This is a genomic window from Nocardiopsis sp. LDBS1602 (assembly GCF_035818715.1).
Classification (GTDB): Bacteria; Actinomycetota; Actinomycetes; order Streptosporangiales; family Streptosporangiaceae; genus Nocardiopsis; species Nocardiopsis alba.
In genome coordinates, this window is the sequence record NZ_JAYLVW010000004.1 from 57,197 (window position 1) to 114,016 (window position 56,820).

At 69.9% G+C, this 56,820-nt stretch carries 50 protein-coding genes and 2 tRNA genes (1 of these 52 running past the window's edge); 20 read left to right on the top strand and 32 right to left on the bottom strand.

Annotation, left to right across the window (positions count from 1 at the left end):
• Positions 1 to 220 precede the first annotated feature (220 nt).
• Positions 221 to 1,891, bottom strand: coding sequence for an RNA polymerase sigma factor (locus tag U9J66_RS15440; protein ID WP_199806169.1), 1,671 nt, complete (start codon positions 1,889 to 1,891; stop codon positions 221 to 223).
• 195 nt (positions 1,892 to 2,086) lie between these two features.
• Positions 2,087 to 4,144: a SpoIIE family protein phosphatase gene (locus U9J66_RS15445; RefSeq protein ID WP_199806168.1), complete on the bottom strand. Its 2,058-nt coding sequence runs from the start codon at positions 4,142 to 4,144 to the stop codon at positions 2,087 to 2,089.
• 581 nt (positions 4,145 to 4,725) lie between these two features.
• Between U9J66_RS15445 and U9J66_RS15450 the strand changes: the two genes are divergently transcribed.
• Both U9J66_RS15450 and U9J66_RS15455 read left to right on the top strand, forming a co-directional pair.
• Positions 4,726 to 5,013, top strand: coding sequence for a hypothetical protein (locus tag U9J66_RS15450; RefSeq protein WP_017533828.1), 288 nt, complete (start codon positions 4,726 to 4,728; stop codon positions 5,011 to 5,013).
• A gap of 130 nt (positions 5,014 to 5,143) precedes the next feature.
• On the top strand, positions 5,144 to 6,754 hold the full coding sequence (locus tag U9J66_RS15455) for a hypothetical protein (protein WP_014909002.1): 1,611 nt from the start codon (positions 5,144 to 5,146) through the stop codon (positions 6,752 to 6,754).
• Between the two features lie 10 nt (positions 6,755 to 6,764).
• Here U9J66_RS15455 and U9J66_RS15460 read toward each other — a convergent pair whose 3' ends face one another.
• The 4 genes from U9J66_RS15460 to U9J66_RS15475 all read right to left on the bottom strand — a co-directional run bounded on the left by U9J66_RS15460 (position 6,765) and on the right by U9J66_RS15475 (position 11,680).
• Positions 6,765 to 7,562, bottom strand: coding sequence for a tyrosine-protein phosphatase (locus tag U9J66_RS15460; RefSeq protein ID WP_042284848.1), 798 nt, complete (start codon positions 7,560 to 7,562; stop codon positions 6,765 to 6,767).
• Positions 7,563 to 7,606: 44 nt separating this feature from the next.
• On the bottom strand, positions 7,607 to 8,341 hold the full coding sequence (locus U9J66_RS15465) for a nucleotidyltransferase family protein (RefSeq protein WP_326338017.1): 735 nt from the start codon (positions 8,339 to 8,341) through the stop codon (positions 7,607 to 7,609).
• Positions 8,342 to 8,381: 40 nt separating this feature from the next.
• Positions 8,382 to 10,847 carry an AAA family ATPase gene (locus U9J66_RS15470; protein ID WP_326338018.1) on the bottom strand — a complete coding sequence of 822 codons (2,466 nt, stop codon included), beginning with the start codon at positions 10,845 to 10,847 and terminating at the stop codon, positions 8,382 to 8,384.
• Between the two features lie 134 nt (positions 10,848 to 10,981).
• Positions 10,982 to 11,680, bottom strand: coding sequence for a ribonuclease HII (locus tag U9J66_RS15475; protein WP_042284845.1), 699 nt, complete (start codon positions 11,678 to 11,680; stop codon positions 10,982 to 10,984).
• Between the two features lie 183 nt (positions 11,681 to 11,863).
• Here U9J66_RS15475 and U9J66_RS15480 point away from each other — a divergent pair, with 183 nt between their 5' ends.
• From U9J66_RS15480 to U9J66_RS15490, 3 genes are all read left to right on the top strand, one after another.
• Positions 11,864 to 12,472: a DoxX family protein gene (locus tag U9J66_RS15480; protein ID WP_042284978.1), complete on the top strand. Its 609-nt coding sequence runs from the start codon at positions 11,864 to 11,866 to the stop codon at positions 12,470 to 12,472.
• 73 nt (positions 12,473 to 12,545) lie between these two features.
• Positions 12,546 to 13,202 carry a hypothetical protein gene (locus tag U9J66_RS15485; RefSeq protein ID WP_026124868.1) on the top strand — a complete coding sequence of 219 codons (657 nt, stop codon included), beginning with the start codon at positions 12,546 to 12,548 and terminating at the stop codon, positions 13,200 to 13,202.
• Positions 13,203 to 13,354: 152 nt separating this feature from the next.
• Positions 13,355 to 13,543, top strand: a complete 189-nt coding sequence (locus U9J66_RS15490) for a hypothetical protein (RefSeq protein ID WP_014911775.1) — start codon at positions 13,355 to 13,357, stop codon at positions 13,541 to 13,543.
• A 100-nt stretch (positions 13,544 to 13,643) separates the two neighbouring features.
• Here the strand turns inward: U9J66_RS15490 and U9J66_RS15495 are convergent, their stop codons facing one another.
• Positions 13,644 to 15,101 (bottom strand): SPFH domain-containing protein, encoded by a 1,458-nt coding sequence (locus U9J66_RS15495; RefSeq protein WP_017533824.1) that lies wholly within the window; start codon positions 15,099 to 15,101, stop codon positions 13,644 to 13,646.
• Entirely contained in the window at positions 15,102 to 16,883 is a 1,782-nt protein-coding gene (locus U9J66_RS15500) for an SPFH domain-containing protein (protein WP_014912156.1), read from the bottom strand. It abuts the gene before it with no gap.
• Positions 16,884 to 17,149: 266 nt separating this feature from the next.
• Between U9J66_RS15500 and U9J66_RS15505 the strand changes: the two genes are divergently transcribed.
• Positions 17,150 to 17,455 carry a hypothetical protein gene (locus U9J66_RS15505; RefSeq protein ID WP_014913239.1) on the top strand — a complete coding sequence of 102 codons (306 nt, stop codon included), beginning with the start codon at positions 17,150 to 17,152 and terminating at the stop codon, positions 17,453 to 17,455.
• A gap of 116 nt (positions 17,456 to 17,571) precedes the next feature.
• Here U9J66_RS15505 and U9J66_RS15510 read toward each other — a convergent pair whose 3' ends face one another.
• Positions 17,572 to 20,385 (bottom strand): vitamin B12-dependent ribonucleotide reductase, encoded by a 2,814-nt coding sequence (locus U9J66_RS15510; RefSeq protein ID WP_042284841.1) that lies wholly within the window; start codon positions 20,383 to 20,385, stop codon positions 17,572 to 17,574.
• Between the two features lie 159 nt (positions 20,386 to 20,544).
• The gene (gene nrdR / locus U9J66_RS15515) at positions 20,545 to 21,072 is read right to left on the bottom strand and encodes a transcriptional regulator NrdR (RefSeq protein WP_014909761.1); all 528 of its coding nucleotides are present in this window, start codon (positions 21,070 to 21,072) and stop codon (positions 20,545 to 20,547) included.
• A gap of 701 nt (positions 21,073 to 21,773) precedes the next feature.
• Here nrdR and lexA point away from each other — a divergent pair.
• Both lexA and U9J66_RS15525 read left to right on the top strand, forming a co-directional pair.
• On the top strand, positions 21,774 to 22,448 hold the full coding sequence (lexA, locus tag U9J66_RS15520) for a transcriptional repressor LexA (RefSeq protein ID WP_014913245.1): 675 nt from the start codon (positions 21,774 to 21,776) through the stop codon (positions 22,446 to 22,448).
• Between the two features lie 57 nt (positions 22,449 to 22,505).
• Positions 22,506 to 23,597 (top strand): alpha/beta hydrolase family protein, encoded by a 1,092-nt coding sequence (locus U9J66_RS15525; RefSeq protein WP_378757744.1) that lies wholly within the window; start codon positions 22,506 to 22,508, stop codon positions 23,595 to 23,597.
• Positions 23,598 to 23,601: 4 nt separating this feature from the next.
• Here the strand turns inward: U9J66_RS15525 and U9J66_RS15530 are convergent, their stop codons facing one another.
• The 3 genes from U9J66_RS15530 to leuS form a co-directional block, all read right to left on the bottom strand.
• Entirely contained in the window at positions 23,602 to 24,255 is a 654-nt protein-coding gene (locus U9J66_RS15530) for a hypothetical protein (protein WP_161110328.1), read from the bottom strand.
• Positions 24,252 to 24,878: a hypothetical protein gene (locus tag U9J66_RS15535; RefSeq protein ID WP_326338020.1), complete on the bottom strand. Its 627-nt coding sequence runs from the start codon at positions 24,876 to 24,878 to the stop codon at positions 24,252 to 24,254. Before U9J66_RS15535 ends, U9J66_RS15530 begins: the two co-directional genes overlap by 4 nt.
• An 83-nt stretch (positions 24,879 to 24,961) precedes the next feature.
• Entirely contained in the window at positions 24,962 to 27,457 is a 2,496-nt protein-coding gene (gene leuS / locus U9J66_RS15540) for a leucine--tRNA ligase (RefSeq protein ID WP_014912095.1), read from the bottom strand.
• Between the two features lie 358 nt (positions 27,458 to 27,815).
• Here leuS and U9J66_RS15545 point away from each other — a divergent pair, with 358 nt between their 5' ends.
• A complete protein-coding gene (locus tag U9J66_RS15545) occupies positions 27,816 to 29,402 on the top strand; it encodes a long-chain-fatty-acid--CoA ligase (RefSeq protein WP_326338021.1) in 1,587 nt (528 codons plus the stop codon).
• 70 nt (positions 29,403 to 29,472) lie between these two features.
• Here the strand turns inward: U9J66_RS15545 and U9J66_RS15550 are convergent, their stop codons facing one another.
• A complete protein-coding gene (locus U9J66_RS15550) occupies positions 29,473 to 30,375 on the bottom strand; it encodes a carbohydrate ABC transporter permease (RefSeq protein WP_017533816.1) in 903 nt (300 codons plus the stop codon).
• 109 nt (positions 30,376 to 30,484) lie between these two features.
• Between U9J66_RS15550 and U9J66_RS15555 the strand changes: the two genes are divergently transcribed.
• A complete protein-coding gene (locus tag U9J66_RS15555; protein WP_234305907.1) occupies positions 30,485 to 30,835 on the top strand; it encodes a hypothetical protein in 351 nt (116 codons plus the stop codon).
• On the opposite strand, the gene U9J66_RS15560 is transcribed toward U9J66_RS15555, so the two are convergent.
• The 5 genes from U9J66_RS15560 to U9J66_RS15580 all read right to left on the bottom strand — a co-directional run bounded on the left by U9J66_RS15560 (position 30,796) and on the right by U9J66_RS15580 (position 36,577).
• Positions 30,796 to 31,743, bottom strand: coding sequence for a carbohydrate ABC transporter permease (locus U9J66_RS15560; protein ID WP_014913483.1), 948 nt, complete (start codon positions 31,741 to 31,743; stop codon positions 30,796 to 30,798). The genes U9J66_RS15555 and U9J66_RS15560 overlap by 40 nt on opposite strands.
• On the bottom strand, positions 31,743 to 33,017 hold the full coding sequence (locus U9J66_RS15565) for a sugar ABC transporter substrate-binding protein (protein WP_017533814.1): 1,275 nt from the start codon (positions 33,015 to 33,017) through the stop codon (positions 31,743 to 31,745). The genes U9J66_RS15560 and U9J66_RS15565 overlap by 1 nt, the downstream gene beginning before the upstream one ends.
• A 134-nt stretch (positions 33,018 to 33,151) precedes the next feature.
• Positions 33,152 to 33,637, bottom strand: a complete 486-nt coding sequence (locus U9J66_RS15570; RefSeq protein ID WP_014912467.1) for a hypothetical protein — start codon at positions 33,635 to 33,637, stop codon at positions 33,152 to 33,154.
• Positions 33,638 to 33,755: 118 nt separating this feature from the next.
• The gene (locus U9J66_RS15575; RefSeq protein ID WP_042284835.1) at positions 33,756 to 35,042 is read right to left on the bottom strand and encodes an SAM-dependent methyltransferase; all 1,287 of its coding nucleotides are present in this window, start codon (positions 35,040 to 35,042) and stop codon (positions 33,756 to 33,758) included.
• Positions 35,043 to 35,113: 71 nt separating this feature from the next.
• Positions 35,114 to 36,577, bottom strand: coding sequence for an FAD-binding protein (locus tag U9J66_RS15580; protein ID WP_042284973.1), 1,464 nt, complete (start codon positions 36,575 to 36,577; stop codon positions 35,114 to 35,116).
• A gap of 247 nt (positions 36,578 to 36,824) precedes the next feature.
• On the opposite strand from U9J66_RS15580, the gene U9J66_RS15585 reads away from it, so the two are divergent.
• Positions 36,825 to 37,616, top strand: coding sequence for a glutamate racemase (locus U9J66_RS15585; protein WP_326338022.1), 792 nt, complete (start codon positions 36,825 to 36,827; stop codon positions 37,614 to 37,616).
• A gap of 36 nt (positions 37,617 to 37,652) precedes the next feature.
• Here the strand turns inward: U9J66_RS15585 and U9J66_RS15590 are convergent, their stop codons facing one another.
• Positions 37,653 to 39,224: a hypothetical protein gene (locus U9J66_RS15590; RefSeq protein WP_326338023.1), complete on the bottom strand. Its 1,572-nt coding sequence runs from the start codon at positions 39,222 to 39,224 to the stop codon at positions 37,653 to 37,655.
• Positions 39,225 to 39,335: 111 nt separating this feature from the next.
• Positions 39,336 to 40,562, bottom strand: a complete 1,227-nt coding sequence (locus tag U9J66_RS15595; RefSeq protein ID WP_326338024.1) for an RNA-guided endonuclease InsQ/TnpB family protein — start codon at positions 40,560 to 40,562, stop codon at positions 39,336 to 39,338.
• Positions 40,563 to 40,612: 50 nt separating this feature from the next.
• Here U9J66_RS15595 and U9J66_RS15600 point away from each other — a divergent pair, with 50 nt between their 5' ends.
• From U9J66_RS15600 to U9J66_RS15610, 3 genes are all read left to right on the top strand, one after another.
• A complete protein-coding gene (locus U9J66_RS15600) occupies positions 40,613 to 40,771 on the top strand; it encodes an Arc family DNA-binding protein (RefSeq protein ID WP_161110334.1) in 159 nt (52 codons plus the stop codon).
• A 147-nt stretch (positions 40,772 to 40,918) separates the two neighbouring features.
• Positions 40,919 to 41,266, top strand: coding sequence for a hypothetical protein (locus U9J66_RS15605; RefSeq protein WP_161110335.1), 348 nt, complete (start codon positions 40,919 to 40,921; stop codon positions 41,264 to 41,266).
• Positions 41,267 to 41,458: 192 nt separating this feature from the next.
• On the top strand, positions 41,459 to 41,983 hold the full coding sequence (locus U9J66_RS15610; RefSeq protein WP_014909350.1) for a DUF6315 family protein: 525 nt from the start codon (positions 41,459 to 41,461) through the stop codon (positions 41,981 to 41,983).
• Between the two features lie 82 nt (positions 41,984 to 42,065).
• Here U9J66_RS15610 and U9J66_RS15615 read toward each other — a convergent pair whose 3' ends face one another.
• The 4 genes from U9J66_RS15615 to U9J66_RS15630 form a co-directional block, all read right to left on the bottom strand.
• A complete protein-coding gene (locus tag U9J66_RS15615) occupies positions 42,066 to 44,177 on the bottom strand; it encodes an ATP-dependent DNA helicase (protein ID WP_326338025.1) in 2,112 nt (703 codons plus the stop codon).
• Positions 44,178 to 44,274: 97 nt separating this feature from the next.
• A complete protein-coding gene (locus U9J66_RS15620) occupies positions 44,275 to 44,757 on the bottom strand; it encodes an SRPBCC family protein (protein WP_017533809.1) in 483 nt (160 codons plus the stop codon).
• A complete protein-coding gene (locus U9J66_RS15625; protein ID WP_017533808.1) occupies positions 44,750 to 45,100 on the bottom strand; it encodes an ArsR/SmtB family transcription factor in 351 nt (116 codons plus the stop codon). The genes U9J66_RS15620 and U9J66_RS15625 overlap by 8 nt, the downstream gene beginning before the upstream one ends.
• Positions 45,101 to 45,296: 196 nt before the next feature.
• Positions 45,297 to 45,369 (bottom strand) — tRNA-Ala (locus U9J66_RS15630).
• 169 nt (positions 45,370 to 45,538) lie between these two features.
• Between U9J66_RS15630 and U9J66_RS15635 the strand changes: the two genes are divergently transcribed.
• Positions 45,539 to 45,754, top strand: a complete 216-nt coding sequence (locus U9J66_RS15635; protein ID WP_161110337.1) for a hypothetical protein — start codon at positions 45,539 to 45,541, stop codon at positions 45,752 to 45,754.
• A gap of 39 nt (positions 45,755 to 45,793) precedes the next feature.
• Here U9J66_RS15635 and U9J66_RS15640 read toward each other — a convergent pair whose 3' ends face one another.
• The gene (locus U9J66_RS15640; protein WP_042284829.1) at positions 45,794 to 46,237 is read right to left on the bottom strand and encodes an NUDIX domain-containing protein; all 444 of its coding nucleotides are present in this window, start codon (positions 46,235 to 46,237) and stop codon (positions 45,794 to 45,796) included.
• An 80-nt stretch (positions 46,238 to 46,317) separates the two neighbouring features.
• Complete coding sequence (locus U9J66_RS15645) at positions 46,318 to 46,920, bottom strand: CGNR zinc finger domain-containing protein (protein WP_326338026.1); 603 nt, start codon at positions 46,918 to 46,920, stop codon at positions 46,318 to 46,320.
• An 83-nt stretch (positions 46,921 to 47,003) separates the two neighbouring features.
• On the opposite strand from U9J66_RS15645, the gene U9J66_RS15650 reads away from it, so the two are divergent.
• Together U9J66_RS15650 and U9J66_RS15655 are read left to right on the top strand one after the other, a co-directional pair.
• Positions 47,004 to 47,891 carry an NAD(P)-dependent oxidoreductase gene (locus U9J66_RS15650; protein WP_326338027.1) on the top strand — a complete coding sequence of 296 codons (888 nt, stop codon included), beginning with the start codon at positions 47,004 to 47,006 and terminating at the stop codon, positions 47,889 to 47,891.
• The gene (locus U9J66_RS15655; RefSeq protein WP_326338028.1) at positions 47,888 to 49,090 is read left to right on the top strand and encodes an MFS transporter; all 1,203 of its coding nucleotides are present in this window, start codon (positions 47,888 to 47,890) and stop codon (positions 49,088 to 49,090) included. Before U9J66_RS15650 ends, U9J66_RS15655 begins: the two co-directional genes overlap by 4 nt.
• A gap of 114 nt (positions 49,091 to 49,204) precedes the next feature.
• Here the strand turns inward: U9J66_RS15655 and U9J66_RS15660 are convergent.
• Positions 49,205 to 49,277, bottom strand: a tRNA-Ala gene (locus tag U9J66_RS15660).
• Positions 49,278 to 49,458: 181 nt separating this feature from the next.
• Between U9J66_RS15660 and U9J66_RS15665 the strand changes: the two genes are divergently transcribed.
• Positions 49,459 to 49,752, top strand: coding sequence for a GroES family chaperonin (locus U9J66_RS15665; protein ID WP_017583449.1), 294 nt, complete (start codon positions 49,459 to 49,461; stop codon positions 49,750 to 49,752).
• 66 nt (positions 49,753 to 49,818) lie between these two features.
• Here U9J66_RS15665 and U9J66_RS15670 read toward each other — a convergent pair whose 3' ends face one another.
• Positions 49,819 to 50,406 (bottom strand): TetR/AcrR family transcriptional regulator, encoded by a 588-nt coding sequence (locus tag U9J66_RS15670; RefSeq protein WP_041561655.1) that lies wholly within the window; start codon positions 50,404 to 50,406, stop codon positions 49,819 to 49,821.
• A gap of 144 nt (positions 50,407 to 50,550) precedes the next feature.
• Here U9J66_RS15670 and U9J66_RS15675 point away from each other — a divergent pair, with 144 nt between their 5' ends.
• Together U9J66_RS15675 and U9J66_RS15680 are read left to right on the top strand one after the other, a co-directional pair.
• Positions 50,551 to 52,323 carry an ABC transporter ATP-binding protein gene (locus U9J66_RS15675; RefSeq protein WP_326338134.1) on the top strand — a complete coding sequence of 591 codons (1,773 nt, stop codon included), beginning with the start codon at positions 50,551 to 50,553 and terminating at the stop codon, positions 52,321 to 52,323.
• A gap of 159 nt (positions 52,324 to 52,482) precedes the next feature.
• Positions 52,483 to 53,649, top strand: coding sequence for an alpha-hydroxy-acid oxidizing protein (locus U9J66_RS15680; protein WP_042284825.1), 1,167 nt, complete (start codon positions 52,483 to 52,485; stop codon positions 53,647 to 53,649).
• A gap of 51 nt (positions 53,650 to 53,700) precedes the next feature.
• Here the strand turns inward: U9J66_RS15680 and U9J66_RS15685 are convergent, their stop codons facing one another.
• From U9J66_RS15685 to U9J66_RS15695, 3 genes are all read right to left on the bottom strand, one after another.
• A complete protein-coding gene (locus tag U9J66_RS15685) occupies positions 53,701 to 54,603 on the bottom strand; it encodes a carbohydrate ABC transporter permease (RefSeq protein WP_326338029.1) in 903 nt (300 codons plus the stop codon).
• Positions 54,600 to 55,448, bottom strand: a complete 849-nt coding sequence (locus U9J66_RS15690; RefSeq protein WP_161112320.1) for a carbohydrate ABC transporter permease — start codon at positions 55,446 to 55,448, stop codon at positions 54,600 to 54,602. Before U9J66_RS15690 ends, U9J66_RS15685 begins: the two co-directional genes overlap by 4 nt.
• 84 nt (positions 55,449 to 55,532) lie before the next feature.
• A protein-coding gene (locus U9J66_RS15695) for an ABC transporter substrate-binding protein (RefSeq protein ID WP_326338031.1) crosses the window boundary here: on the bottom strand, positions 55,533 to 56,820 show its 3' portion. It continues 17 nt past the right edge of the window; 1,288 of the gene's 1,305 nt are visible here — the last part of the coding sequence; the start codon falls outside the window, past its right edge; its stop codon occupies positions 55,533 to 55,535.

The following is a 56,820-nucleotide window of genomic DNA, read 5'->3' on the forward strand; positions in this document are numbered from 1 at the left end:
ATGCCACACCTACAGAGCGTCCGGCACCATGATTCGCATCGGATGGAGATCGGACTCCGTGCGGGGGTGAGAAGGTACTCGGCTCTGTAAGGGACACGCGGGGGTCGCCACACACCCGTGAGCAGCTTCGGGTACACACACGCGCAGGCGCGCCTTCCCGCGGGAGCGGGAGGCGCGCCTGTGTCGGTCCACGGCAGCGGGCCGATCCTGGGCCGACCGATCAGTCCAGGTAGTCGCGGAGCACCTGCGAACGCGAGGGGTGACGGAGCTTCGACATCGTCTTGCTCTCGATCTGCCGGATGCGCTCACGGGTGACCCCGTAGACCTTGCCGATCTCGTCTAAAGTCTTGGGCTGACCGTCGGTGAGCCCGAAGCGCATGGAGACCACGCCGGCCTCGCGCTCGGACAGGGTGTCCAGGACCGAGTGGAGCTGTTCCTGGAGCAGGGTGAAGCTGACCGCCTCGCCCGGCTGGATCGCCTCGGAGTCCTCGATCAGGTCGCCGAACTCGCTGTCGCCGTCCTCGCCCAGCGGGGTGTGCAGGGAGATCGGCTCACGGCCGTACTTCTGCACCTCGACGACCTTCTCCGGGGTCATGTCGAGTTCCTTGGCCAGCTCCTCCGGGGTGGGCTCGCGGCCCAGGTCCTGGAGCATCTGACGCTGGACGCGGGCCAGCTTGTTGATGACCTCGACCATGTGCACCGGGATACGGATGGTGCGGGCCTGGTCGGCCATGGCGCGGGTGATCGCCTGACGGATCCACCAGGTGGCGTAGGTCGAGAACTTGAAGCCCTTGGTGTAGTCGAACTTCTCCACCGCGCGGATCAGACCCAGGTTGCCCTCCTGGATCAGGTCCAGGAACAGCATGCCGCGGCCGGTGTAACGCTTGGCCAGGGAGACGACCAGACGCAGGTTGGCCTCGAGGAGGTGCTTCTTGGCGCGGCCGCCGTCCTCGGCGATCCACTCCAGCTCGTCCCGCAGCTCGAAGGTGAGGACATCGGCCTCTTCGGAGAGCTTCTCCTCGGCGAACAGGCCGGCCTCGATGCGCTTGGCGAGCTCGACCTCCTGCTCCGCGTTGAGCAGCGGGACCTTACCGATCTGCTTCAGGTAGTCCTTGACCGGGTCGGCGGTGGCGCCGGCCGCGACCACCTGGGCGGCGGGGGCGTCGTCGTCATCGTCGTACAGGACGAAGGAGTCGTCGTCCTTGCTCGGCTTGACGGGGGCGCCGACCGTCTCGGGCTTGACCGGCTTGACGTTGGTCTCGGTGTCGGGGGTGTCCTCGACCAGCTCCAGCTCGGCGCCGGTGTGCTCGAGGTCGTCCTCCAGACCCTCCTCCGCGAAGTCGCCCGCGTCCGAGGCCAGTTCGAGGTCCTTCTTGGCGGACTTCTTGGTCGCGGTCTTCTTGGTGGCGGTCGCCTTCTTGGCGGCGGGCTTCTTGGCCGCGGCCGCCTTCTTCGGGGCCGCCGCGCGCTTGGCGGTGGTCTTCTTGGCCGCGGGCTTCTCGGCGGGCGCGCCCTCGGAGTCGTCGACGACGGCGGTGACCGTCTCCGGCTGCTCCTGGGCCGCCGCCGCGCGGGTGGTGGTCCGGGTGACCTTGGCCGACCGGGTCGTGGTCGAGCGGGTGGTGGCGGATCGAGAGGTCGTCGTCTTGCGCCGCGTGGTCTTGCGCCGCGAGGAGGCCGACTCGGGGACGAGTACGGTCACGCCCTCCTTGGCCAGGCTGCGGAGCACGGACTGCGCCTGCGACATCGGGATTTCGGCCTCTTCGAAGGCACGGCGCACGTCCTCGGGCTCAAGAAAGCCCTGGGACCGCCCACGCTCGATCAGCTGCTGAATGACGGGCTCTTGCAGTGACTCGGACTGCTTCGAGCGAGTCGAACTGGCAGATGACACAAACACCTCTCGAACGGACGTGTGGCGAGATTTGTCGGACCCGGTGGTCCGTCGTTGGCCGGGACCGGGCACTGCACCCTCTCCCACCTGTGGCCTGGATCGTCCCCACTGGGCGGGGAAGCCGGGGTCACCTCCGCTTCGCGGGGCGCGGCGGCTTCTTCACTGTAGGCAAGGCAATGGACTTGTTCGTACGATCTACCGCTCCGACACGGAATCGATCACCGGAAGCTGAACGGCCAGCAGCGTGACATCATCGTCCTGCTCATACCCCTTCAGCATGCTCTCAACAAGGTACTCCAGCATCTGCTGTGGATCGCCCACCACGTCGGGCCGGGCCTCGGCAGCCTTCCGCACGAGTTCGTCGAGACCGGCGTCGACCGATCGTTTGCGGTTCTCAACCAGTCCATCGGAGTAGAGGGCGACCGTGTTACCGGGTTGTACGAAGAATTTGTGATGGCCCCGGTCGGAGCTGACCCCGAGCGGTGTATCGGGCTCGGTGTCGAGCAGTGAGGGCCCGGCGTTGCCGGCGACCACCAGCGGCGGAAGGTGTCCCGCGTTGCTGAGGTCGAGTTGTCCGGTCACCGGGTCCAACACGAAGTAGACCAGGGTCGTCACCTGATCCATACCCTCCGTGGCCGTGAACATGCGGTCCAGTCCGGTCAGGACGTCCGCGGGTTCGGGCATGGAGAACGCCAAGGCGCGCAACGCGTTGCGGATCCGACTCATTCCCGCGGCGGCCGGGATGCCCTTGCCCATGACGTCGCCGAGGACGCCGGCCACGCGGCCGTCCGGTAGAGGGAAGGCGTCGTACCAGTCGCCGCCCACCTGGACGTGCTGGGAACCCGACCGGTAGTAGGCGGCCAGTCGCACCCCGCGCACCTCGGGCAGCGCCTCCGGCAACAGGCTGCGCTGGAGCTCCTCGGCGGTGCCGTGCTCGCGCTCGTAGACGATGGCCCGGCCGATGGCCAGGGCGCACTGCCCGGCGAGCGCTTCGAGGAAGACGCGTTCCTCGTCGGCGACCTCGCGCTGGGCGTCGAAGGAGAAGCGCAGGGCGCCGATGGGCCGGCCCGCCGTCATCATCGGCAACGCCACCCAGGCGCGTTCCCGGGTGCGTTCGATGAGCGCCTCGACCTCGGGGGCCCCGTCGAAGAGCGCGCGCAGCTCGGCCGGTCCCGAGACCAGGCAGGGCGTGCGATCGGCGACCGCCTTGGCCGCGATGTCGGGATAGTCCAGATCGAACCCGCGCTCGGGCGGCCCCTGCCGGCCGTCCGCGGAGAGCATGCGCAGCCGCAGCCGATCGCGGTCGAAGAGGACCAGCGAGGTGTGGTCGGCGCCCACGCCCGAGCGGCCGATCTCCGCCATGGCCTGGACGACCTCGTCGGCGGTGAGCGCCTCGGCCAGGTCGGAGGTGGCCTTCTGGAGCCGGGCGGTGCGCATGGCCGCCTCGCTGAGCTGCTGGTTGAGGCGCTGCCGCAGTTCGTCGGCCTCACGCTCGGTGGTGACGTCGATCAGCGTGCCGACCCATTCGACGGTCTCGGTCCCGTCCATGATCGGATGCGCCCGCGCCCGGTAGTGGTGGTGTCCGCCCACGCGCGTGCGCACGCGGAAGAGTGCGTCGAAGGGGGTGACGTCCAGGACGGCGTCCTCCCATGCGCGCTCCACCCGGGGCCGGTCCTCGGGGTGGAGGGCGTCCAGCCAACCGTGGCCGAGGTAGGAGTCCAGGTCCTGGCCGGTGAGCGTGCGCCACTGGGGGCAGTCCTCGCGGATCTCTCCGGCGGGACCCGCCGACCAGACGATCTGGTTGCCCGCTTGGAGGAGGGCGCGCAGGCGCTGTTCGCCGCGGCGGGCGCCGTCGTCGTCGACGTCGCGGGCCGCGATCAGGGCGATGTGCTCTCCCCCGTCGGTCGGGTCCTCGACGGGGAACCAGGTCAGATCCCAGACCCGACCGTCGGGGGTGCGGTGCCGACCGCGGACGGCGCGCCCGCCCTCACGCGCACCGGTCAGACAGGCGACCTGGGCCGAGGCTCCGGCGGTGTCGCCGGCCTCCTCCAGGACCTGGCCGGGGGTGCGCCCCAGGCAGCGTTCGGGGGTGCTGCCGAAGACCGCGGCCATGCGCGGGTTGATCGAGCCGAAGGCGTCGTCGGGACCGAGCAGGGCGAACCCGATCGGAGCGTCGGTGAGGAGGGTTCTCACCGCGTCTGGCAATTCCGCCACACTGATCCGAGGTGGGGGAATGGACGTCTCGGCGCTCAACTGCTCGACACCTCCGGAGCCGTCGGAAATCCCCAGCCGGGTTTCGTTGGGGGTCGTTCTCGGACCACGTGGTCCCTGCGCATCGTGCGCGCCACCCGTTCCCGGTGGCGCCGCCGCTCGGGGTGCGCGGCGCCGATTCCGATCGGGGGGCTCCGCGGCTCCCGAGGGTCATGTCCCCATGACTCCTCTCGGCCGCTGTCACGGCTCAAGCATAAGACACACCCGGCCGGGCGCAACGGCCATGGTGGCGGGGGTCCGGGTTGCCCGCGGAAGGTAAATAATAGGCCACGAGCCGACCGCGCCTCCTCGGATCCGGGGTTTCACCGGCGTGTTCTCCGGCCATTCCCACCGACGGACGGATATCGACGATCGGCGGTGAACACCGCAGAACAGGGCCGTTGTGTGCCCGAAACACCCTTTTCGTCGAGATGACACGCGATAACGACGTGACCTGAGTAAACATCGTCCCCCTCAGGTTTTATCCTCAGCACGCCGGTCGAGGGGTTGACAGTGCGTTCAGAACAAGTGAAATGGGTGGAGGTCACCTTCCCGACCATCTTCAGCCAGGAGTGTGAGCGAGAATGCTCCAGACCTTCCCGGTCCAGGATCTCAGGCGGATCTCGGCCAGGCTTCACGACGAGTTCAGCGGGCTGTCCCACCGCTGTGTCGAGCGCTGTGTCAGCGACGCCTGGAACTGCGCCGAACACCTGGGCATCGAGGTCACACCGCCCCTGGTCGAAAGGGTGGCCCGCGAGCACCTGGAGGCGATGGTGAACTCCGTACCGCCCTCGCAGGTCACGAGGAAGGCCCCACGCCGCTCCGGCACCACCCTGTTCACCGGTCACCGCACCGTCCCCGAGCCGCGCTGACCCGCGACCGGAGACTCTCCGAGACCACACGCGGGCTCACTCCCCGCGCCGACTGGCATACGCTCGGGACGTGCCCTCCGCGACGCCCCCGCCCACAGGACCCGACGTTCCCGCCGCAGCCTTCGAGGAGATGCTGCGCGCGGCCCGAGCGCTGCTCGCCATGCGACACCCGCTCGACGCCGAGCTGTCCTTCAGCGAACTCCTGGGTTCCTGGTGGGGCGCCCGGCTGCCCGGAGTGGACGTGGAGCGACTCCTCGGCGAGGGCCTGATCACCCACGCCACCGCCTCCGGAAAACCCGCCGGCCTGGGGATCCTCGCCGCGATCACCGCCCTGGGCACCTCGTCCTCCCAACGCGATCTGGCGGAACAGGGCATGATCGCCCTGCGCGAGCGAGGCCTTCAGGCCCCCGCCTGGGCGGACCAGCTCGGCGCGGTCACCCCGGTCGCCGCCTACGTCCACGGCGATCTCTTCGGCGACACCGACGACGTGGTGTGCGTGTTCAGCAGGGACGCGCCCGACCACAGCGGGGCGCTGCCGCCCGAACACGCGTTGATCCTGGTGCTGGACCACAACAGCGGCGGCCTGCTGCGCGACGCCTGGGTGACCACCAAGGTCGACCTCCTCCTGGACCAGTGCCGTGAACGGGCGCGCGCCGACGACTTCGTCCGCTTCGAGCAGTGGGAGCTGAGCGAGGCCCGTTCCGTGCTGGTCCGTGCCTTGGACCGGACCGAGAGGGTGGCCACCGGAGTCGAGTCCGACCCCTCGACCGGTCCGATCGTGGAACCGGTGGGGATCTCCTCGGCCGATCTGACCGGCGGCTCGCTGGCCGCGCACTTCGCGTTGGCCTCGGCGCGCGTCAAGCGTCTGCCGTCCCCGCCCGAGGGGGTGCCCGACACGGTCCCGGTGTGGAGACGCGACCGTCGTGCCGTGCTGGCCGCCCGCTTCCTCGCGTCGGAGCAGGCGGCCGAGTTGTCGGACTCCTACGCGGCGAGCCGGTGCGTCGACCACATCATCGCGCACGGATGCGACGTGGACTCCGGACGTCCGCTCAGAGTCAGCCCGCGCAAGGTCGAGTCGTTCCTTCTCCACTGGCTGCCCGGACGGGTGGTCCTGCTGCCCGAGGAGCAGGAGGCGATGCCGCACGTGCTGGCGGCCTGGGTGCGCTGGGCCGGGGAGCGGAGCCGGCTGCCCGAACCGGCCGTGGGCGCCACGTTGGACGCCGTGTGGGAGGCGACCTCGGCCTTCTCCCGTGTCTATCGGGACCCGGCCCGCCCCTTGGGCCTGCGTCACGAGGCGGTACGCCGTCTTCTGCCCGACGGCGACTTCGCCTCGCTCGCCCGTCGGATGTTCGCCTTCCCGCTGCTGGCCAGCGAGCTCATGACCGGGGACCCCGAGGAGTTCGACCCGGCCACCTCCCGCGGCCGCCGGGCCCTGCTGAGGCTGGACCACTACGGCGAGTACGAGGCGGCCACCCCGCACAGCGGTCGACACCACTCCACCGGCCAGGACCACTGGTACCGGCCGGTGAGCGGGACCGATCCCGAACGCGAGCGGGAGCTGGACCGCCACGAGCGGCTGGCCGAGCGGCTCTGGGACGGCCGCCCCGCCAACCTGTGGGCCGCCGCACGGCGCCTGTTGGACCGAGGGGTGGACCGCCCCACGGTGCTGTCGTCGCTGAGCGAGGTGCTGTTCGAGTCCACCGGCGAGAGCGACCTGCGCCGCCGTCTCGACGCCCTGTGACCCTCGCGGATCAGTCGAGCATGCGGTCGGCGAACTCCTCCAGGGTGGCCTGTGAGAGGCCCAGCCCCTCGGCCACGTAGGCGTCGAAGGAGCCGTACACCGTGTCGACGGTGGTGAAGGCCTTCTCCAGGTAGTCGGCCCGCACCCGGGTCATCGGCGCGATGTCCTCCCAGGGCAGGCCGCTGTCGGCCGAGATCGTGCGCATCCAGTGGTCGGTGGCGGCCTGGCGGTCGTTGCTGACGAGGTAGTCGGCGACGATGGCCTCGCGCTCGACCCCCAGGAGGGTGAGCAGCAGCGCGGCGCCCCATCCGGTGCGGTCCTTGCCGGCGCTGCAATGGAAGACCAGCGCTGTCGGCCCCTTGGCGGCGCGTTCGACCAGTTCTCGGTAGCCTTGGAGCGCCTCGTCCTCGGTGACCAGGTCGCGGTAGACCGCGAACATGAACCGTTCCGCGGCGCCGTCGCCGAACACGGCACGGGCCCGTTCGGGGTCGGACAGGAGGTCGACGAAGTTGGCGCCGGCCGCCTCGGCGTTCTGGACCCCGATCGCCGCGTACTCGGCGCCGTCGGGGATCACGTCGGGGAGACGGTCCCGCTCGTGGGAGGTGCGCAGGTCGATCAGCTGGCGGATGCCGAACCCGTTGTAGGTGGTCAGGTCCGGTTCGGAAAGGGTGTGGAGCGCGTCGGAACGGTAGAGGAGACCCTCGCGCACGGTACGGCCTTCTCGCGTACGGTGGCCGCCGAGGTCACGGAAGTTGGGGGCGCTGGAGAGGAGGAAACCGTCATTCGTCACGATGGCGACACTACCCACCGACCCGGCGCCCCGTCATCACCCGCCCCGACGCGCTCGAAGGTTCAGGCCGCGTTCTCCCGCATGGCCTCGATCTCCGAACCGGCCTCCTTGACGTCCTTGGCGGTGTCCACACCGCGCCAGAACCCGTCGATGCGGTAGGCGGTCAGCCGCCCGGCCTCGGCCAGTTCGGGGAAGGTCGAGGACTCGTGGTCGCCCTTGACCGGCAGGAGCGGGGTGATGCCCGCCTCGAAGAGGTAGACGCCCGCGTTGATCCAGACCGGGAGCAGGGGGCTCTGGGTGAACCCCTCGATCCGGTCCTGGTCGTCGACGTCGACGATGCCCCAGGTCGTGCGGAAGCGGGCGAGGGCGAGGGTGGCCAGACCGCCTCCGTCCCGGTGTCGGGCGGTGAGCTCGTCCAGCGGGAACCAGGTGAGGACGTCGCCGTTGAGGGCGAAGTAGGGGGCGTCGGTGTCGCGCAGTCCCTCGGCGGCGTATCGCAGGGCGCCGCCGCGGCCGAGCGGTTCGTCCTCCACCCTCAGGGTGATCTCGGGTCCCTCGGTGCGCTCTTGGAGGTGCTCGCGCAGGACCTCGGCCTTGTAACCGCAGGAGACGACGACGTGCTCGACCCCGTGCGAGGCCAACCACTCCAGTTGGTAGTCGATGATCGGCCGTCCGGCCACCTCCACCATCGCCTTGGGGCGGGTGTCGGTGTAGGGCCGCAACCGGGTGGCCTGTCCGCCGGCGAGGATCAGTGCCTGCGTGACGGGGGACCCGGTGGATGAGGATGAGGCGGTCATGTACCGGACAGTAGCATCGTCGGGTCGGGATTCCCGGCCTCTACTGGGTGGCGTCGGAATAGGCCTTGCGCACGTCCTCGCTGGTGATCACCGTCAGCTCGGCGGCGGTGGCCGACTCCCCCACCTCCTGGGAGACCCTGAGGTCGCGGTGGGAACAGGAGCGCTCGTACAGGGAGCGGGCGAAACGTCCGTTGCCCAGCTCGTCGATCCAACCCGCCTCGCACACGTGCGTGAAGATGCTGGACAGGTCCTCGTGCGCGGTGTCGTCGAAGGTGTCGCCGTTGCGGGCGGCCACCGTGTCGGCGATCTCGGACAGCTCCCAGGGCGTGTAGGAGGGGAAACGCACGCGTACGTTGAACCGTGAGGACAGCCCCGCGTTGGAGGCCAGGAACCGGTCCATCTCGGCGGTGTAGCCCGCCAACACCACGACGAGCCGGTCCCGATCGTCCTCGGCCCGCTTGAGCAGGGTCTGGATGGCCTCGGCCCCGAAGGCGTCGCCACCGCTGTAGCCGGGGTTGACCAGGGAGTAGGCCTCGTCGACGAACAGGACCCCGCCCAGGGCCCGGTCGATGAGCCTGTTGGTCTTGACCGCCGTGGCCCCCAGGTGCTCCCCCACCAGGTCGGCGCGCTGGGCCTCGACCACCTCGGCGCGACCGAGCATGCCCAGGGCCGCGAAGACCCGGCCGAGCACACGGGCCACCGTGGTCTTGCCGGTGCCGGGAGGGCCGGTGAAGACCAGGTGGCGCAGGGGAGGCTGGTGCGGCAGCCCCTGTTCCTCGCGCAGACGGGCCACCCGCAACTGCGCGACCAGGGAACGCACCTGTTCCTTGACCGGCTCCAGCCCGATCATGCCGTCGAGTTCGGCCATCGCCTCCTCCAGCCCCGGCGACTCGCCGAAGCCGGGCAGGCGCGAGGTGAGCTCGGTGTAGGCGGTCTCGACGTCGACCGCGCGCACGGTGACGAGGTCGTCCGCGCTCGGACGGCGGACCGGTTCGTCGCCCTCGGCCCCGGAGGTGACCACGCGTACGTCCCGGGCCTGGCAGCTCTTCTCCACCATGGAGCGGGCGAAGCGTCCGTTGCCCAGCTCGTCCACGGCCTGGCGTTGAACGGCCTGGTCGAACCTGAGACGCAGGGTACGGGCGGCGTCGGCGTCGAGCAGGTCGCCCCTGTGGGAGACGAGTCGCTCGAAGATCCGGAACAGTTCGTCGGCCGAGTAGCCGGGGAAGTTGATGCGGGTGGCGAACCTGGAGGCGAGACCGGGGTTGGAGGCCAGGAAGGAGTCCATCTCCTTCTCGTAGCCGGCCAGGACGATGACGAGGCCGTCGCGATCGTCCTCGGCCCGCTTGAGCAGGGTCTGGACGGCCTCGTTGCCGAACCGGTCGGCCTGCCCGTCGCCCTCGTTGACCAGGGAGTAGGCCTCGTCGACGAACAGGACCCCGCCGAGCGCGCGGTCGATGAGCTCGTTGGTCTTGATGGCGGTGGCGCCCAGGTACTCGCCGACCAGGTCGGCGCGCTGGGCCTCGACGACCCGGGAGGTGGGCAACAGCCCGAAGGAGTGGAAGATGGTGGCGAGGGTGCGGGCGACACTGGTCTTACCGGTACCCGGCGGCCCGGAGAAGACCAGATGACGCAGGGGGCGTTCGACGGAGAGGCCGGCGTCGGCGCGCAGTCGGGCGGCCTCGATGGAGGCGGCCAGCCCCCGTACCTGCTGTTTGACCGGGTCGAGGCCGATCATGTCCTCCAGCTCGGCCAGGGCCTGGTCGACGGGGATCGGTTCGGCCTCTTCCTCGTCCCGTTCGGGGGCCCCTCTTCGGGGCGCGTCGGAGCCCCGACCGCGCAGAGGCGGCGCCTGGGCGGTGTCCTTGCGGACGCCCCCCACCGGAGCCGCCGTCCCGTCGCGGCTCACGGCCCCGCTCTCACGTCGTTTGCGGTCGTTCTCCCTGCTCTCCTTGACCACCTGCCCCGAGGCGAGCAGACGCCACAGCAGGCAGGCCCCCGCCGCGACGTAGAGCGCGGCGATCCCGGCCTCGGCGGGGAAGGGTTCGACGAGCATGCCGAACAGGGCCACCGAGAAGCCGGCCACCAACCCCGCGGTCAGACAGAGCAGCCCGGTGTGCCAGACCGGGAATTCCCGGACCCGGGAGGCGGCGAGGGTCACCAGCAGGGGCAGCGGCAGGACCAGAAGGACCACCGGCCGTCCGGGCAGCGGGATCTGGAACAGGGGGACGGCGAGGATCAACCAGACGGCGGAGACCACGACGGTGAGGAACGCGTCGAGGGAGCGCATCAGGGCGCCGAAGGCGATGAGCAGCAGCAGCGCGCCGAACAGGATCGACATCACCGGCAGGCCCAGGACGAGGGAGACGACGCCCACCACCGTGAGCAGGACCAGGGCGGCGACGAGGCGACGCCCCAGGGGGACACGGTGGTAGACCGCCCGTAGACGGTCCAGCCCCGAGGTGGGTGCCGAACGCGCCGCGGCGGTGGAGCTCGTCTCGCGCGTCATCCATGCCCCTTCCTGCGTGGGGGTCGCGTGACCGGCCCGGGGGCGGGCCGGAGGGTATCGGGCAAGGAACAGCCTTGCCCCAACCGGGGCAGGATGTCCAGTGCGGGGCGGCGTGTCGTCGGCCGCCCTCGGGGTCAGAAGAGCGGGGCCGGGGTGGCGGGGACCGAACGGGTGACGCGCAGGTGACGCCAGCGGGGCAGGGCGTCCAGGTAGGACCAGCTCATCCTGTGGTGGGGGGTGGGCCCGGCTTCGGCGAGGGTCGCCCGATGGACGGGCGAGGGGTAGCCGGCGGCCTTCTCGAAACCGTAGCCGGGGTGGTCCTCGGCGAGCTCGGCCATATGGGCGTCACGGTGGACCTTGGCCAGGATCGCGGCGGCGGCCACACTGACGCAGGTCAGGTCGCCCTTGACCTGGGTCCTCACCCTCCAGGGGGCTCCGATGAAGTCGTGCCGGCCGTCCAGGACGACGGCGTCGGGGCGGGGGTCGAGGGCCTCCAGGGCGCGGCGGGCGGCGCGGTGCAGGGCCTCGGTCATGCCGACCTCGTCGATCTCGGCGGGTGAGGACCAGCCGAAGGCGTGGGCGGCGACCCAGGGTTCGATCTGGAGGGCCAGTTCCCTGCGGCGCTTGGGGGTGAGGCGCTTGGAGTCGGTGAGACCGGCGGGAGGCTCGCCCTCTCCGGGGATCGCGGCGCAGACCAGCAGTGGTCCGGCCCAGGCCCCGCGCCCCACCTCGTCCATCCCCGCCACCACCCGCGCGCCCGCGGCGCGCAGTTCGTTCTCCACCTCGAAGGTGGGGGCGGGCGGGGGGCTGTTCTTCTGGGAAGTCGTCGACACGGCTCCCACCCTAGGGCGGCCCGAACACCTTCCGTGTCGCTTTCCCGGCCCGGCGGAGGCGAACGAGGCGTTTCCCCGGGGTTTTGCGCGACCCACCGACCATGACACTCGGTCATGCCTCATCACTTTAGGTAGTTTGCGCTTGTCATCATCGCCATGCCGGGTCCCCCGGGAGGAATGGACATGCAGCAGAGCAGGCCCCGGCCCACGACCGGGCCCAGGCCGCGCCCCCGCAGACGCCCCTTCGCCCGGATCTCGCGCGGCCGCCTGTACGACGTCGTCTCCGCCGGGGCCAGGGTGGGCGTGGGATGGGTGTTCGCCGAGTACGGCCTCGCCCTTCGCGGCCGGGAGGACGTGGTCGCCGAGCGCCTGATCGACGCCGGCCTCTCGCCGATCGCCTTCGTCTCTCCTCTCGTCCCTCCTCTCCTCGTGGCGCTCTCGATCTCCTTCGCAGTGGGGCTGCTCACATGGCTGACCGGTCCTCTGCTCGCCCTGGCCGCCCTCGTCGGCACCTTCACCGCCGGGGCCGAACCGCTCTCCCTGTTCGGCTCCTGGGGGTCGACCATGCTGGTCATAGCGGTATGCGCTCTCTTGGCGGTGGGCGGCGGACGGTGGTCCTGGGACCATCTGATCCTCGGCACCGGGGCCACCGGGGTCCGACGCCGCGGACGTCGCTCGACCTCGACCGTCGGGAGGGGCTCCCCCACCATTTCTCCCCGTCGCCCCGAACACGCGCCACCGCTGCTCTATCCTGTGGACCAGGCCGCGCTACGACGGCCGTCTCGCCTGTGACGCGGCCCACCTCGCGCCTCGTGCCGTTCCGCCGGCCGCGTCACCACGACTCGGATTCGGTGGGGGGAACGCCATGTCCGCCTCAGCTCCCGGCACACACCCTGACGGGTCCGTGGCCAAGCTGATCGAGATCTCGGAGAAGCCCACTCCGGGCCGGCGCCTGATCGACTGGGCCTCGCGCCCTCCGGGGCGGCTCTACATCCCCGCCTGCGCGCTGGTCGGACTGGTCCTGCTCTTCGAGGACAGCGTGCCCGCCGGGCACCTTCCCTCGTTCGTCATCGGTCTCGGCGGCGGTCTGCTGCTGGCCGGGATGGGCGCCCTCCGGCTGGGGATCGCCCTCGCCGTCGCCCGTCCGATGATCCGCCGTTACTGGCTGCGCTGGATCAGCGCCCCGTTGATCGCCACGGTGGCCCTGGGCCTGGCCGTGGCCGACGTCCCGCTGCGGACCCGGATCGACCTGTCCTCCGAGAGCCTCATCGAGCTGCGCGAGGAGACCGGCGCCGCGACCACCATCCCCCTCAACGGGGAGTGGACGGGCCTCTATCCCCTGACCAGCGTCTCCGATGACGGGGAGACCGTCCACTACACGGTCGAGGGCGCCGGGCTGTTCCAGCCCTCGGGGCTGGCCTACAGCACCGAGGAGATCCCCACCGGGGTCTTCGTCCCCGGCCAGGGGTCGCGGGTCTACGAGCACGTGTCCGGAGACTGGTACGTCTGGGTCGACCACTGACCCCGCGCGCCGACTCTTACCCGGTTCTTTGCTCAATACTGCCCGGATCCAACCGGACTCTCACCCTCGACCGATAGGGATGGTGGAGCCCCCAGGGAGACCCCCGACGAGGTTCTCCCCCAGGTAGGTCCACTCACCCGAGGAGATTGTCCATGCGCGAGTTCGCCCTCACCCTCCACGTTCGTATCCACGACTCCATCACGGCCCTGCGTCGGGCCCACGCCATAGGAGACGACGATCTGGCCACCGCCCAGGCGGGCGAGGTGGAGGACCTGGTGGAGATCGCGGCCCGCCACGGCATCGATATCGCCGGCTACGCCGCCCTCTCCCCCACCGGCTGAGGACCCGCGCGAGGGCACGAGGGACGACGAGGGCCCCGCGCCCGCCGACACCGGAGATCCGGACGGCGGGCGCGGGGCCCTTCTCCTCGCGGGGGTACGGTCAGCGGCGACGACGCCCCTGGTCCCCGTAGCCCTCTCCCCGCTCGAACTGCTGACGCATCGCGGTGTCCTGCTGCTGCTGGTACTCCTCGGACATCTGCTGCTGGCGCGCGGCCGCCGCGGCCACCGCGCCCTGCGCCGAACCGAGGGCGTCCTGGGCCCCCTGCGCGGACAGCGACGCGCGCGAGCCGCTCGCGCCGTTCATGACCTGCGGCAGCAACTGGGCGGTCAGCAGGGTGGACAGCGCCGAACCGTCGCCGGTACCCCCCTCGGTCTGGACCACGACCGGGCGCGGGGCCCGCTCGGCCAGCACCGCGCCCACGTCCAGGCGACGGCGGGCCAGCTCGTACTCCAGGACCGCCCGGTTGTCCCGGTAGGCGGTGGCCAGACGCTGCTGCGCCTTGGCCTCGTTCTCGGCGGCCACCAGGTCGGCCCGGCCGCGCGTCTCGATCTCGTACCGCACCCGCTGGGCCTCGGTCTCCTGCTCCTCCAGCATCTGGGCGACGTCCTTGCGCGCCTTGTTGAGGGAGGCGTTGACCTCGACGATCTTGGCGTCACGGGTCTTCTTGGAGCGCTCGATGTCCATGAGCAGGGTGTCGATACGACGCTTGCGGGTGAGCTCCCACTCCTGCTCGTAGGCGACCAGCTCCTTGGCGACCCGTTCCCGGGTGGCCAGGTGCTGCTGGTACTGGTTGGGCAGCTGCACGTCGGGGATGTTGCAGCCGGTGATGACCACGCCGTACTTGCGCAGCTGCTCGTTGAGCAGGCGGCGCATGTCCTCGACGTTGGATCCGCGCAGGTCGTAGGCGGACTCGGTGTTCACCTGACGGCTGCGCTGACGGATGGCGTCCTGCACCGCGCTGGACAGCACCAGGTCGAAGTTGCTCGCGCCGATGGTGGTCACGAACGCGTACGGCTCGTCGATGCGGAACTTCAGGAAGAACTCGATCGACTTCAGCGGCACGTTCTCCCGCGTGGGGCAGGCCAGGACCGGTGCCGTGTAGGGGATCTCCGTACGGGTGTCGACCACGAAGTCGACGCGGGCCCACGGGTGCCACAGGTAGTGGCGGCCCGGGCCGATGCTCCTGGCGTAGGCGCCGTACTTGGTGAGGATGCCGGTGGTGCCCTCCTCGATCTCGACGATCGATCCGCGCCACCACCACAGGACGGCGGCCAGCACGCTGAGGACACCGACGATCAGGGTGGGCACGGCCAACAGGGACGAGGCCCCCAGCCCCTCGCCGATCACGACGCGGATGGACATGACCAGCGCGGAGAGCAGCGCGAACAGGCCGAACCAGACCAGGATCATCCAGCGCAGGCCCCGGTTGTCGCGCGGGATGACGACGGGGACGATGGCCCCCTGGTCTCCACCCCGTAGAAGGCCGGCGAGGTCGCCCCACGAGGCGAGGGACTCCTTGATGTTGGAGCCGCTACCGGGGTTGAAGGACTCGCTCATCTACTGACCTCCCGGGTTCTGGCCGCCCTGCGCCCACGGGGGCAACGGCGGGTCCTGCGGGTTCTGCGGCGTGGTGTCGGGGGACGGGAGGGCGGAGGCGTCGGCCTCGGCGTCCTCCTGAGCGGCCTCGGACAGACGCTCGTCGATGGCGTCGTCGCTCACCGACTGGCGGATCTCCTCGACCAGGTCCTGTCCCGGGTCCTCCGCGGCCGGGCCGCGGACGTCCTCGGAGTCGCCCTCGACGATCTCCTCGATCTCCTGCTGACGCCGGGCGATCCGGTCCTGGATCTCACCGAGGCGACCGCGGATCGCGGCCATGTCCTCGTCGGAGAACAGGGCGGTGTCGGCCTGGCCGATGATCTCCTGGGCGATGCGCAGGTAGTCGACGCTGGCCGCGTCTCCGGAGCCGATGCGCAGCACCTGGGGCAGGCTGTCGGCGACCGCCTCCAGCTTGTCCAGGAGGTTCTCCCGGAAGCGGTAGTTGAGGATCTCCGGGGCCTCGGCCGCGCTGACGGCGCGGATGTCCAGGGCCTGGGCCTGGAGGAGCGCCGAGTTGGCGTTGGCCTCGGACTCGGCCTCCACGAAGCGCTGCCGTGCCAGGGCACGGGCCCGGTTGGTCTCGCGCTCCAGGGCGGTGTCCATCTGCGCCTGGTACTGGGCGATGTCGGCCTGGATCGCCGACAGGGTCTCGTTGAGGGTGGCGAGCTCCTTGTTCAGGTCACCCTCGTTCTGTTCCTTGCGCAGTTGCAGCTCGTACTCGAACGTGTAGGCGTCCTTGGCCACCCGCACCATCTCCGGGGCGGCCAGGTCCATCCGGTACTCCTGGCTGGAGGGCTCGGCGTGGGTGATGTTCGCGCTGGTGAGGACGACGATCCCGCTGAACTGCCGGTTGAGGGCCTCCAGGAGACCGTGGGTGGACTCGCCGACCATGTCGTAGATCGCCGAGGCCTCCTGCTCGTAGATGAGGCTCCGGGTCGTCTCGGAGATCGCGTTGTTGAGCTTCTCCTGGAAACCGGGCACGCCGCCCAGGGTGTAGACGAAGTCCGTGGCGTTCTCGATCTTGAACTGCACGAACAGGTCGACGGAGGCCTGCACGCCGCTCTTGGTGGGGGCGGAGCGGATGGGGGCGTTGAAGGGGTACTCGCGCGTGGTGTTGACGATGTAGGAGACGCGCTTCCACGGGTTGAGCAGGGTGACCCGACCCGGCTGGAAGAGGTTCTCCATCTTGCCGAAGCGGGTGACGATCGCCTGGCAGCCCTCGGGGACCATCACCATGCCCTGGCGCCACCACATGAAGGCGGTGACGGCGAGGGTGACGAGCCAGTAGTGGAGGCCGAAGAAGGGGTGGAGCAGCGGGTTGCTCCCCAGGGTGACCGTCTCCGGAACCACGACGGCGACCGTGCCCACCAGCCCCAGGGCGATGAGGACGATGGCGGGGAGCATCGTGACGAAGGTGCGTCCCCGGGGGATCACCATCGGGCAGATGACGTGGACGGGGCCGCCGGAGCCGCGCTCGTAGTAGCTGCGGTTGAGCGCCTCGCCCGCGTTGTTCAGCGAGGTGGTCTTCTGTTCGATGCGGGTGTCGACGGAGGTGCCCTGCTCACGCGCGGCGATGAAGTCGCGCGGGTCGAGTCCGCCCTCCGAGCCCTGTCCGGACCCTTGGGAGCCCGATCCGGACATCTGGCCCGCGGCCTGTTGGACCGCGTCGGTGACGGCCTGACGCGGATCGGCCCCTTGGGCCATCGCACCGGCCGCACCGCGCACTGTCTGCGCGAACGACATAGGCAAGCACTCCATTCTGGAACAGCGGGAACTGACGACTTCGACGCGGCGTACACCGCTCGGGTTCCAGGTGAGAGCGGATTTCGTACGCGAACAGGCGATAGTGGCCAGAACATAAGAGTGCCATGCGGACAAACCGAAACACAGATCCGTGGCTGGAGCGTAATGCGACCTCTCCCCGACCTCTACATGCGAGCCGCCCGAGGACCCGCCGAGGAGGGGGCTACCGTCGAAAGGGACGGAACACATCCATGGGGAGGATCCCGATGACCGCTCTACCCAGTGCCGCCCTGACCAGCGCCGGTCTGATCGGCGGCTACTCGGTGGCCCGCGCCACCGGTAACAGGCCGCTGGGCGGCGCCGTCCTGGCCGCGTGCGGCGCCGCCGCCTTCGAGACCTGGCGTCGCCGCTCGGGTCTGGGCACCGCCGTGGCGTTGACCGGTCTCTACGTGGGGGCCTTCGGCCTCTCCCACCCCCTGGCCAAGAAGGTCGGCGCCTGGCCCTCGGTGCTCGGGGTGACCGCGGCGACCGCCGCCGTCGCCACCGTCGTCGGCGACCGGAAGGGCGACTGACCGTCCCCTCGGAACGTCCACGGGACACGGAGACGACGAAGAGGGGGAGACGCCGCGCGTCTCCCCCTCGATCACTCGGTCCCTAGAGGTCTCGTATCGCCTCTAGAGGCCTCGGATCAGCTGCAACCGCTGGTGGCGCCGCAGCCCTCGCAGGCGTAGCAGCTACCGGAGGGACGCATCTTGGTCCCGCAGGTGATGCACAGCGGGGCGTCCGCCACGAAACCCTCGGAGGCCGGGGCCCGCTTCTCCTCCGCCTCGGCCGGGGCGGTCGGGGCCGACTCGGTCGTGGCCGCGCCGGTGGAGGCCGACTGGGAGTAGGACTCCACCTGGGCGGCGATCTGGGCCGGGTCCTCGCCGTTGAGCTGCGCCTCGCGCTCGGAGGCCGACAGCACGCCCAGGGCCGCGCGCTCCTCGTAGGGCAGGTGGTCCAGCGCCAGACGACGGAAGATGTAGTCCACCACCGACTGCGCCATGCGGATGTCCGGGTCGTCGGTCATACCGGCCGGGTCGAAGCGCATGTTGGTGAACTTCTCCACGTAGGTCTCCAGCGGGACCCCGTACTGGAGGGCGATGGAGATCGCGATGGAGAAGGCGTCCATGACACCGGCCAGGGTCGAGCCCTGCTTGCCGAGCTTCATGAAGACCTCGCCCAGACCGTCGTCCGGGTAGGAGCCGGCGGTGATGTAACCCTCGGCGCCGCCCACGGAGAACGAGGTGGTCTCGCTCGGCCGCTTCTTGGGCAGACGACGACGGACCGGACGGGGCACCTCGACGACCTCGGGGGCCGACTCGGTCCTCTCCTCGGCCTTGTCCTCGGTCTTGGCCGTGGACAGGGGCTGTCCGACCTTGCAGTTGTCGCGGTAGACGGCCAGGGCCTTGAGCCCCAGACGCCAGCCCTCGAAGTAGATGTGCTCGAAGTCGGCGACCGTCGCCTCCTCCGGCACGTTCACCGTCTTGGAGATCGCGCCGGACAGGAACGGCTGCACGGCGGACATCATGCGCACGTGACCCATGGGCTGGATGTAGCGGCGGCCCATCGCGCAGTCGAACACCTCGTAGTGCTCGGGGCGCAGGGACGGGGCGTCCACCACGTGGCCGTTCTCGGCGACGTACTCGACGATCGCCTCGATCTGCTCGTCCTGGTAGCCCAGGTTCTTGAGCGCCCGCGGGATCGCCTGGTTGACGATCTGCATGGAGCCGCCGCCGACCAGCTTCTTGTACTTGACCAGCGAGAAGTCCGGCTCGATGCCGGTGGTGTCGCAGTCCATCATGAAGCCGATGGTGCCGGTGGGCGCCAGCAGGCTGGCCTGGGCGTTGCGCCAACCGTTGCGCTCGCCGACCTTGAGGCACTCCGCCCACTCGCCGGTGGCGGCGGCGTGGATGGGCTCCTCCAGGGTGCCGATGGTGCGCAGGTCGTCGTTGGCGGCGGCGTGCTTGCGCATGACCCGCTTGTGCGCCTGCTCGTTGCGCTTGTAGCCGTCGTAGGGGCCCACGACCCCGGCCATCTCGGCGCTACGGCGGTAGGCGGCGCCGGTCATCAGCGAGGTGATGGCGGCGGCGACCGCGCGGCCGCCCTCGGAGTCGTAGGCGTGACCGGTGGCCATGAGCAGGGCGCCCAGGTTGGCGTAGCCGATGCCCAGCTGACGGTAGGCGCGGGTGGTCTCGCCGATCTTCTCGGTCGGGAAGTCGGCGAAGGTGATGGAGATGTCCATCGCCGTGATGATCAGCTCGGTGAGTCGGGTGAACCGCTCGACGTCGAAGGTGTCGTCCTCGCGCAGGAACTTGAGCAGGTTGATCGAGGCGAGGTTGCAGGAGGAGTCGTCCAGGGACAGGTACTCCGAGCAGGGGTTGGACGCGGAGATGCGGCCGGTCTCGGGGTTGGTGTGCCAGTCCTGGATGGTGCCGTCGTACTGGATGCCCGGGTCGGCGCACTCCCAGGCGGCCTTGGCCATGCGGTGGAAGAGGCCCTTGGCGTCGACGGTCGCGATGACCTCGCCGGTGGTACGGGAGGTGAGACCGAAGTCGGACTCGGTCTCGACCGCGCGCATGAAGGCGTCGGAGACCCGGACCGAGTTGTTGGCGTTCTGGTACTGGACGCTGAACATGTCGGCGCCGCCCAGGTCCACGTCGAAGCCTGCGTCGCGCAGGGCACGGATCTTGTGCTCCTCGCGGGACTTGGTCTCGACGAACTCCTCGATGTCGGGGTGGTCGACGTCCAGCACGACCATCTTGGCCGCGCGGCGGGTGGCGCCACCGGACTTGATGGTCCCGGCGGAGGCGTCGGCGCCGCGCATGAAGGAGACCGGACCGGAGGCGGTGCCGCCCGAGGTGAGCAGCTCCTTGCTGGAGCGGATGCGGGACAGGTTCACACCCGCGCCGGAACCGCCCTTGAAGATGATCCCCTCCTCCTTGTACCAGTCCAGGATCGACTCCATGGTGTCGTCGACGGACAGGATGAAGCAGGCGCTGACCTGCTGGGCGGAGGTGGTGCCGACGTTGAACCAGACCGGCGAGTTGAAGCTGAAGAGCTGGTGGGCGAGCGCGTACTTGAGCTCGTGGTCGAAGACCTCGGCGTCCTCGTCGGAGGCGAAGTAGCCGTTCTTACGACCGGTGTCGGTGTAGACCCCGACGACGCGGTCGATGAGCTGCTTGAGGCTCCACTCGCGCTCGGGGGTGCCGAGCGCGCCGCGGAAGTACTTGCTGGCCACGATCTGGGTCGCGTTCACCGACCAGGTCGTGGGGAACTCCACGCCGCGCTGCTCGAAGTTGACGCTGCCGTCGCGCCAGTTCGTCATGACGACGTCCCGACGCTCCCACTCCAGCGTGTCGTAGGGGTGGGTACCGGCGGTCGTGAAGACCCGCTTGATCTTCAGGCCCTTGCGCGACCCCTTGCCCTTGCGTCCCGTAGGGCCGCTGGTGGTTTCCGTCATGACGGAGTCTCCCCGAAATACTGATCGTGCGCGGAAACGCTGATGCCCGCGCGGATGTCCCTGGTGGCGGGGTGGGTCGACCACGGCGGCGTGCTCCCTCGCCGTGAGGTCGACCACCCGGGATGATGGCTCCGGACGTCGCGATGGACGTCCGGACTGCTAGCCCGAAGTTGTGGTGTCGATCGCGGGTCGGGGCGATCCGTTCCCCTCGGACGGTTCTTCCCGCTTCGAGGGGTCCTCCCCTCGGTCACGGCGCAGACCGGCGATCTCGGCCTCGAAGTCGGCCAGGCTCTCGAAGCCCCGATAGACGCTGGCGAAGTGCAGGTAGGCGACCTCGTCCAGGTCGCGCATCGGGCCGAGGATGGCCAGCCCGATCTCGTGGGCGGGGACCTCGGCCACGCCTCTGGACCGGATCTCCTCCTCGACCTGTTGCCCCAGTTTGGCGAGGGCGTCCTCGGAGACCGGGCGCCCCTGACAGGCGCGGCGGACGCCGGCGATGACCTTGGTGCGGCTGAAGGGCTCGGTGACCCCGGAGCGCTTGGCGACCATGAGCAGGACGGTCTCCTGCGTGGTGAAGCGGCGTTCGCAGACCGGGCAGGTGCGGCGGCGTCTGATGGCCGCGCCGTCGTCGGTGGACCTGCTGTCGATCACCCGGGTGTCCGGATGGCGGCAGAACGGACAGTGCATCCCGGTTCACCTGCTTCCCTCGACCCGAACAACGACCCGTAGGTCTACTTAACCACAACTTCTAGGCGCAAGCCCCATCGGCAACACCAGATGTTGTGGTCGAACCTAGCCCTCCGCAGCGCGGGTCGCAACCTTGACGACGGCGTGTTCCCGGGCTCGCGTCGAGGACCCTCGCGGGGCGCTCTGAGAGGGGGTGGAGACGGGGGCGGGACGGTGCCGGACACCGGCGTCAAGACTACGGGAGGCGGAGGGCGCGCGCCCTCCGTCCGGCGATCCGCCGGAGCGGCGTCCGCCCCTTACGAGGCGGGCCTTTCCGGCCCGTTCGGACCCTCGACCGACTTCCACGAGACGAACCCCATACCGCCCTCGGACCGACCCCCGGAAAGCCGTTTTCGACATTGGCCGAACACCCTCGGACGAAGACGCGCGAACGCCCGATCGAGGGGGCCCGAAAACGTCCATCGAAAAGGCCCGGTCATATCTCCACGACCCTCGAACGCTTGTTTGATATCACCGTGTGCAACGACTAATCTTGACCTTGTTTTCACGCCGGTTTCACCACCCCGCGGACCAGCCGGTCGGCAGGGCCGGCACCGGACACCCGAACAGGCCCTGACCGAACCGAACACCGAGGAGGCCCGGCCGTGCCGGAGGACAACCCCGGAGCCGATCACTCCGGAAACACCACCGTTCTTTCGCCCGTGGGTGACACGGGCGGTGTCACGCCCGTCGCCCCCAAACTCACCGCGCGCCAACAGAGCGTTCTCAACTGCATCCAGCGTTATGTTCGCGAACGCGGTTATCCGCCCTCGATCCGGGAGATCGGCGAGACGGTCGGCCTTTCCAGCCCCTCCAGCGTGGCCCACCAGCTCAAGGTGCTCCAGCGCAAGGGCTACCTGCGCCGTGACCAGAATCGGCCACGCGCCGTGGAACTGTGCGTTCCCGGCCGCGACGAGGGCCAGAGCCTGACCCACGACCAGCTCACCGCCGACGCCACCCGCGCCGCCTCGGTGCCCTTGGTGGGACGGATCGCCGCGGGCGGCCCGATCCTGGCCGAGGAGTCGGTCGAGGACGTCCTGGCGCTGCCCCGTCAGCTGGTCGGCGAGGGGCGTCTGTTCATGCTCACCGTGGTCGGCGACTCCATGACCGACGCCGCCATCACCGACGGCGACCTGGTGGTGGTCCGCCAGCAGCCCAACGCCGAGAACGGCGACATCGTCGCGGCCATGCTGGACGACGAGGCCACCGTGAAGGTGTTCCACCGCGGGGCCGACGGTCACGTGCGTCTGATGCCGCGCAACGACGCCTACGAGCCGATCGACGGCGACGAGGCCACCATCCTGGGCAAGGTCGTCACGGTCATGCGCCGCGTCTGACCCCCTCCGCGAACGGTGGAGGGCGCGGCCCACGGACCGGCCGATACTCTGAAGAACGTGTCCATTCGTGTCCGTGTTCCCGCCCTCCCCGACCGTTCCTCCCGACGTACCCTCCTCACGTCGGCCGTGATCGCCGTCGCGCTGTCCGCCTCCGCCTGCTCCCCCGGCGACGAGGGGCCCGAACCTCCAGGGCTCTCCGCCGACGGCCGCGACGTGACCTTCGAGGGGGGCGGGTTCACCGTCGAAGGCTCCTTCACCCACCCCGAATCCCCGGACGGGGAGCCGGTGCCGGGCGCCCTCATCATCTCCGGCAGCGGGCCGACGAACCGGAACGGCAACAGCGACGGCCGCCCCGAGGCCGACACCAACCTCAACCTCTCCCGGGTCCTGGCCGGCGCCGGGGTGGCCTCCCTGCGCTACGACAAGTTCGGCAGCGGCGACCCCGACACCTGGGACGAGAAGACCGTCGAGGCCATGGGCGAGGACATCGACCCCCTGCTCTTCGACGCCCAGATGGCCGCCGCCTACGAGGAGCTGATCGCCCAGCCCGAGGTGGACCCCGAACGCACCCTGATCGTCGGCCACAGCGAAGGCGCCCTGTTCGCCCTGCGCGCCCGAGAGGTGCTGGAGGACGCCGACCCCGCCCTGGTGCTGGCCGCCCCGCCCGGGGCCCGCATGCTCGACGTCATCGACCGACAGATCACCGAGCAGGTCCGCACCGCCGAGGCCCAGGGCGCCGTGAACGAGTCCGACGCCGCGATGATCCTCTCCGACATCCGGACGGCCCGCGCCCTCGTCCGCGCCGGAGACGAACTGGACATGTACGACCCGACCGGGATCTTCGCGCCTCAGAACCAGGACTTCCTCGCCTGGATCGACGCCTTCGACCCGGTCGACCTCGCCCGCGACCTGCCGGACGACACCCCGGTCCTGGTGTTGTGGGGCGAGGAGGACGCCCAGATCCCCCGGGACGAGATCGATCGGCTCATGACCGGGTTCGAGGACGCCGAGCGGGTGGACCTGCCCGGCACCGACCACGTCCTGCGCGAGTACGACGACTCCCCCGGCGCGGCCGCCCTCGACGGGGACCGACCCTTCTCCCCCGACGTGGCCCCGGCCCTGGAGAGGTTCGTCGACGGGCTCTGGTGAGCCCTCAGTCGGCCGCGGTGCCCTCGGGCAGCTCTGCCACGATCGAACGGGCCAGACGCTCGGCGTCCTCGGCCGCGCTCTCCCCGTCGACCGATCCGGTGGCCTCGTAGTCGGTGGCGGCGGTGTAGCAGGTCTCGACGTACAGGTTGGAGACCCGCACCCCGGTACAGCCCACCTCGAAGGCCCCGGTCTCGACCCACCGGAGCGCCTCGTCCCCCAGGTCGTCGACCGGTTCGGGCTCGTGCCCCTGCGCGGTGGAGGAGAGGGTGCCGGAGGCGACGTCCGGACCTCCCTCGACCGGGGCGGCCACCAGGACGAGGGTGGCGGCGGCGGGCACGGAGGCGCCCTCCCCCTCCGGGGTGGCCCAGCGGCACTGCCAGCCGGTACCGAAGGTGTCCTGAGCGGTGCCGACGGTCTCCTCCACCTCGAGCCGGTGGTCGGGGACGATCTCGTCGAGGACCTCGGTCCGCCCGATCCCGCATTCGGGGGCGGCCTCGAAGTCTCCGCGCTCACCCCCCGAGGTCAACAGGTACCAGGCCAGGAGACCGGAGGCGGCCAGGACGACCAGGGCCAGGACCACCAGGGCGGTGGTGGCGAACACACGGCTCTGCGGTGGCGGTGTCCCCGGGTCGGCGGCCCCGTACGGGGGAACGCTCACAGGGTCTCCTCCAGCCGGGCCGCGAAGTCCACCACCGTGTCGCGTGCCCTGCCGAAGGACACCGGCTCCCCGTCGGCCTCCCCCACGTAGGAGACCCGGACCAGCATGTTGTCGCGTTGGAAGGCGAGTTCGGCGGTGCCCGGCAGTCGTCCGCGCCAGACCCCGGCCTCGGTTCCTCCGGCCAGGTCGACCTGCTCCCCGCGGACCGGGACGGCGGCGTCACGGGCCAGGACCGCCGCCCGCTCGCCGGTGACCACGGGTTCGGCGGAGGCGTCGGTGAAGCGCGCGGACAGGTCCACACGCAGGGAACCCCGCCCCTCTCCGTCGGGGGCCAGGGAGGTCCACACGCACGTGCTGCTCTCCCCGCCGGCGAGGGGGCCGTGGCCCTCGGTCTCGGGGGTCGCTCCGGGAAGGGCCGAGAGCACCGCGTCCTCGGGGATCGACGCGCACGTGGGCGCCGAGGCGAGGGCGTCGTCCCCGTCGGGCCGGTCGGGATCGTCCCCGGCGAGTACGAGACCACCGCCGACGGCCGCCCCCGCGAGCAGCACGGCCCCCGCCCCGATGATCAGCGCCCGCGTCCAGGGTCGGGGTCCAAGCCCACCACCCGCCGCCGAAGAGCCCACTCGGCCACCGCCTCCCAGTACGTGTTCAGGACAACCGTAGGGGGCGGTGATCACCGTCGCGACCACCGCCCCCGTCGGGCGCGTCAGCCGACGACGATGTTGACCAGCTTGGGCGCGCGGACGATCACCTTGCGGACCGTCTTGTCACCGATGAACCCCTGGGCCTTCTCCGAGGCCAGGGCGAGACGCTCCAGCTCCTCGTCGGAGATGTCGGGGGCCACCGCCAGCTTGTCGCGGACCTTGTTCTGCACCTGGACGACACAGGTGACCGTCTCCTGGACCAGCAGCTCCGGGTCGGCCTCGGGCCAGTTCCCGGCGGCCACGGTGCCCACGTGCCCCAGCTTCTCCCAGCCCTCCTCGGCCACGTAGGGCGCGAAGAGCGACAGGGCCACGGCCACGAACTCGGCGGCCTCGCGCACGGCCGGGTCCCCGGCTCCGGGGCCGGAGTCGATCGCCTTGCGCGTGGCCGAGACCAGCTCCATGCAACGGGCGATCGCCACGTTGAAGCGCTTGTCCTCGATCAGGGCGGTGATCTGGTCGATGGAGCGGTGGGTGATCCGGCGCAGTTCGACGTCGCCGGTGGCGGGGTCCGCGCCCGGCGTACCGGCGGCGCCCGCCTCGTGCATGACGCGGTAGGCCCGGTTGAGGAACTTCAGGGCCGCGGTCGGGGACACGTCGGCCCAGTCCACGTCCTCCTCGGGCGGGGAGGCGAAGAGCATGGTCAGGCGGACCGCGTCCACACCGTAGGCGTCGATCTCCTTGCCCAGGTCGACACCGTTGCCCAGCGACTTGGACATCGCCCGGCCCTCGTTGATGACCTGCCCCTGGTTGGTCAGACGGGCGAAGGGCTCGGTGAAGTCGAGCATGCCCATGTCGTGCAGCACCTTGGTGAAGAAGCGCGCGTACATCAGGTGCAGGGTCGCGTGCTCCTTACCGCCGATGTAGTGGTCGACGGGGCCCCACTTGTTGACCGCCTCGGTGTCGAAGGGGGCGGTGTCCAGGTGCGGGGAGCAGTAGCGCAGGAAGTACCAGGACGAGTCCACGAAGGTGTCCATGGTGTCGGTGTCGCGCTCGGCCGGCCCGCCGCAGGAGGGGCAGTCCACCTCCACCCAGTCCTTGGCCGCGGCCAGCGGGGAGATCCCCTTGGGAGCCAGCTCGGCGCCCTTGAGCTCGGGCAGGGTGACGGGGAGCTGCTCGTCGGGGACGGCGACCTCGCCGCAGGAGGGGCAGTGGACGATCGGGATCGGGGTGCCCCAGTAGCGCTGGCGGGAGAGCAGCCAGTCGCGCAGACGGTAGTTGACCGTGGCCTCGCCGGTACCGCGCTCGGCCAGCACCTCGATGATGCGCTCGATGGCCTCGTCCTTGGACAGGCCGTCCAGCGGACCGGAGTCGCGCAGGACGCCCTCGCCGGCGGTGGCGACGCCGGTCTCGGCCGGGTCGGGCTCGCCGGTCTCGACCACGACCCGCACGGGCAGGTCGAAGGCCAGGGCGAAGTCCAGGTCGCGCTGGTCGTGGGCGGGGACGGCCATGATCGCGCCGTGACCGTATCCGGCCAGGACGTAGTCCGCGGCCCAGACCGGCATGCGCTCGCCGGTGACCGGGTTGACGGCGTACCGGCCCAGGAACACACCGGTCTTGGGGCGCTCGGTGGTCTGACGCTCGATGTCGGAGAGCTTGGCGACGTCGGAGCGGTAGGTCTCGAAGGCCTCACGCTGCTCCGGGGCGCACAGTTCCTCGGCCAGCTCGGCGTCGGCGGCCACGACGAAGAAGGTCGCTCCGTACAGGGTGTCGGGGCGGGTCGTGAAGACGGTGACCGGCTCGTCCCGGCCCTCGATCTCGAAGTGGACGTCGGCGCCGGTGGAGCGGCCGATCCAGTTGCGCTGCATGGCCAGGACCTCGTCCGGCCAACGTCCGCCGTCGAGTTGGTCCATGTCGTCCAGCAGGCGCTGGGCGTAGTCGGTGATCTTGAAGTACCACTGGTTCAGGGCGCGGCGCTCGACCTCGGCGCCGCAGCGCTCACAGCGGCCCTGGACGACCTGCTCGTTGGCCAGCACGGTCTGGTCCTGGGGACACCAGTTGACCAGGCCGTCCTTGCGGTAGGCCAGACCCCGATCGAAGAAGCGGGTGAACAGCCACTGGTTCCACTTGAAGTACTCGGGGTCGCTGGTGTGGATGCGACGGGACCAGTCCACCGCCACGCCGTAGCGGCCCATCGAGGCGGCCTGCGTCTCGATGTTGGCGTAGGTCCACTTCTCCGGGTGGGAGTTGTTCTTGATCGCCGCGTTCTCGGCGGGCAGGCCGAAGGAGTCCCAGCCGACGGGGTGCAGGACGTTGTCGCCGCGCTGGAGGCGGTAGCGGCCGATCACGTCGCCGATGGCGTAGGCCTCGGCGTGTCCCATGTGCAGGTCACCGGAGGGGTAGGCGAACATGTCCACCACGAAGGAGCGGGGCCGGTCGTCTCCGGGGTCCTCGCTCGCCTGGAACGGAAGCTCGGCCGCCCAGCGCGCCTGCCACTTGTCCTGGAGGGCGCGGGCGTCGTAGGTGTCGCCCGTCGTCTGGTCGCCGTCTACCGCTGTCATCAGATCTCTTTCGTGGGTGCTCCCGCGTCGACGCGGGTGGGGGAAACGGATCTCCCTCGAAGCGGGAGGAGGGGTGCCGCCGTTCCATGACCCGTGCGGGACGTGCGGCTCCTCGGCCGTTCCTCGGTCTGTCTGTCCTCTTCAGGTTAGCGGTTGCCGTCCCCCGTCGAAGCCCTCTTCCCCGCCGCCCTCGGCGTACCCGCCCCCCTCTGACACACGGGTCGGTCCCCACCCCTTCACGCCCTCCCCACCGACCGCGCGGTTTGTTACTCTTCCGTCAAAGTGGCGCAGAACACGCGACGCAGGTCACATCGACCCTGCTCGCACCTGTCCGGATCATCTGCCGCGGGAGGCCCCCATGTTCAACCTGTCCACACTTCTGGAGGACGGAGCGCGCTCCGTACCCGAGAAGGAGTGCCTGGTCTTCGGCGACACGCGCCTGAACTACGCGATCACCGACATGATCGCCTCGCAGGTCGCGAACCTGCTCGTGTCCCGGGGCGTCCGGCCGGGCGATCGGGTGGCGCTGGCCAGCCCGAACCTGCCCTACTTCCCCTTCGTGTACTTCGGCGCCCTCAAGGCCGGCGCCGTGGTCGTGCCGCTCAACGTGCTGCTGACCCCCCGGGAGATCGCCTATCACCTGGAGGACTCCGGGGCCAAGGCGCTCTTCGCCTTCACCGGCACGCCCGACCTCCCGCTGGGTCAGCGGTCCTTCGACGCCTTCGAACAGGTGGAGAGCTGTGAGCTCTTCGTGGACATGCCCGCCACCGCGGGGGCGACCGAGTCCACCATCGAGGGCGCCGAGACCATCTGGGCCGCCCTGGACGGCATGCCCGGCACGTTCGAGACCGTCCAGTCCAACGGCGACGACACCGCCGTGATCATCTACACCAGCGGCACCACCGGCCGCCCCAAGGGGGCGGAGCTGAGCCACACCAACCTGATGATGAACGCGGTGGTCGCCGCCGGCCTGGTCAACCCGCACCCGGACGGGCGGGACGTCTCCCTCGTCGTCCTGCCGCTGTTCCACATCTTCGGGCAGACGGTGATGCTCAACGCCGCCCTGTACCGGCACGGCACCATGGTGCTGTTGCCGCGCTTCGACGGCGATCAGGCCCTGAGCCTGATGCAGAAGGAGGGCGTCACCGGTTTCGCCGGGGTGCCCACCATGTACTGGGGTCTGCTCAACGCCGCCCGGGCCGCCGAGCCCGGCCGCTACGACCTCGAGGGGATCGCCGCGAACATGGTGGACGCCGTCTCCGGTGGTTCGGCCCTGCCGACCCGGCTCGCCGAGGACTTCACCGAACTCTTCGGGGTCGGGATCAAGGAGGGCTACGGCCTTTCCGAGACCTCGCCGGTCGCCTCCTTCAACAACCCCGCGACCGGGGCCAAGCCCGGCTCGATCGGCCGTCCGGTCTGGGGCGTGGAGATGAGGCTGATCGACCCCGACTGGAACGAGGTCGTCAAGGAGAAGGAGGGCGACGAGGATCCGGTCGGCGAGATCGCGATCCGCGGACACCTGATCATGAAGGGCTACCACGACCGCCCCGAGATCAACGCCGAGGTGATCAGGGACGGCTGGTTCCGCACCGGCGACATCGCCCGCCGCGACGACGACGGCTTCTACTTCATCATCGACCGCTCCAAGGACATGATCATCCGCGGCGGCTACAACGTCTACCCGCGTGAGGTCGAGGAGGTCCTGATGACCCACGACGCGGTCGGCCTGGTCGCCGTCGTGGGCGTACCGCACGACACCCACGGCGAGGAGATCAAGGCGTTCGTGATCCCCAAGGAGGGCGCCGAGGTCACCGCCGAGGAACTGGACGCCTTCGCCAGGGAGCGTCTGGCCGCCTACAAGTACCCGCGCGAGTTCGAGTTCCGCACCGAGCTGCCGATGACCTCCACCGGCAAGATCCTCAAGCGCGAGCTGCGCGAGGGCTGATCCGGAGCGGGCATGGACGAGGGGCCGCCCGGGCGGGCGGCCCCTCGTCCTCGTGTCGATGACAGCGGCCTCAGCCCTTGACCGCGCCCTGCACCAGCCCCGCCACCAGCCAACGCTGGACGAGGATGAAGAAGATCATCACCGGGATGGTGATGATCGTGGAGGCGGCCATGACGTGGCCCCAGTCGTTGGAGTACTGGCCGAAGAACTGCCGCAGCCCGACCGCGACCGTGTAGTTCTGACTCTGGGTCATGAACGTCATCGCCAGCACGAACTCGTTCCAGGCCACGATGAAGGAGAAGATCGCGGTCGCCACCAGACCCGGGGCCACCAACGGGAACAGCACCTTCCAGAACATCTGCGGCCACGAGGCCCCGTCGATGTAGGCGGCCTCCTCCACCTCCTTGGGCACCGCCGCGACGAAGCCGCGCATCATCCAGATGGCCAGAGGCAGGGAGAGGGCCACGTAGGCGATGGCCAGGCCCAGCACGGTGTTGAGCATCTGGAGGTCCCTCACCTGGAGGAACAGCGGGATGACCAGGGCTTCCAGCGGCACCATCTGCACGATGAGCACCAGGACCAGCACGGCCGTGCGGAACCGGAAGCGGAACCGCCCCACCGCCACCGCCGCCAACATCGCGAGCACACAGGAGATGGCCACGGTGATCGCCGCGACCGTCAACGAGTTGCGCAGGTAGAGGGAGAAGTTGCCCTCCACCATGACGTACACGAAGTTGTCGAAGGTGAAGGAGGTGGGCAACAGCGCGCCCGTTCCGGAGGTCGCCCGGTCGGAGAAGGCGCTGACCAGCATGAAGTAGACCGGGAACAGGGTGAAGAGCAGCAGCAGCGAGATTCCGGCGGCCTTGGCCACGATCCGCCCCACGCGGAGCCGGTCCCCATGCCGACGTGCCTCTCGTACCCGGGCCTCCCAGGAGGCCCCGTCCCGCTCCGCGTCGCTCCGGGAGTCAGTCATGTCCTACGGCCCTCCTTCGACGACGCCCGCCGCGCCCGACGGCGCCGAGGGGATATGTCCTGAAATCCCGTTCATCCCGCGAAGAGCGGGGAAAGAGGTGAGCGTGCGCGTGAACGAACCCTCCGGCCCCTCCCCTACCGAGGTCATCGCCTCCTGGCTCCCCTACGACGCCCGTTTCCGGGAGAACGCCGTCCGGCACGCCCTCGCCGACCCGAGTGGGCGCGGGCTGCACCGGTACGTCGACCGCCTGGCGCGCGGGAACGACGACGACGGACCGCTGACCGAGGACGGGCTGCGCACCATGGCCGCGATCCGCGAGGATCTGGCCGGGCGCCCCCTGGCCTCGGTGGACTGGCGTTTCGTCCGCGAACGTCTGGTCTCCGACCCCGATCGGGCGCGTCCCCCGTCCTCTCACGTGTCTCATCTGAGCTCGTCCTCTCGGAACAGCGCGCGCAGGTAGACGAGGGTGACCACCAGGAGCAGCAGCGTGAGCATGACCGCGATGGCCGACCCCTTGCCGAAGTCGTTCTGGCCGAAGGACTGGATGTAGGACCACACGCCCAGGTTGAGCATCTGTGATCCTCCGACGTCGCCTCCGGGCATCAGGTAGATCTGCGCGAACACCTTGAAGTCCCAGATGGTGGACAGCACGGTCACCACGGCGAACACCGGCCGCAGCGTGGGGAACGTGACGTGCCAGAAGCGCTTCCACGCGCTCGCCCCGTCGATCCGGGCGGCCTCGTACAGCTCCTTGGGCACCGTGAGCAGACCCGCCAGCACGGTCACGGCCACGAACGGGAAACCGCTGTGCACGATGTTGAGCGTGACGATCGCGTAGAACCAGAAGCGGTCCGCGAACCAGTTGTGTCCGGAGGGTTCGACCACCCCCAGGGACATCAACGCCTGGGCGACGACCCCCTGATCGACGTCGAAGATCCAGATCCACACGTAGGTGCCGCTGACCGCGGGCATCGCCCAGGCCACCATGATGCAGGAGACGACCACCACCCGGGCGACGGAACCCAGGGTGGACAGCAGCAGGGCGACGAGCGTGCCGAACACGATCGTCAGCACCACCGCCACCAGCGCGAACAGCACCGTATTGACGAGCACGACCCGCCACAGGTACGGATCGGCCAGCAGGTCGACGTAGTGCCGCAGTCCGATGAACTCGGACTCCCCCGAGACCAGGTTGGCCAACCTGAAGTCCCGGAAGGACAGCCACACGATGCGGCCGATGGGGAAGAGCAACAGGATCCCGATGACCCCCAGCGGAGGGGCCAGCAGGACCCAGGGCAGGAGGGTGCGCCGCCCCCGCATGCTCAGGAGCGGCGCCCGTCCCGACCGCTCACGGGTCGGTGTGTTCATCAAGCGCCCTCGTTGAGAAGTCTTTCGATGGTCGCGGCCGCGTTCTCGGTCGCCTCGTCCACGGTCGCGTTCCCGTTCAGGATGTCCTGCTGCATACCGACCAGGACCCCTTCGGCCTCCACCTGGGACCAGGCCGGAAGCGCCGGGGTGCTACGGCCCGCGTCGAGAAGCTGCGTCGCGAACGGCCGGACCAGCGGATCGTCGGATTCGGCGTAGGTCTCGATCTGCTCCACCCCGGCCGGGAAGAAGCCGCTCTCCTCGCCCCAACGGTCGAAGAGGTCCGTACCGGTGAGCATGTCGACGTACCGCCAACCGGCCTCCTCGTTGCCGGTGCCCTCGAACACCGACAGCAGGGATCCGCCCGCGAAGGAGTCCGTGTAGCCGCTCTCCCGCCCGGGCAGGACGAAGGCCCCCAGCTTCCCCTCCAGGTCCGGGTTGGCCTCCAGGATGGCCTTGGGGTTGGAGCTGTTGGAGATCGCCATGATGGACTTCTCGTCCGAGAGCGACTCCATGACGTCGATCTCGTTCCAGTTGACGGCGCCCGTCGTGGACAGACCGTCCTCCAGCGCCAGGCCGGTGAAGAACTCCACCCCGGCGCGTCCCTCGGGCGAGTCGACGGTGGAGGTCCAGGTGCCGTCGGGCTCCTGGACGGCCAGCTCTCCGCCACCGCCCCAGATCCACGGCATCACCGAGTACTGGGCCTGTCCGGGCACCGGGAAGACGATCATGTCCTCCTCGGCCTCGGCCAGGTCGAGCGCGGTCTCGCGCAGCTCCTCCCAGCTCGTCGGCTCCTCGTGGCCGTGCTCCTCGAAGATGTCCTTGCGGTAGATGATCGACCTGATCGAGGCGTACCAGGGCACACCGTAGGCCGCGTCGTCGACGACGCCCATCTCGTACATCTCCTGGTGGAACCGGGAGGGGTCGTCGATGTAGCCCGACAGGTCGTGCAGGGCTCCCGCGGCGGCGTACTCCGGGGTGAAGGTGGTGCCGAGTTCGATGACGTCGGGCACGGTCCCGCCCGCGATCGCCGTGGAGATCTTGTCCTGGGCGTCGGCCCAGGGCACGAACTCGACCTCGACGTCCATCCCGGTCTCCTCCGTGAAGGCCTCATTGGCCGCGTCGAAGAAGGCGGAGGCGTCGGGGTTGGTGCCCTCCATGATCCATACCTGAAGGGCGTCGCTCGTGTTGTCGTCGCCACAGGCCGTCGCCGCAAGCACCAGGGCCAGAGAGGCCGCGGGGAGGGAAACGTACTGGTGTGCTCGTCTGCGGGCCATGGGCTCGCCTCCCGTTCCGTTCGAGGGTCCCCTGAGGGTTGGTAGGAAACCTACGTAAAGAACGACGACTTGTGAAGTAAACCACTGCGACTTGTGGCTGAGCTGTTAGGGGAGGTTCGCGACGCCCCTTCCGGTCACTCGCTCAGACCGGCGACCTGGCGCAGGGTGGAGATCAGTTCGGCCCTCTTGTAGACGGCCGTTCCGATCGCGGCGCAAAAGGCCGCGAGCATGTGGACGTAGACCATGGGGTCGCCCCGGGTGAAGCGTTCGGCCACCTCCTCCTCGCCCACCGAGTGCGCCTCCCACGCGGTGGAGACGGCGAACTCCAGCTCCGGCGGGAGCATCTCGGCGACGGTCGTGGCCACGGCCTCACGGGAATCGGCCGGCTTCCACACCACCCCGGTGCTCTGGACCCGGCGGCTGAGGAAGGCGGCGATCACCTTGAGCTCGGACAGCACGTCGTCGGCGTCGTCGGTGGCCGGGGGGATGAGCCGGTCCAGCTCCTCCCGGTCGTGGTCCACGTAGGCACCGACCAAGGCGATCGCGGTCTCCTTGACGTGGTCCGGAAGATCGGGGGCGGGCGTCGGTTCGCCCTGGGAGGCGTGGTCGTCGGAGGACACGGTGGGTCCCTTCACAGCAGATGGACGCTTGCGCAACGCCCCCATCATGCCCCCTCACCGCCCCTTCGCGGGGCAGGCGGCGGGGGTGTCCGCGTGCGGCGAACACCCCCGACCCGGATCAGAAGACGGGACGCAACGGCATGTGCGCGGAGGTGCCGTCCAACTTCACCCCGAGGATCTGGTGGAGCTGCACGACGTCGCGCTCGAAGCCCAGCACGCAACCGGCCATGTACAGACGCCACACGCGCGCGGTCCCCTCGCCCACCTCGGCGACCGCCTCGTCCCAGTGCCGTTCCAGGTTGGCGCCCCAATGGCGCAGGGTCAGCGCGTAGTGCTCGCGCAGGTTCTCCTGGTGCCGGATCTCGAAGCCCGCGTCGTTCATCGCGGTCTGGATCGTCCCGGGCCCCTCCAACTCACCGTCGGGGAACACGTAACGGTTGATCACGCCCTTGGTGTCCATGGGCTTGAGGTTGTTACCGGGCCGGGTGATGCAGTGGTTGAGCAGACGCCCTCCCGGCACCAGCTTGTCGTTGAGCGAGGCGAAGTAGGCGTCCAGGTTCCTCGCCCCGATGTGCTCGGTCAGACCGATGGAGCTGATCCGGTCGAAACTGCCGTCGGGCACGTCCCGGTAGTCCATGTGCCGGACCTCGGCGAGACCGCCCAGCCCCTCCTGGGCGATCTTCTTGGACCCCCATTCGGCCTGCTCCTTGGACAGGGTCACGCCGATGGCCTTGACCCCGTACTCACGGGCCGCGTGCCGGACCATGCCGCCCCAACCGCACCCCACGTCCAACAGACGCATGCCCTCTCGAAGACCGAGCTTCCGAGAGATCAGGTCGTATTTACGGAACTGGGCGCTCTCCAACGCGCCGTCGAAGTCCCCGACCCGGTCCAGTCCCCCGTCCTCGTCGTCGAAGACCGCGCAGGTGTAGGTCATGGACGGCCCCAGGACCAGCTCGTAGAACTCGTTGGAGACGTCGTAGTGGTGGTGGATGACCTCGGCGTCGCGCCTCTTCGAATGGCGCGCCCCACGCCCGAGCAGAGTGCCTCGGCGCATCTCCTGGGGCGGCGGGGCCACCCGATTGACGAACTTGACCCAGCCGACGGAACGGACGATCTCGACCATGTCGCGGGCGGACACGTTGACGCCCTCGGCGAAAACGAAGTCCGCCATCCGTCTGAGCGCCGTGTACATGTCGCCCTCCAGTTCCAGGTGACCGGAGACGTAGGCGCGCGTCAGACCCACCGCGTTGGGCGATTGGGCCAGATAGTTGACGGCGACCGGCGTACGCACGCGCAGGGTGACGTCGCTGTGGGGATCCCCCGCGGAACTTCCGTCATAGGCGGTGAAACGGATGGGCGCGTCGTTTCCCACGACACGCTCGAAGATCTCTGCAAGCCGCATGCTCTCGTCCTTCCTCCTCGCGGACGCGACCCATGCCCACGGGTCGCCCCCGCCGGTGGTGTCCTGATGCTTCAGCGATTGCGTACGCACTTGGCGTACAGGTCCAGGAGACGCCCGTCCGGGTCGTAGGCCTCCTTGAGACCGCGATAGGCCGTGCCGTTGTACAGCTCCCAGAACTCGTCCTCGGAGTAGAAGGCGTCCGAGTAGAGGGACTTGTGACCGCCGAGCCGGGAGACCTCCTCCTCGACCCGACGGTTGTGGTGGGCGCGACGCTGCCCCGGCTTCATGTCGACCAGCCCCCAGAACCCGAAGTTCACGTAGAGCCGGTCGTTCTCCAACGGGTACAGCGGCCACACGTGCTCGTCGGAGGACATACCCGGGCGGCGGGGCTCGCGCAGCCGGAGCGGACACATCCACAACGGGGTCATGCCGATCTCGGAGTGGAAGAAGTCGAGGAACTCCGCGCCGCGCTCCACCCCCACCTCGACGTCCTGGATGAGCGGCTCCTGCGGGGTGCGCCCGCGGTAGTGGTTCAGCAACCGGGAGAAGTCGGTGCGCCGATCCCAGGCCACCAGACGGCGGTACACGTCGGAACGTTTGAGGGAACGAGGCCACAGCGGACGCACCAGCGGGTTCTGGGTACCGAAGGCCCGGGAGCACCAGAACCAGTCCGTGTCCCAACGCCACAGATAGTCGTGGATCGTGAGGTAGTCGCCCGGGCCCTCGCCCGCGTAGCGCGGAATGGACCGGTAGTAGATGTCGGTACCGGTGTAGTCGCTGGTCCAGGGCGCCCGATCGGTGAACCGGGCCAGCGTCAGATACAGCTCGTCCGGCGCGAAGGACACACCGTCGACGAAGTCGACCCGCTCCCCATCGTGGGAGGCCTCGTCACAGATGACCTCCAGGGCGGCCATGGCCTCGCCCGCGTCGGAGAAACGCAGGTGGCGCAGGTGCACGTAGGGAGAGACCGGCTCCAACTCGATACGCAACCGCAGGCCGTAGCCGAGCGTTCCGTAGGAGTTGGGGAAACCGTGGAAGAGATCGGAGTGGACGTTGTCACGGGTGGCCGTGACGACCTCGCCCGAACCGGTGAGGACCTCCATCTCCTGCACCGACTCATGGGGCAGACCGTTACGGAACGAGGAGGACTCGATCCCCAGACCGGTCACCGCGCCGCCCAGGGTGATGGTGCGCAGCTGAGGCACGACCATGGGCATCAGACCGTGCGGAAGGGTCCGCGCCACCAGCTCCTCATAGGTGGTCATCCCACCGACGTCGGCCAACCGTTCGACCGGGTCGATGGAGATCACCCCGGAGAAGGCGGACACGTCCAACGCCGGAGCCGACGAGGGCTCACGGAACCGGAAGAGGTTGGAGGTGGGCTTGGCCAGGCGGACCGGGGCGTCGGCCGGCAGCGCCCGATACTCCCGGCTCAGCCGCTGGACCGCCACCCGATGCTCGGCCATCCCCGTCGGGGGAGCGGTCCCCTCGATCGATCCCTGGTGCGGAGTGGTACCGGACTGCTCTCGGGTCATACCGGATCCCCTGACGGTTCGCGCGGCTCGGATCAGGTCGGCCAGAACCGGTCGCATGGCGTGCCGGGGCAGGCCGATCCCCTCAGTTCTACCTATCGGTAACGGTTCTGTGCCACCCCATTTCGCTACGTGTCTCACCCGTCGTCGTCCACGAGCGACCGGCGCGCACCCTTTCCGAGGGCGGCGACCCCCCGGTCACCCCGTGTGCCGGCGGCGTCACCGGCCGGCCCGCATAGGATCCCGTTACGTGCGCATCGCTCTCATCGACTCCGGCATCGGCATGCTGTCCACCGCCGCCGCTCTGCGCGCGGCACGACCCGACGCCGACCTGTACCTGTCCATGGATCCCGACCACATGCCCTGGGGCCCCCGAACGCCCGAGGAGGTGATCGGACGCGCCCTGGCCGGGGCCCGCGCCGCCACCCGGGCCGTGGCCGAGGACGGCGGTCGCCTGGACGCCGTGGTGGTGCCGTGCAACACGGCCTCGGTCCACGGACTGGACGCGCTGCGCGCCGAATACGAGCCCGGCGTTCCGGTGATCGGCACCGTCCCCGCCATCAAACCGGCCGCCGCCGCGGGCGCCCCCATCGCGGTCTGGTCGACCGAGGCCACCACCCGCAGCGCCTACCAGCGCGGCCTGGTGGAGACCTTCGCCTCGAACCTGGAGGTCACCCCGGTGGCCTGTATCGGACTCGCCGAGGCGGTGGAGTCGGCCGACCCGCGCAGGATCGCCGACGCGGTGGACTACGCGGCGGAACTGACCCCGCCCGAGGTACGCGGGGTGGTGCTCGGCTGCACCCACTACGACCTGGTCGGACAGCGGATCTCGGCGGCCCTCGGCGGAAGGGCCGCGCTGTTCACCGCCGCCGACGCGGTCGCCGCCCAGACACTGCGCCGGATCGGCACCGCCGAACCCCCGTCCGCGCGCGCCGGCCGGGTGCGGGTCCTGGCCAGCGGCCGCCCCGCCGAACTGCCCGCCGCGGCGTTGAACTACCCGGCCGGTCGGTCGCTCCTCGACGGGGCCCGCGCCGACCGCTGATCCCGGGCCCGGCCTCACCGACCGGGCCCGCCCGGATCAACGCGCTTCGCGGACCCCCGCGGGCTGGACCATCCGGGTGACGGCCTCCGGCGCGGCGGCGACGCCCGGGTGCCCACCGGCTGCCGTCTCCCCGGTCGACAGGGCACCCGCGGCGAGGGTCCGGACCAGGTCGCGCACCCCCGCGGTGTCGTTGTCGTGCATCAACGTCTCCAACAGCGACAGGGCCGCACGCTGGTCGCCCGGCTGCTCGCGGACATGCCGCCACTGGGGCTCGGTCGCCGCGTCGGACAACATCAGGGTGCGCCCCACCTGGCCGAGCGCGCTCAACAGGGCGGTGTCGTGCGGCCTGGCGGAGAGCGCCACGTTCACCTGTTCGGCCTGCTCCTCGGGGTCGACCTCCTCGGCGGGACGGGCCCGAAGGAACTCCAGGATGCCCTCCGACGGGGCGAGCGGGCGGATCGGCGCCATCGAGCCCACCATCGACCGGGCCTCGGCCAGGTCTCCGGTGATCTCCTCGACCCCGCCGAGCTCTCCGATGAGCTGTTCGGCCCGCCGCGCGGAGCACTCCGCGACCCAACGGGCACCCCGACCGCAGGCCAGCCGGGTCGCGGCCAACGCCAGTTCGGCGCCGCGACGCGGAGCCCCCACCCGCTCGAAGTAACGCGACCAGGTGGTCACCCGCACGCCCAGCCGCCAGTCGTTGCGCACGCTCCCCTGGCAGACGAGGTTCTCCACCGCCTCGGTCCAGGCCGGGCGCAGACTCGGGCAGGCCTCGGCCTCCTCCACGGTGGGCAGCAGGGCGATGGCCTTACGGGCGTCGCACAACCCCAGTCGAGCCAGCCAGGACAGCAGACGGGCCCGTTCGAAACGGATCGAGCGGAGCAGAGCGGTCCGACGCGGATTGGCGCCGCGCTCCTCCTCCAACCCGAGTTCGGCCTCCAGCCGGTCCAGGGTCTCCAGCGCGTCGGTGTGCTTGTCCTGGTGTCGCAGGGCGCGCACCAGCGCGAACACCCCCTCCGCCCCCAGCAGGGCCGGCCCGGTGGCGGTGTGCTCGTAACGGCGCAGCTCCGCCTCGGCGCGGTCGGCCTGTTCCTCGTCGATGAGCAGATGCACCCTGGCCAGGGTGAACGCCGGCCAGGCCGGGGTGTCCTCCCAACCCGACAGACTCCGCGCCGACAACAACTCGCGTCGGATCTCGGTGGTGCCCCGGGCGTCGATGTTGGACTGGCAGCGCACCAGCGACACCCGGGCCGAGACCGGCAGCGGACCGTGGGTGTGCGGAGCGGGCTCGTCCCGGGCCGCGGCCTCGGCCTGGGCCAGGGCGCGACGCCCCTCCCCCAGGGCCCCCACCCGGACCGCCAACGGCCAATAGGCCAGATAGAACAGGGTCGGCGGACCGAACACCCCGGGGACCGCGGCCTCCCGGTTACCGGCCTCGGCGACCAGACGTCGCGCCGTGCGCATCGCCGAACGCGCCACGGCCTCGACCTTGACCGAGTCGCCGGACTCGCACAGTCGGGGCAGCCGGGTCACCGCCTCGGCCAACTCCTCCTGCCCCGCGGCGCGCAGTCGACGCGCCGTTTCCCCAGCCCATGTCCACATCGGCATGTCTTTCTCCCCCTGACCGAGCCGCGTGTGAACAGAACGTAGCAGCGTGGTGACCGAGCCGTCCGGAAAACACTTGAATCCTCCCCGCCATCACTGGAAGGGATCCCTGGCTCAGGCCGCCCCCGGGAGCTTCGCCCCCGAAGGTCTCACACCCTCGACACCAACCGGGATGAGACCAGCCCGGACCAGCATCACACGCGCGGAATTCTTATCCCTGGGAGAGACGACTCCGCACACGATGCAGGTGTAGGTACGTTCGGAAAGCGGAAGTGCGTGCTTGGTTCTCGCTCCGCACGAGGCGCAATCCATGGTGGTATGCGCCGGGGACACGAGGCGGACGTCCCGCCCATGCTTGCGTCCCATTTCGAGCAAGGCCTGCTTGGTCGCGCCGATCGCCGCGTCGGAGGCCTTGCGGGCCATGGTGCTCTTGGCAAGGAACTTCGGACGGAAATCCTCGACGGCGATGGCATCGTGGTCGCGAACCACCCTCTTCGCCCACTTACGGGCGGTGTCCTGGCGCTGCCGGACGACCTTCTTGTGCAGCTTCGCGGCCTGCCGCCGCGCCCAACGGTAGCCCTCGGAGACGGACTGTCCGGGAACGGGCTTACGACGGGCCATCATCCGTTGGTAGCGGGTCAGGCGCCTGCCAGCCTTCCTCCCGTACTCAGCGTGGGGAAGATCGTGATCGTCACTGGTGGTGGTCGCGGTCTCCTTGACACCCCAATCGATACCGATCATCCGGCCGGTGGCGGGAAGATCCCGCACCTTGGTCGCCACGACGAACGAGGCGTACCAGTGACCGATGCCGTCCCGATACACGCGCACCGACGAGGGTACGGCGGGGAGCTCGCGCGACCACACCACCGTCAAGGCGATACCACCGGCGAAATGAAGACGCCCCTCCTTCAAACGAAACCCTCGGGTGGTGTAGTTCAGCGTCGGGTCGGCGATCCGTTTCCTCTTCGCCTTCGGCATCCCGGCGCGCCTGTGGATCGGCAGCCTGTCCTCGATGTCCTTCAGCGCCTTGGAGCGGGACTTGGCGAAGTCTCGGATGGTCTGTTGCTGCGGGACGCTGGCTCCCGCACGCAGCCAGGCCGCTTGAGAGCGGGCCCGGGTCAACATCCGGTCGAGTCGCGCGGGGCCGCATGTCAATGGCTCCTCGGGATGTCGTCGATTGTGCGCGTGCACCTGGCGAGACTTGGCGACACATTCGTTCCACACCCACCGGCATCGATCCCACTCCGAGAGCAGCGCCGTGCGAGCGCTCGACGACACGCGCAGACGAAAGGTGTACCGAGCGTGCCCGGCTTCCCCTGTCGACTTCAATGGTGTCGTCATAGTGTCAATTTACCACTCTTGAAGAGTCGGCGGGCAACTACAGTGAAGTCATGGATGAAGAAAAGCGCATCACCCTCCGTCTGCCCGCCGACCTGCACACACACCTCACCGAACGGGCCAAGCGCGATCGCCGCTCCCTCAACTCCGAGATCGTCCATCTACTGGAGACCGCTATAGAGGCGACGAGCAGAGACCGCGAAACGCACTGACCGTGCTCCTGCCCTCCTGCACTGGAACACGTGAAACCGGTGCAGCCGGGGCACTCTCGGCCCACCTCGTTCGTTGTCCGAGTGGATAGACTCGCGCGCAGCCGAGTTTGCACGAGAACCGGACCCGCATTGAGGAGACGGCCACCGATGGGATGGCGAGACCGCTTCGGACTCCGCAAGGCCAACCGCAAGGGCAAGGCCCGGTTCGACCGGGCCGCCGAGGATTCGGACATCAAGGCGCTGATCGAGTTCGCGAAGACCAGGGTCGGGGTGGAGTTCTTCGTCGAACCCGAGACCTTCGCGACCCGGGCCACCGCGGTCGCGGTCGCCACCGACGGCGAGTGGATCCGCCGCCGCTGTGGCTCCCCCGAGATCCTGCGCAAGGTCGCGGCCGATCTGGCCGCCCCCGCCTATGACGTCCAGATCGTCGGCTACCCGCAGAGAATGCGCGACTGGACCGAACGCAACAAACGCGGCCTGTCCATGGACGACTGACCGCGTCGGACGGCACTCCGCCGGGTGTGGCGAACGTGAGAACGGCCACCCCGGCGTCTCTTTCCGCGCCCGCGAAACCCGTCAGCCGGTCATTTTGGGCATTGATGACGACTCCTTGCCGCGACTTCCTCGCCGAACGGGTTCCCTAACAGGCTCGATCCGTCGCATACTCACCTGGGAGGGGGGACTCCGATGAAGCAGGATCTCACTGCCCTGTGTTGCGAATGCGGCATGATCCGCAAGGTGAGCGACTACCAGAGTGTCGGCGAGGCGCAGTCCGCCTACGGGCTGGCCCGCTGCGTGGTCTGGCGCAAGTGCCGTTCGTGCGACTACCGCACCTACCACGCCTACCTGCGGTCCGACGAGGATCGCGACGAGCTGGAGGACGCCCTGCGTCTGGACGGGGCCCTGGCCGCCGAGGCCCTCGACGAGGAGGTCGAGCAGCTGCGGTTGTGCGGCGTCGAGGTCGGCCACGCCACCGTCCCGGCCATCTGGGACGGTCAGTCCGTGGGCATGGTGACCCAACGGCTCACCGACCACTCGTATTCGATCGTCCTGGACCCGGAGGCCTCGGTGGTCTCCAGACTCAAACTCATCGACATGATGTGGAGCGAGCTCCTGGTCGGCGAGCACGACGACCGCTGGCACATCCAGGAACCCGAGGACGACTCCCCCGGTTACGCGGTCCGTCTCTTCGGCTACCGCACACGAGGCTGAGGGTCCCGTTCCGGACGCCGTCCGGGACGGGACGCCGGTGGTCGAGGCCGGGCCGAGCCGCCCGGCCTCGTTCCGCGTCCCCTCAGGCCACGTTCTCGCCCTCTTCGGCTCTCGCCTTCTCGGCCAGACGTCGCAGGGCCGAACGGGCCACCTCCGGGTCGGCCGTCCCCCAATAGGGCGGGAGCGAGGAGCGGAGGAAACCCCCGTACCCCGCCGTGGCCAGCCGCGGGTCCAGGACGGCGATCACCCCGCGGTCGTCGGTGGAGCGCAGCAGTCGTCCGGTGCCCTGGGCCAGCAGCAGGGCGGCGTGGGTGGCCGAGACCGCCAGGAAGCCGTTGCCCCCGTGCGCGGACACCGCGCGCTGACGGGCCGAGGCCAGTGGGTCGTCCGGGCGTGGGAAGGGGATCCGGTCGACGATGACCAGCTGCAACGAGGGGCCCGGCACGTCGACGCCCTGCCACAGCGAGAGGGTGCCGAACAGGCAGGAGCGCTCGTCCTCGGTGAACCGCCGCACCAGTTGGCCGGTGGAGTCCTCTCCCTGGCACAGGATCGGCTGGTCCAGACGCTCGCGCAGCTCCTCGGCGGCCTGTTGGGCGGCGCGCATCGAGGAGAACAGTCCCAGGGCGCGTCCGTCGGAGGCCTCGATCAGCCCGGCGATCTCGTCCAGGTAGTCCTCGGACAGCCCGTCCCGGCCGGGTTTGGGCAGGTGGCGTGCGACGTAGAGGATGCCGCTGCGGGCGTGGTCGAAGGGCGAGCCGACGTCCAGTCCGCGCCAGCGGGGTTCTCCCTCCGCCCGGTGCGGGCCGTCGTTCCCGTCATCGCCGTCGTCGCCGTCCTTCGTGGGGGCGGGGACCCCGACCGGCTCCAGGGGGCGGCCGGCGGCCCGGTCGGCCTCCTCGCGCGCGGCCTCGCGGCCCAGCCCCCATTGGCGGGCCAGGGCGGTGAAGTCGCCGCCCAGGGTGAGGGTCGCGGAGGTCAGAACGACGGTGCGGTCGCCGAAGAGTTTCTCCCGGAGCAGTCCGCCGACCCCGAGCGGGGCGACGTTGAGCGCGGGCGCGCGGGAGAGCGCCTTGGTCAGCCAGACGACCTCGGTGCGGTCGCGCAGTGGCGGCTCGTACGACTCCAGGATCCGGACGGCGGCCTCGCGGACCTCCTCCAAGGCGGCCAGGGCGAGTTTGCGATCGGAGGCCGTGTCGGGGTCGAGTTCGCCCGGGTTGGGGCCGATCGCCGTGACGCAGGCCGCGGCGGCGTCGCGGACGGCGGCGACCGCTCCGGCCAGGCCCTCGTCGATGTGGTCGAGGCGTCCTTCGGGCACCTCGGTGAACATCAGGGCCAGACCGTCGGCGCACTCGGTGAGACGTTCGGAGATACCCGGTTCGACCAGGCGCGCGGCCCGTTTGGCGGCGGTGGTCACGGCGCGCTCGCTCAGGGCGCCGGTGGCCACCGAGGTGGCCCGGTCGACCAGTTCGTGGGCCTCGTCGATCATGATCGTGTCGTGTTCGGGCAGCAGGTGGTGGCCCTGCGTCATATCGATGGAGAGCATGGCGTGGTTGGTGACCACCACATCGACCCCGGCGGCGGCCTCGCGGGCGAACTCGGCGAAGCACTCCTGGCCGAAGGAGCACACCCGGGCGCCCATGCACTCGTTGCCGCCCACCGAGACCTGGCGCCAGGCGAGGTCGCCGACGCCGGGGACGAGTTCGTCGCGGTCGCCGGTGAGGGTGTCCTCGGCCCATTCGTGCAGCCGCGCGACCTGGCGTCCCAGGGAGGAGAGCTGGCGGGGGTCGAAGAGTTCGGCGCCCTCGGCCTCCTCGTCCGTTCCGGCCTGGAGCCGGTTGCGGCACAGGTAGTTGCGTCGGCCCTTGAGCACCGCGAACGTGGGTTCGCGGGGCAGGAGCGGGGCCAGCGCGGCGGCCAGGCGTGGAAGGTCCCGGTCGATGAGCTGGTTCTGGAGCGCGATGGTGGCCGTGGAGATCACGACGGTGGTCTTGGAGGCCATCGCACGTCTGATCGCGGGCACCAGATAGGCCAGGGACTTACCGGTTCCGGTGCCGGCCTGGACCACCAGGTGTTCGCGCCGTTCGACCGCCGCGGCGACGGCGTCGGCCATGGTCTGCTGTCCCTCTCGGCTGCTGCCGCCCAGGGCCTCGACGGCCGCGTCGAGGAGGGTGGGGACGTCGGGGAGATCTGCCACCCGTCGACAGTACCCGGATCCGGGGACAGGTTCGGCGTCGTCCACAGGCCGACCTCCCCGCCGTCGGGTCGAGGGCGGGGAGGTCGGTGGTCGGGGTTCAGCCCTGGGTGCGCAGGGTGCGCAGGAGCTCCTCCAGACGGTCCATGGACTGTCGCGCCCCGTCCTCCATGCCGGAGGCGACCATCCCGTCCCGGTCCTCCACGCTCTGGAACACCGCGAGCGAGGTGTAGAGGGTGCGGCCCTCCGCCTCCTCCAGGGTGTGCCGTTCCAGGAGCACGTGGCCGGGCATCCCCTCGAACTCGAAGGTCTGGGTGAAGCCCTCCGGTTCCCGCGCGTCGTGGACGACGCCGTGGAAGGCGTACTCCTGTCCGTCGCGGTCCTTCTCCACGAACCTCCAGGAGCCGCCGGGCCGAAGGTCCAGCCGGTCGATGACCGTGGTGGTGGAGTCCAGCCCCCACCAACGGGTCAGCAGTTCGGGGTCGCTCATGGCCCGGTAGACGACGTCGCGCGGGGCGTCGAAGGTGCGGGTCATGACGATGTCCTGGCGTCCCGGTTCCGCGATGACCTCGAGGTCACTCATGGCTCTTCTCTCCCTTGTCGCTGCTCTGGATCCTGTTCAGTTCCTCGTCCAGGCGGGCGAACCTGTCCTCCCATCGTTCCCGGTAGCGGTCGATCCAACGATCGACCTCCTCCAGGGGGGCCGGTTCCAGGCGGCAGGGGCGCCATTGGGCGTTCCTGCCGCGCACGATGAGTCCCGCCCTTTCGAGGACCTTCAGGTGTTTGGAGATCGCCTGGAGGCTCATGGGGAACGGTTCCGCCAGTTCGTTGACGGTCGCCTCGCCTCGGGCCAACCGGGCGAGGATCTCCCGACGGGTCGGGTCCGCCAGCGCGGCGAAGGTGAGACTGAGCGGGTCGTCCGCCACTATTCAACCTTTCAGTTGATCAACCACTAAGTTGATTATGCGCTTCGAAGCCTCCCCGGTCAAGGGACGAACCCGCGTTCTCCGATCGGGCGAACCGGGGGCGCCCCTCCGCCCTGGCGTTCCCTCGCCCGGACCCGGAAACGCGAGAACCCCGCTCCCGTTACCCGGGAGCGGGGTTCTCGTACCGTCTGTTACGTGGAGCTATGGGGATTCGAACCCCAGACCTCCTCCATGCCATGGAGGCGCGCTACCAACTGCGCCATAGCCCCTTGAAGCCGTGATCATGATTCTAGCGGATATCGCGGGGTGGGTTCGACGTGTTCCCGCCCACGCCCCTCCCGCCCCGGCCGCCGTTCCCCCGCTCCTCGGTGGAACGACGGGGCTGGAGGCCCGGCCGGAACGGAACGTATTCTGAAGGTCCGACACGAGGAGGTCGGTGTGACGACGTCCGAGAACCCTCAGATACGAGCACTACGACGTTGGGACGAGCACGGAGCGCCGTGGCGGGTCCTGGAACGGACCGCGACCCGGGTGACCGTCTCCCTGGAGACCTGCGACGACGGCACCGAGGTGGACCGTCTCACCTCGTCCGATCCCGAATTCCTGGCCTTGGTCGCCCGTCTCTCGCGGGCGAAGGAGGAGAACGGGGCCTGAACGTGTGCGCCGCGTGGGCCGGAGGGCCCGGGCGCCCCGTCAGGCGGGGATGACCCCGGCGCGCGCCAAGTGGTCGCGCAGACCGCGGGCCAACGGCACCTCGTCGAGTTCGTCCGGGGCGAACCAGCGCACGTCCTCCGCGTCGTCCCCGGCCCGCGGAACGCCGGCGATGACGGTGGCCGCGAAGTCGCGCACCTCGTACACCCGGCCGTCACCGGCCGGGATCTCCACGGTCCACAGTTCACGCCCGATCTCGACGACGAGCCCGGTCTCCTCCAGCGTCTCCCGGGCGGCCGCCCTCGCGAAGGTCTCCCCCGGCTCGACCGAGCCCCCGGGCACGGACCAGCGGCCCTTCTCCGGTTCCGTCCCCCGCAGGACGAGCAGCAGCCGTCCCAGGCCGTCGGTGACGACGGTGCCGGCCGCGGGAACGCGTTCGGTGGTCCGGCCGGGTTCGGGATCGGGTACGTCGTGGGCGTCGACCATGAGCGGATTCTACTCACGCCCTCTCCGCTCCCCAGAGGGCCGTGGCCCCGCCGGGACGGACGCGCCCCGCGTGCGGGGGTTCAGCCGTTTCCGGTGGTGGTGCGCGGGCCGCGAAAGCGTGCCTTCTTCGCGCGGTTGCCGCAGATGTTCATCGAGCACCAGCGACGGTTCCGGCCCTGGCTCGTGTCCAGGTACAGGCCCCGACAGTCGGGGTTCTCGCAGGCCTTCACCCGGTCGCGTTGTGGGCCGCCGAGGAGGGTGACGGCGTCGTGGGCGACGCGGCCGAGCGCGCCGCGCACATGGTGTCCGGCGGTGGGACGCCAGCGCAGTCCGGTCTCGGTGAGTTCCGGCAGGAGCCGCTCCTCGCGCAGGAGCCGGTTGAGCAGTTCCCGATCCGCCTCCGACGCCGCCTCACCGTGAGCGGTCGCGGTGCCGATGCGGTGGATCGCCCCCCGGAGCCGGTGGGCCAGGTCCAGATCCGCGGCGGTGGCGTGTTCGCTGCCGACGACGATGTCGTTCGCCGCGAGCCAGTCGTCCAGCCGCCCGGGGTCGGGCAGTCGCTCGACCGGGGTGCCGTGCCGGTCGCTGAGGGTGGCGGTGAAACGGAACGCGAGCCGCTCGTTGTCGAGCCGGAACGGCGGGGGGCTCGTGGCGGTGGCGCTCTGGGCCGCGGAATCGGTCATGGAACCACTTTAGACGGTTCCATCGGGAAATCGCGTGTATGGTGGAACCGCTTCAGATGGTTCCACTGTGGAAGGCGGATGTGATGACCGATGTGACCGTGATCGGCACCGGAGGCATGGGGGCGGCGATCGCCCGGAATCTGTTGCGGGCCGACTACCGGGTGGCGGTGTGGAACCGGGACCGCGCCCGACTCGCGCCGCTGGAGACCGCCGGGGCGGTGGCGCTGGACCATCCCGACGAGATGTTCTCCTCACCGGTCGTGTTCTCGGTGCTCGCCGACGACGCCGCGGTACGGGAGGTGTTCTTCGACGGCCACGTGCTCGACGCCGCACCGGCGGGGGCGGTCCACGCGAACCTCGCGACGGTCGGCCCCGCACTGGCGGAGGAGGCCGCGACGGTCCACGCCGACAAGGGGGTCGGGTACGTGGCCGCGCCGATGTTCGGCGGAGTGCCGGTCGCCGAGGCCGGCAAGCTCGACATCGTCACCGCCGGGGCGCCCGAGCAGGTCGAGCGGGTGCGCCCGGCGTTGGAGGCGATCAGCTCCCGCGTATGGCCGGTGGGCGACTCCCCCCGACAGGCGAACGTGGTCAAGGTCGCAGGCCAGGTGCTCATCGCCTCGGCGATCCAGTCGCTGTCGGAGGCCGTCTCCATCGGCGAGCGCGGCGGCGTCGACGCGAAGACGCTGGTGGAGCTGTTCACCTCGACGATCACCCCGGGCCCGGTGTACACGAACTACGGCGGGCGCATCGCCCGCGGGGCCTACACCCCGGTCGGCTTCACCCCGGTCCTGGGACGCAAGGACATCGAGCTGGCCCGCGCCCAGGCCGCCTCGACCGGGCTCGGGCTGCCGGTGGCCGACCTGCTCTCCGCACTGCTCACCGAGGCGATCGACGCGGGCCACGAACAGGACGACTGGGCCTCGCTGGCCGACACGCAGCGCCACCGCGACCTGGGCGAGGCCGCACGATGACCTCGGGAACGCACACGGGCACCACGCCCGAACACGAAGCGGGCACGAGGTTCCCCTGGACGGCGCTGGCGGCACTGGCCACGGCGGGGTTCCTCGCGATCTTCACCGAGACCATCCCCGCGGGGCTCCTCCCGCAGCTCTCGGCCGGGCTGGGGATCTCGGAGTCCGCCGCCGGACAGCTCGTCACCCTCTACGCGATCGGATCGGTGCTCGCCGCGATCCCGCTCGTGGCCGCCACCCGCGGACTGAGCCGGAAGAAGGTGCTGTCGGCCGCGGTACTCACACTGCTGATCTTCAACACCGTGACCGTGCTCGCGCCCTGGTACCCACTGATCCTCGCGGCCCGGTTCATCGCCGGCGCGGCCGCCGCGCTCGTGTGGGGCGTGCTGGCCGGATACGCCCGCCGTCTCGTCCCCGACTCCCAACGGGGACGCGCGCTCGCGGTCACCGGGGTCGGCCAACCCATCGCACTGGCCGCCGGGGTACCGCTGGGGGCGCTCGCCGGCTCACTCGTGGATTGGCGGTGGGTGTTCGCCGCGATCTCGTTGGCCGCGGCGGGCCTCATCGTGTGGATCGGCGCCGCCGTACCCGACGTGCCCGGCCGACCCCCGTCGGCACGCCTGCCGCTGCGACGCGTGGTCCTGCTGCCCGGTATCCGCGCGGTGCTGGTCGTCGCGCTGACGTGGGTGCTCGCGCACAACATCCTCTACACCTACATCGCGCCCCTGATCGCCCCGTCCGGGCCGCGCCTCGATATCGGGCTCGCGATCTTCGGCGTCGCCTCGTTCGTCGGGATCACCGTGACAGGCATGGCCATCGACCGGGCGCTACGGGCGACGCTGCTCGGCGCGCTCACCCTCATGGCGGTGGCCGGCCTCACCCTGGCGAACCCGATGCTCGGCGCCGTCCCCATCGCTCTCGCCATCGCGGTCTGGGGGTTCGGTTTCGGCGGTGCGCCCACGCTGTTGCAGACCGCGCTCGCCGACCGGGCCGGTGAGCACACCGACGCCGCCCAGTCCGTGTTCGTGACCGTGTTCAACCTGGCGGTGGCCGGTGGAGGCATCGTGGGCGGCGCGATCCTCGCCGCCCACGCGAGCGTCCCCGTCCTGGCCTGGACCGCTCTCGGCCTGACCCTCACGGCGCTCCTCGTCGTCCTCACCCGGGCACGGGTCTTCCCCGCCGAGCGCGCCGCGACGTGACCCGCCCTCCTGACGGGGAACATCACCGAGGACCCGTTCGCACGAGTGGACGGCACGACGAAAGGACCCCGTCCCGCGATTTCGCGGGACGGGGTCCGAAGATCGTCGATCCAGTGGAGCTATGGGGATTCGAACCCCAGACCTCCTCCATGCCATGGAGGCGCGCTACCAACTGCGCCATAGCCCCTGGTCTGCCGGACGGTTTCCCCGTTCGGCATGGCAGTACTCTACCGGATTTCAAGAGCCGGTCGAACCAGAGTCGAACGCCGGGGGTCCCGGGGGTTGCGCGAGGGCTCCCGGGAGCGGAGGCGACCCGGCGCGAAGGTGAATATCCTGGGGGTGTGCCCGAATCCAAGCTTGAAATCCAGATGCTCCACGATCGCCTGTTGGTGAAGGCGGTCCCGGACAAGAGTGAGCGGCGCAGCAGCGCCGGTCTGGTCATCCCGGACACGGTGAAGTTGGCGACCCGGCTCGCGTGGGGCGAGGTCCGCGGCGCGGGGACCGGCGCCCGGCACGTGAAGACCGGAGACCGTGTGCTCTTCGACCCCGAGGAGCAGGGTGAGGTCGAGTTGAACGGCGAACGGTACGTCATCCTGCGGGAGCGGGACGTGCACGCGATCGCGAACGAGGCCCCGGAGCGGGGCACCGGCCTGTACCTGTAGGGCCGGGCGTCGACGTTCGAGAGCCGGGGGCCGCGATGGCGACCTCCGGCTCCGTCGTGTCCGCGGTCAGTCGCGCCGTTCCCTGGCGAGCGCCTTGACCAGCGACATCACGCACATGTTGTGCGACTCGAAGACCGGCACCCTGGCGATGGACGAGTACGTCCAGCCCGAGTAGAGCATGGACCACAGGAGCTGCTGGGCCCACAGCGGGGTGATCCGGGGATCGATGCTGCCGTCCTCGTGGCCGCGTTCGACGAGTTCGTAGAGGGCGAGGTCGCCTGGACCGCAGTCCTGTTCCTCCTGAGCGCTGTTCTCGCTCTCCCCCTCGAAGGCGAGCAGGGCGACCTTGCGCAGGGCGAAGTACTCGGAGGCCAAGCGGGAGAAGGCCTCCAGGGCGGTGCCCTCGTCGACCCGGGCGCGTTCGGTGGCCTCGTTGATGAGCTCCTCGGCGTAGTCGCCCAGCGCGGCGACGAGATCGGCGCGTTCGGCGAAGTAGCGCTGGAGGGTACTGCGCGCCACCCCCGCCTCGGCCGCCACCTGGGAGAGGGGCGCCGACCGATTCTTCGCCAGCACCTCGACCGCCGCGTCCAGGATCGCGCGTCGGGTGCGTGCTCGGGTCCTCGTCTCGTCTTCTGAGGGAGAGCTCTTCACCATGCCCTCATCCTAGAGTGATGGGTATCTTCTTGACAATAATGGGTCACGCATGACCTAATTCAGATCATGACTGATCATTCCCCGACCGACGAAAGACCTCCCATCGCGCCCGCGTCCCCCGAGCCCCGATTCGCGCAACTGCGCGTGCTCTGGTCCTTCGTGCGCCCGCACCGCTCCAAGCTCCTGCTCGGACTGGTCCTGGCCCTGCTCGGGTCGGCCTTGGAACTGGCCAACCCGATGGTGATCAAGCTGGTCCTGGACACCGTGTCCGACGCGGGCTCCCTGGCCATGCCGATCGCGATCCTGCTCTGCCTGTTCGTCAGCGGCCTCGTCTTCGGCATGTGGCACTGGATCGTGCTGGGCACCGTCGCGGAGAAGGTCGTCCTGGACGCGCGCGCCTCCCTCGTGCGCCGCTACTTCCGGGCCGCGCTCCTCCCCCTGAGCCGCCGTTCCTCCGGGGAGCTCGTCACCCGGGCCACCTCCGACACCGTCCTGCTGCGCGAGGCCGCCTCCAGCAGCGTCATCAGCCTGATCAACGGCGGGGTCCTGCTCATCGGGACCCTGATCATGATGGGCGTGCTGGACCTGGTCCTGCTCGGGGTCACCGTGACCGCCGTGGTCATCGTGACGATCCTGTTCCTCACCCTGATGCCGGCCATCGCCAAGAGTCAGGAGAAGGCCCAGGCCTCCCTCGGTCTGATGGGCGGAATCCTCGAAGGCTCTCTGCGGGCGATCCGCACCGTCAAGGTGAGCCGCGCCGAGGAACGTCTGGGCTCCCACATCCTCGAACACGCCGAGGAGGCCGCCGAGCACGGCGTCCGCGCGGTGCGCCGGCAGGCCGTGGCCTGGACGCTCGCCTTCGGCGGTGTCCAGCTCTCCATCATCGCCATCCTCGCCGTCGGCGCCCTGCGCGTCTCCTCGGGCGAGATCGGTGTCTCCACCCTGGTGGCCTTCCTGCTGTACGCGTTCTCCCTGATGAACCCGGTCATGGAGCTCTCCCAGAGCGTGACCACGCTCCAGTCCGGCATCGCCGCCGCCAAGCGCATCCGCGAGGTGGAGGCCATCCCGCTCGAACCGGACGCGGAGCCCCTCGACGGGTCCACCACCGGGCCGGACCCTCGCCCCACCGGCGATCGCACCGGCCCGCTGTTGGAGCTGCGCGGGGTCACCGCCCGCTACGCCCCCGGGGCCGCCGCCGCGCTGGACCGGGTCGACCTGACCGTCCCCAGACGAGGGCACACCGCCATCGTGGGCCCCTCCGGAGCCGGAAAGACCACGGTGCTCTCCCTTCTCCTGCGTTTCCTGGAGCCCGAACACGGCGAGCTGCTGCTGGACGGCACCCCCTACCGGGAGCTGCCCCCCGGTCGGGTCCGGGGACGTTTCTCCTACGTCGAGCAGGACACACCGGTGGTGCCCGGCACCATCCGCGACAACCTGCTGTTCACCCGTCCCGAGGCGGGCGAGGACGAGGTGCGCCGCGTCCTCGACGAGGTCCGGCTGACCGAGAAGATCGAGGCCTTGGACGAGGGGCTGGACTCGCCCTTGGACTCCACCTCGCTCTCCGGCGGGCAGCGTCAGCGCATCGCCCTGGCCCGCGCCCTGCTCGGTTCCCCGGACGTGCTGCTGTTGGACGAGGCCACCTCCCAGGTGGACGCGATCACCGAGGCCGCCATCACCGAGAGCGTGCGCCGTCAGGCCGACCGCGGATCGGTGATCACCATCGCGCACCGCCTGTCGACGGTCATCCACGCCGACCGCATCCTGCTGATGGAGGAGGGCCGGATCCGTGCCCAGGGCACGCACGAGGAACTCCTGGAACGGGACTCCCTGTACCGGGAGCTCGTCGCGGCCCTGCACATCGGAGGGAACGACGAGCGGGGACGGGAAGAGGTCGTCACGGGGGTCTCCCCCCTCTGAGCTCCCGGCAGTACCATCCACCGCAGAGCGGGTCGTAGGGCGCGAACGGCCCGCTCGCCGCGGCCGCCGGGGCGCTCGCCCCGGCCCTGCGGCGACCTGTCCGACCGTGCGTTCCCCCGGCGCACGGGACCCCGGCGCCTCGGCGCACGGAAGGGATTCATGAGCGACTACGCCCGATACCAGGACGGTGTCTACGCCGACGCGACCAACGGTGTGCTGCCGCACCTGCCCTACGATCACGACGAGCTGCGGGACCGGGCCCGCGAGATCCTGGACCCCGGACCGTTCGGCTACGTGGAGGGGAGCGCCGGGCGCGAACGTACGGCGGACGCCAACGTCGAGGCCTTCTCCCGTTACGCGTTGAGGCCCCGAGGGCTGCGGCCCGGCGCCGAGAACGCCGGGGACACGGGCGTCACCCTGTTCGGCGAACGGTACCCCTCTCCCCTGCTGACCGCCCCGGTCGGGGTGCTGGAGCAGGTGCACCCCGAAAGCGAACGGGCCCTGGCCCGGGGCGCGAACGCCCTGGGTGTCCCGGTGGTGCTGTCCACGGCCGCCTCCACCTCGATGGAGGAGGTCGCCGAGGTCGCCGACTCCTGGTGGTACCAGCTCTATTGGCCGGGGGACGACGAGCTGGCCGAGTCGTTCGTGCGTCGGGCCACCGCCGCGGGTGCGCGGGCGATCGTGGTCACCACCGACACCTCGCGGCTGGGTTGGCGTCCCCGCGACCTCTCCCAGGGGCATCTGCCGTTCCTGCGCGGTCAGGGCACGGCGAACTACTACGGCGATCCGGTCTTCAGGTCCCGTCTGAAGGAGGAGCCGGAACCGGGAGGGGTGTTGACCGAGGCGGTCCTGCACTTCCTCGGGTCCTTCTCCAACCGGGCGTTGAGCACCGACAACATCGCCCGGATCCGCGAGTGGACGGATCTGCCCGTCCTGGTCAAGGGGGTCGTACGCGCGGACGAGGCCGAGGAGCTGGTCGACGCGGGGATCGACGGGATCGTGGTGAGCAACCACGGCGGTCGGCAGGTGGACGCGGCGGTGGCCGCGCTGGACGCGCTGCCCGAGGTCGTCGAGGCCGTGGGCGACCGGGCCGAGGTCCTGTTCGACTCCGGTGTCCGGTCGGGTGCGGACGTGGTGGTGGCGATGGCCCTGGGCGCCAAGGCCGTCCTGGTGGGCCGCCCCTGGGTGTACGGGCTGGCCGTGGACGGCGCGGCCGGGGTCGAGCACGTACTGCGGTCGATCCTGGCCGAGGTACAGATCACCGCCGAGTTGATGGGGCGTGACGTCGCCGACCTGAGCGCCGACGACGTCCGTCGGCGCCCCTGAGGACGTCGGTGTCCCGGGCCTCGTGCGGGGCCCGGGACACCGGTCGTCGGGTCAGCCCTTGACCGCTCCCGAGGTCAGCCCCGCCACGATCCTGCGTTGAAGGATCAGGGCGAAGACGATCAGCGGGAGGGAGACCAGTACCGAGGCGGCCATGATCTGGCCGATCGGGTTCTCGTAGCCGACCCGTTCGAAGGTGCCCACGAAGACCGGAACGGTCTGCACGTTCAGATCGCGCGGAGCGAACGAGAAGGCCAGCAGGAACTCGTTGGTCGCGTACACGAAGGTCAGGATCGACGCCGCGCCCACACCCGGCGCCGCCAACGGCGCCACCACCTTCAGGAAGGCCTGGAAGGGCGTGGCACCGTCGACCTTCGCCGATTCCTCGATCTCCTTGGGGATACCGGCGAAGAAGGTCGCGAGGATGAAGATGGACAGCGGCAGGGTCAGCGCCACGTACGGCACGACCATGCCCGTGTAGGAGTTGAGCAGGTTGATCCCGGTCCACTCGTTGAGCCGCATGTACATCTGGTACAGCGGGTTGACCAGGGCCACCGGCGGGAACAGCGTCGCCACCAGGGTCGCCGCGAGCAACGCGAACTTGCCCGCCAGGGGGAGCCGCGCCAGCGCGTACCCGGCCAGTGAGGCCACGGGGATGCAGATCAGCGTGGTCGCGGCCGCCACGATCAGCGAGTTGCGCAACGCGAAGTGGAAGCCCTGCCCGAGGACCTCCTCGTAGTTCCCGAAGGAGAACGGCCCCTGGAAGATGTTCGGGTCCGTCAGCGCCGCCGAGCCGGTGCGCAGGCTGGTCATCGCCATCCACAGGAACGGGAAGAGGCACCAGAGCAGGACGACGAGCAGGCCCAGCAGTTTGAGGACGTTGGTCACGGCCGGAGGCACGTCACGTCGTGGCCTGGAGGCCGTCCGAACGGGTTTCCGGGTCTGTTCGGCGCTCATCGCCTCTCCTTCCGACCCACGTCGCCGACCATGTGCCGGCCCATCCGGCTGATGAAGGCCAGGCCGACGAGCATGACGATGACGAACGTGACCGTGGACAGCGCGTTGGCGTAGCCCAGTCGCGGTTCCGCGACCAGGAACCGCTGCGCGTACACCGACAGGGTGGCCAACGAGTTCGAGTAGCCGGAGAACACGTAGGCGAAGTCGAACATCCGCAGCGCGTCCACGGTGCGGAACAACAACGCCACCACGATCGCCGGGCGCAGCAGCGGCAGGGTGATCGACCAGAAGCGCTGGAGCGCCCCGGCGCCGTCCACCTTGGCCGCCTCGTAGTAGTCCCGGGGGATGGTCTGGAGTCCGGCCAGGAGCAGGAGCGCCACGAACGGCGCGGTCTTCCAGACGTCGGCGCTGATGATGCCGACCATGGACCAGGCCGGGTCGCGGAGCCAGTTGATGTCCGCGCCCAGGACCCAGTTCACGAACCCGGGGTTGTGGTCGAACATGTACCGCCACACCTGGGCGGCGACGGCGGTCGGGATCACCCATGGCACGAGGATGACCGCCCGGGTCAACCCGCGGCCGACGAAGGCCTGGTGCATGATGAGCGCGAACGCCATCCCGACGACGAACTCCAGGGACACCGACGCCACGGTGAAGATCAACGTGTTCTTGGCGGCGTTCCAGAAACCGGGGTCGGTCAGGACGTCGACGTAGTTGGCGACGCCGACGAGGTCCCGGCTGAAGCCGCGGATGTCGTAGAGGCTCAACCCGACGGCGTAGAACACCGGGAAGAGCGCGAGCAGGGCCATGAAGCCGAGCGACGGGGCGAGGAAGATCCGCCCCATCGCCCGTTCTCCCAGACCCTGGGCTCGCCTGCGTACGGACCCGACGGCGCCGGGCGCAGGAGCGGGGTTACTGCTCATCGAGGCCTAGTCCTGCGCGAGCGCGTCGTTCGCGGCGTCGTCGACGGCCTGGAGGGCGGTCGCGGCGTCCTGCTGTCCGAGGAAGGCCGGGTGCAGGCTGTCCTGGACGGCCAGGGACAGCGAGTTGTAGCCGGGCACCGGCGGGCGGGCCTGGGCCTCGGCGAGGATGTCGCCGAGCATCTCGAAGTCGGGGTCGTCGGCGTCCTCGTAGGTGCTGAGCATGGTCGGGGGCAGACTGTGGTCGGCCAGGATCGCCTGGGCCTCGGGGGCGGTGGCGGCCCACAGGACGAACTCGCTCGCGAGCTCCTTGTTGTCGCTGAGGCTGCTGACCGCGTTGTTGAGACCGCCCAGGGCGCTCGTGGTCCCCTCACCGGTGAAGGTAGGCAGCGGGGCGACGGCGAATTCGCCGGCGACCGCGCTCTCCTCGCCGTCCTCCCCCTCCAGGAGCGGGATGGCGTAGGGCCAGTTGCGCATGTAGACGGCCTCGCCCGCCTGGAAGAGGGCGCGGGCGTCGTCCTCGACCATCGAGTCGTAGCCCTCGGCGTAGAAACCGTTCTCACGGCTCTCGATCATGAAGTCCAGGGCCGTGGTCGCGGCGTCGCCCTCCAGGAAGGTGGAGGCCTCCTGGCCCTCGTCGAAGAGTTCGCCGCCCGCGGACCAGAACATCTCCAGGTAGCTGACGACGAAGCCCTCGTACTGGTCGCCCTGGCCGACGAAGGGGGCGATGCCCTCCTCCTCGGCGGCCTCCATGCCGGTCTCGTAGAGCTCCTCCCAGGTCGTGGGGGGCTCGTCGATCAGGTCGGTGCGGTAGTAGAGGAAGGCGCCGTTGGAGGAGTACGGGAGGGCGTAGAGCTCCTGCTGCCACTGGGAGCTGTCGATGGCGCCGGGGAGGCTGACGCCCTCGATCTCGCCGCGCATGTCCTCCAGGCTCTCGATGTAGCCGAACTCGGCGAACTCGCCGGTCCAGATGACGTCGAGGCCCAGGACGTCGAACTCGCCGGCCTGGCTCTGGAGGTCCTGGAACATGGCCTGGCGCTGCTCGTCGGCCGTGGGCGCCAGGAAGAAGACCTCGACCTGTCGCTCCGGGTTGTTCTCGTTCCACAGGCGGGCGACGTCCTCGTGGATCTGTCGGTCGGCTCCGGTGACCGCCCAGACGAACTGGGGGTCGTCCGCGAGTCCGGCGCTCTCGCCCTCGCCCTCGGGCTCCTGGCCCGGGGGTTCACCGCAGGCGGCGGTCAGGGTCAGGGCCAAGGCGGCCAGGGCCGCGCCGCTCGCGCGCAGCAGACGCCTCCGG

Coding starts and splice junctions, on each gene's coding strand:
- U9J66_RS15450 (WP_017533828.1), top strand. CDS start 4,726: ATGCTCCAGACCTTCCCGGTCCAGGATCTCAGGCGGATCTCGGCCAGG.
- U9J66_RS15455 (WP_014909002.1), top strand. CDS start 5,144: ATGCTGCGCGCGGCCCGAGCGCTGCTCGCCATGCGACACCCGCTCGAC.
- U9J66_RS15465 (WP_326338017.1), bottom strand. CDS start 8,341: ATGACCGCCTCATCCTCATCCACCGGGTCCCCCGTCACGCAGGCACTG.
- U9J66_RS15470 (WP_326338018.1), bottom strand. CDS start 10,847: ATGACGCGCGAGACGAGCTCCACCGCCGCGGCGCGTTCGGCACCCACC.
- U9J66_RS15480 (WP_042284978.1), top strand. CDS start 11,864: ATGCAGCAGAGCAGGCCCCGGCCCACGACCGGGCCCAGGCCGCGCCCC.
- U9J66_RS15485 (WP_026124868.1), top strand. CDS start 12,546: ATGTCCGCCTCAGCTCCCGGCACACACCCTGACGGGTCCGTGGCCAAG.
- U9J66_RS15490 (WP_014911775.1), top strand. CDS start 13,355: ATGCGCGAGTTCGCCCTCACCCTCCACGTTCGTATCCACGACTCCATC.
- U9J66_RS15495 (WP_017533824.1), bottom strand. CDS start 15,101: ATGAGCGAGTCCTTCAACCCCGGTAGCGGCTCCAACATCAAGGAGTCC.
- U9J66_RS15500 (WP_014912156.1), bottom strand. CDS start 16,883: ATGTCGTTCGCGCAGACAGTGCGCGGTGCGGCCGGTGCGATGGCCCAA.
- U9J66_RS15505 (WP_014913239.1), top strand. CDS start 17,150: ATGACCGCTCTACCCAGTGCCGCCCTGACCAGCGCCGGTCTGATCGGC.
- U9J66_RS15510 (WP_042284841.1), bottom strand. CDS start 20,385: ATGACGGAAACCACCAGCGGCCCTACGGGACGCAAGGGCAAGGGGTCG.
- nrdR (WP_014909761.1), bottom strand. CDS start 21,072: ATGCACTGTCCGTTCTGCCGCCATCCGGACACCCGGGTGATCGACAGC.
- leuS (WP_014912095.1), bottom strand. CDS start 27,457: ATGACAGCGGTAGACGGCGACCAGACGACGGGCGACACCTACGACGCC.
- U9J66_RS15545 (WP_326338021.1), top strand. CDS start 27,816: ATGTTCAACCTGTCCACACTTCTGGAGGACGGAGCGCGCTCCGTACCC.
- U9J66_RS15550 (WP_017533816.1), bottom strand. CDS start 30,375: ATGACTGACTCCCGGAGCGACGCGGAGCGGGACGGGGCCTCCTGGGAG.
- U9J66_RS15560 (WP_014913483.1), bottom strand. CDS start 31,743: ATGAACACACCGACCCGTGAGCGGTCGGGACGGGCGCCGCTCCTGAGC.
- U9J66_RS15565 (WP_017533814.1), bottom strand. CDS start 33,017: ATGGCCCGCAGACGAGCACACCAGTACGTTTCCCTCCCCGCGGCCTCT.
- U9J66_RS15575 (WP_042284835.1), bottom strand. CDS start 35,042: ATGCGGCTTGCAGAGATCTTCGAGCGTGTCGTGGGAAACGACGCGCCC.
- U9J66_RS15580 (WP_042284973.1), bottom strand. CDS start 36,577: ATGACCCGAGAGCAGTCCGGTACCACTCCGCACCAGGGATCGATCGAG.
- U9J66_RS15590 (WP_326338023.1), bottom strand. CDS start 39,224: ATGCCGATGTGGACATGGGCTGGGGAAACGGCGCGTCGACTGCGCGCC.
- U9J66_RS15595 (WP_326338024.1), bottom strand. CDS start 40,562: ATGACGACACCATTGAAGTCGACAGGGGAAGCCGGGCACGCTCGGTAC.
- U9J66_RS15600 (WP_161110334.1), top strand. CDS start 40,613: ATGGATGAAGAAAAGCGCATCACCCTCCGTCTGCCCGCCGACCTGCAC.
- U9J66_RS15605 (WP_161110335.1), top strand. CDS start 40,919: ATGGGATGGCGAGACCGCTTCGGACTCCGCAAGGCCAACCGCAAGGGC.
- U9J66_RS15610 (WP_014909350.1), top strand. CDS start 41,459: ATGAAGCAGGATCTCACTGCCCTGTGTTGCGAATGCGGCATGATCCGC.
- U9J66_RS15620 (WP_017533809.1), bottom strand. CDS start 44,757: ATGAGTGACCTCGAGGTCATCGCGGAACCGGGACGCCAGGACATCGTC.
- U9J66_RS15640 (WP_042284829.1), bottom strand. CDS start 46,237: ATGGTCGACGCCCACGACGTACCCGATCCCGAACCCGGCCGGACCACC.
- U9J66_RS15645 (WP_326338026.1), bottom strand. CDS start 46,920: ATGACCGATTCCGCGGCCCAGAGCGCCACCGCCACGAGCCCCCCGCCG.
- U9J66_RS15650 (WP_326338027.1), top strand. CDS start 47,004: ATGACCGATGTGACCGTGATCGGCACCGGAGGCATGGGGGCGGCGATC.
- U9J66_RS15655 (WP_326338028.1), top strand. CDS start 47,888: ATGACCTCGGGAACGCACACGGGCACCACGCCCGAACACGAAGCGGGC.
- U9J66_RS15665 (WP_017583449.1), top strand. CDS start 49,459: ATGCTCCACGATCGCCTGTTGGTGAAGGCGGTCCCGGACAAGAGTGAG.
- U9J66_RS15670 (WP_041561655.1), bottom strand. CDS start 50,406: ATGGTGAAGAGCTCTCCCTCAGAAGACGAGACGAGGACCCGAGCACGC.
- U9J66_RS15680 (WP_042284825.1), top strand. CDS start 52,483: ATGAGCGACTACGCCCGATACCAGGACGGTGTCTACGCCGACGCGACC.
- U9J66_RS15685 (WP_326338029.1), bottom strand. CDS start 54,603: ATGAGCGCCGAACAGACCCGGAAACCCGTTCGGACGGCCTCCAGGCCA.
- U9J66_RS15690 (WP_161112320.1), bottom strand. CDS start 55,448: ATGGGGCGGATCTTCCTCGCCCCGTCGCTCGGCTTCATGGCCCTGCTC.